The organism is Dactylosporangium sp. CA-139066 (assembly GCF_050936175.1).
Taxonomy (GTDB): domain Bacteria; phylum Actinomycetota; class Actinomycetes; order Mycobacteriales; family Micromonosporaceae; genus Dactylosporangium.
Genome location: NZ_JBNJNH010000001.1, coordinates 1,808,986 through 1,865,790, shown reverse-complemented (window position 1 = coordinate 1,865,790; position 56,805 = coordinate 1,808,986). Strand labels below are relative to the sequence as shown.

Genomic DNA, 56,805 nt, shown 5'->3' with positions numbered 1-56,805 from the left:
CGGCTCGGAGATCGAGTTCCAGGCCGGCCGGCAGATCGACTGCGGCCCCACCTGCCCGCTGGCCACGACCGGGCGTGCCTACTACGGCGACCACATCACCGGCACCGTCGTGGCGTCCGGCTACGGCACGGTGTCCTCGGCCTCGGGCGCCGTGGCCACGACGCTGAACCAGCCGCTCGTGAAGCACCTGCAGCGGCTCAACCAGATCCGCCGCGCGATCCCGGCGCTGCAGATGGGGCAGTACTCCACGGCCGGCGTCTCGGGCGGCCAGATCGCCTTCAAGCGCCGCTACACCAGCGGCTCGGTCGACAGCTTCGTGCTGGTCGCGATCTCGTCGACGGCGACGTTCACGGGCATCCCGAACGGCACCTACACCGACGCGGTCACCGGCGACGTCAAGACCGTCACCAACGGCACCCTGACGGCGACGGTCAACGCCAAGGGCGACCTGCGCGCGTACGTCCTGTCGCTGCCCGGCAACCCGGCGCCGGGCAAGGTCGGCGCGGACGGGCCGTACCTGCGCTAGCCGTGGTACTCGACGAGCCGGCGCAGCAGGCCCGTCAGCTGGCTCCGCTCCTCGGGCGTGAGCGGGGCCAGCAGCTCGTCCTGGACCCGGCCGATCTGCTTCTCCAGCCGGCGCAGGTGCCGGCGGCCCGCCGCGGTGATGGTGATGACGTTGCGGCGGCGGTCGGCCGGGTCGGGGGCGCGCTCGACGTAGCCGCCCCCGGCCAGCTCGTTGATCGTCGCCACGAGGTCGCTGAGGTGGATGCCGCAGCGCCGGCCGAGGTCCGCCTGGCTGGCCGGGCCGTCCTGGTCGAGGGCGGTCAGCGCCCGGTAGTGGTAGCCGCGCGCGCCGACCGCGCCGAGGCCGTCCGACACCAGGCGGTGGGCGTGCTGGGCGCTCTGGGTCAGCAGCCAGCTCGGCAGTCCGGTCAGCATGGGCGCAGCCTATCGCCGGAACCGTTCGGCGGTCTAACGTTCGGCGCGCAAACCTAGTCGGTGCGCAGGGTCAGGCGCAGGATGCGGTCGTCGTCGGGGGCCGGGCCGCCGGGCAGGCGGCCGTCCTGGTTCGACGTCGTGACCCAGACGCTGCCGTCCGGGGCGGTGAGCGCCGCCCGCAGGCGGCCGTACTTCGAGGCCAGGGCCTCCACCGGCGGCCCCGCGACGCCCGCGCCCGGGCGCCAGCGGACGCTGTCGGTGGCGCCCGCCGGGCCGGCGGACAGCGCGCCGACCGTGGCGCCCGGCCCCGGGCTGGCCGACGCGACATCCTTGGGGATCGAAGACTTACCCAGGGGTACCAGATAGATACGCTGGCCGCGCAGGCACGTCACGACCGCGACGGAGCCGGTCACCGCCACGCCGGAGGCGACGCCCACCTCGGGGTGCCACGCGACGACCGGGTCGATGTACTTGCTCTTGCCGCCGATGCCCTCGACGTCGGGCCAGCCGTAGTCGCCGCCGGGGCGGATGATGTTGAGCTCGTCCCAGACCGCCTGGCCGATCTCGGAGACGTACATGTTGCCGGCGGCGTCCCAGGCCATGCCCTCGGGGTTGCGGTGGCCGTACGACCACACCAGCGAGTGCGGGAACGGGTTGCCGGGCGGGGGCTTGCCGTCGGTGGTCATGCGCAGGATCTTGCCGCCGAGGACGCCGATGTTCTGGGCCGCCTCGGTGCGCGAGGCCTCGCCGGTGCTGGCGTACAGGTACCCGTCGGGGCCGAACGCGAGCCGGCCGCCGTCGTGGATGCCGCCCCTCGGGATGCCGGTGACGATCGGGTGCGGGCGGGAGCGGCCGTCCAGGCGCAGGCTCGCGATGCGGTTGTCGGTCTTGGTGGTGTAGTAGATGTACACCGTCTGGTCCGTCTTGTAGTTCGGCGACACCGCGATGCCGAGCAGCCCGCCCTCGTTGTCGGCGGTGGACTCCCCGATGCGGGCCAGCGGGGTGACCCGGCCCTCGGGCGTGACGCGCAGGATGCGCAGCGTGCTGCGCTCGGTGACGAGCGCGTCCCCGCCCGGCAGGAACGACAGGCCCCACGGGATGTCGAGGTGCTTGGCGATGGTGGTGACCGAGACCCGCCCGTCGGCGCCGCTGGACGGGTCGGCGGCGCCGTGGTGGAAGTCCGTCGGGTTGATGGGAGTCAACTGCCGCCCGCTGGCGCTGGCCGGCGAGGAGCACCCGGCGAGCAGCCCGGCGGCGAGCAACACCGCGATCCTGGTGCGACGCACCGGACCACCGTCGCCCGCCGCCGGGTGACGCGCCCTCCCCCGGCTAGGCGGAGTACACCTCCAGCTCCGACAGCTGCCCGGCGGGCCAGCCGGTGTTGGCGGTGAAGGTGATGCGCAGGTTGCGCACGTTCGTCGCGGCGAACGTGATGGTGCACGCGTTGCCCGTCGCCGGGTCGAACGCGCACTGCCGGTTGCCGACGAGCACGGCGCCGGTGGAGGCGTCGGTGATCGTGACGGTCTGGGTGCGCGCCGCCCACGCCGTCGCCGGCGGCAGCTTCAGCACGACCCGTCCGACGCTCAGCGACGAGCCGAGGTCGACCTGGATCCACTGCGGGAACGCGTTGTTGGCGCTCTCCCAGTAGGTGCTGGCGTTGCCGTCGACGGCGTTGCCCGAGCCGTAGTTCTGGGTGTTCGACGACTGCGTCGTCGGCCGTTGCAACGCCAGGTTCGTGGTGGCGCCGGGGAGCCCGGTGCCGCTGAGGGCCGCCGTCGCCTCGGCATTGGATGCGGTACTGCGGATGCTGAGCGTCCCGGTCCGCGCCCCCGCCGCGCTGGGGTGGAACGTGACCGTGGCCGTGCAGTTGGCCCCCGGCGCGAGCGAGGCGCCGCACGTGGTGGTGACGGTGAAGTCGCCCGATGCGGTGACCGACTGGATGGTGGCGGCGGCCGTGCCGGTGTTGGTGACGGTCACCGTCTTCCAGTCGCTGTTGGTGTTGACGTTCGTGTCCGCGAACGCCAGGCTCGTCGGGCTGAGGGCCAGGGTGGCCGTGCCGCCGCTCGTGCCGTACACCTCGAAGGACGACAGCTGCCCGGCCGGCCATCCGGTGTTGGCCGTGATGTTCAGCCGCACGTAGCGGGCCGTGACCGCCGGGAACGAGATGCTGACGGTGTTGCCGGTGGCCGGGTCGAACACGTAGTCGGTCGAGCCGACGACGGTCGCCCAGTTGGCACCGTCCACACTGGACAGCACCGACAGCGTCTCCCGGCGGGTGGCCCAGGCGGTCTGCGGCGGCAGGCGCAGGGTCAGCTTGCCGACGCTCGCCGACGAGCCGAGGTCGACCTGGACCCACTGCGGGAAGGCGTTGTTGGCGCTCTCCCAGTAGGAGTTGGCGTCGGCGTCGGTGACGTTGCTCGCCGGGTAGCCGCCCTGGGTGGACTGCGCGCTGGCGGGCTTGCCGGCGGCCAGGTTGGTGTTGTTCACCGGCGGGACGCCGGTGCCGGTGAGCTGCACGAGCACCGCGCCCTGGCCGTCGTCGCCGGTGATGGAGTACACCGCGGACTGGGCGCCCTGTGTGCTCGGCGTGAACGTGACGGTCTGGTGGATGACGTCGCCGGGCGAGAGCTGCTGGCCCTCGGAGACCGGCGTGGTGGTGTTGAACGCGCCGACCGGCGGGGCCGCCTTCGTGAGCGTCAGCGTGATGTTGCCGGTGTTGGCGATGTCGAACGTCTGCGTCGCGGTGGTGCCGACCGCCACGGAGCCGAACTGCACCGGGTTGGGCGTGATGCTCAGGTGCGCCGCGCCGGTGACCGCGGTCCCGCTCAGCGGCACGGTGACGGAGCCCGCGCTGCTGGCCACGGCGAGCGAGCCGGTCTGGTTGCCGGCGGCCGTCGGGGCGTACTTCACGGTGACCGACACCGAGGCGCCGGCCGCGAGGGTCGTGCCGTTGGCCGGGAACCCGGTCGCGGTGAACGGCGCCGCCGGCGCGGTCGAGCTGGTGATGGTCACCGCGCTCGTGCCGGTGTTGGTGATGCTGACGCCGAGGGTCTTGCTCGCCCCGGTCGGCACGGTGCCGAACGCGAGCGCCGACGGCGTGGCGCCGAGCCCGGCCTGGGTGCCGTTGCCGTGCAGGTCGAGCGCGACGTTGCCGGCGTCGGTGGTGAACGTGAGGCTGCCGGCGGCGCCGCCGGGCGCGGTCGGGCTGAAGCGGACCGGCACCGCGAGGGTCTGGCCGGTGTTGAGGCTGACCGGCAGCGCCGGCGGGGTGGCGCCGAACGGCGCGGCGGCGGCGATGGCGGTGATGCGCACCGCGCGGGTCGCGGTGACGGTGACGGTCGCGTTGGCGGTGCTGCCGACGGCGACGTTGCCGAAGTCGGTCGGCGGCGCGCTCAGCGCGGCCGTGGTCGGCCGGCCGAAGCCGTAGATCTTGCCGTCGCGGTTGCCGACGTAGACGCGGCCGCCGTCGGTGGCGGGCACGGCGAACTTGGTCGCGGTGCCGATCGGCGCGGAGTAGCGCAGGTGCAGCTGGTTGCCGGAGGGCAGGGCGTCGTACGCGCGCAGCTGGCCGTTGGCGCCGTTGGACCCGTCGCTGTAGACCGCCCAGACGATGGCGGAGCCGGACGTGGTACCGCTGGACGTGACGACCGGCGAGCCCGACGTGTAACCGAACGTGGACGGGCTGGTGGCCGCCGACGTGAGCGTGGGCAGGCCGGAGCCGTTCACGCCGTACTTGAAGGCGCGCAGGAAGCCCTGGTTCTCGACCTGGTACACGTACCCGCCGTCGCCGCCCCACACCGCCGGGTGGCCCCAGACGCCGTTGTAGGGCCCGGCTGCCGGCACGAGGGAGGCGTCGGACCCGCCCGGGCCCTGGCCCATGCCGCCGAGGTTGTCGCGGTCGAGCAGGAACACGCGGCCGTCCTTGCCGGTCTGCACCAGCAGGTGCGGGTGCGCCGCGGTGCCGAACGACGAGGGCAGCGCGACCGGGCCGCCCGAGCCGAAGTCGGTGTCGTCCTGGTCGAGCTTGCCGTTGTTGGCCGGGCTGAAGAAGTCCCGGGCGGTGAGCGAGCCGTCGCCGTTGACCTGCAGGCGGACCACCGACTCGGCGAGCGTGCCGGGCGGGTTGGAGCCGGGGCCGGGCGCCGGGGAGACGCCGTTGCCCGTGGCCACGATGATCCGGCCGGAGCCGTCGGAGACGAGGCCGCCGCCGGACTGCCAGATGCCGCCCATGCCGGTCGAGCGGCCGGCCTCGGTGGACCACAGCGTCGACATCGCGGGCGTGGTCGTCTTGACGCCGGCGATGTACCCGACGTACGGGCCGTAGTCGCAGTGGCTGGCGAACCCGGCGTACACGACGCCGTCGAGCAGCAGCAGCCCCGGCCGCTGGGCGGCGGTCTTGGGGTTGAACGTGTTCGCCGGGTCGTTCGTCGGCGAGCCCTGGATCGTCACCGGCCAGCCGGAGCGCTCGGCGCCGGTCGCCGGGTTGATCGAGTGCATGTAGAAGTGCGGGTGGCTGGTGTCGGAGCCGTCGTTCACCTTCGCGGTGAAGAAGACGGACTGCGTCGCCGGGTCGTAGACCGGCGTGCTCGTGACACCGATGTTCGGTACCAGATCACCACAGCCGATCGCCGAGGCGGGCCAGGCCGGACCGACGTTGCGCGACCAGGCGATCACGCCGGTCTGTGGGTTGATCCCGTACACCCAGTTGTTCTCGGTGGCGGCGATGAGCGTGCCGTTCACGACGATCGGCTGGGCGTAGATCTGCCCGTCGAGCTGGGTGCTGAACAGCTGCCCGAAGTCGGCGGCGGAGACGGCGGAGGGCCCGAGCGCGGGCTCGTTCGGGTCCCAACCGGTACGGAGGGTGTCGACGGACGCGGTGGTCTCGTCGGCGGCGGCGGTGTGGGTCAGCGCCACGGCGGCGCCGAGCGCTAGGAGGGGTGGCAGGAGGGCGGCGACCAGCCGGCGTGCGGCCATGACGGCTCCAGGGATCGGCCCGGCATGCGGGCGCGGAGGGGTGACGGCGGACTCCGGAGGTTGGCGGCGGCTCCAGGGCTTGACCGGCACCGTAACCTGCCCGACATCAGCGCGCAAGATACCGATGTCAATGCGGAAATACTTGCACGCTTCATTGCAAGCAGCGGTCGCGGCCACCCGGGCGGCTCATTGATCGTTATGAGCCCGTGCCCGATGGGTACCACACTCGAACCCACCAGGGGTTTCTCGGCGCCAACACGGGAGGGGCGGACCGATGACCGAACCGGGATGGCGGCGCGCCGTCGGCCGCGACAACCGCACGGCCGCCGCGGCCGGGGGTGCCGCGCTGATCGTCATGCTGCTGGCGCTGCTCGCCTACTGCCAGTACAACGGCTCGGGCACGAACGACAACGGCGCCGGGCCGGACGCCTCTGCGCTTCCCGCCCGCTCGGCTTCGGTCTCCGCCTCGGTTTCGGCGTCCGTGTCCGCCTCCGTGTCCGCTTCGGCGTCGGCTTCGGCCAACCGCTCGGCGGCGGCCGGCGGCGGCGCTTCGGCCGATGGCCGTTCCGCGAGTGCCGGTCTCGGCGCCGCGGGCACAGCGACCGCGACGCGGACGCCGCCCGCGGCCACGCCCAGCGGGGCTCCGCACACCGGCGGTGGCGACGGTCTCGGCATGCGCAGCCCGCTGCTGGCCGGGGCGGGCATCGCGCTGCTGCTCGGCGCGGCCGCGCTGTTCGTGTTCCGCCTGCGGGCGCGGGACAGCGAGGCCTGATGCGGCGCCTGGTCGTCGACGGGGTCACGGCGCTGCTCGCCGCCGGCGGGCTGACGCTGCTCGTGATCGGCGGGTCGCCCGCTCCCCCGCCGGCGCCGCCGCAGCGCCCGGCCGCGGCGCCTTCCGCGCCGGGAACGCCGCCGGCGGCCGCGTCCCGGGCTTTGGCGGCGTCCGTGCCGGTGCGGTTGCAGATCCCGGTGATCGGCGTCGACACCACGCTCATGTCGCTCGGGCTCAACGCCGACGGCACCGTGGAGGTGCCGCCGCTGCGGGCGGGCGCGCCGGCCGGGTGGTACCGCAATCTCCGGACGCCCGGCGAGGTCGGCCCCGCCGTCATCCTCGGGCACGTGGACACCGCGCACGACGGGCCGGCCGTGTTCTACCGGCTGCGTGAGCTGCGCCCGGGCGACCGGGCCACGGTGACGCGCTCCGACGGCGGGGCGGTGGTGTTCGTGGTGGAGCGGGTGGTGGAGGTACCGAAGAACGACTTCCCGACCGATGAGGTCTACGGCCCGGTGGACTATCCGGCGCTGCGACTGGTCACGTGCGGCGGGACGTTCGATCACACGCGCCACGAGTACCGCGGCAACATCCTCGTCTATGCCCGGCTGCAGCCGTCAGACTGACCGCATGAACTGGAGCCCCAGAACGTTCCTGGGCGGCCTGCCGGACGCGACCGCGGCGGAGCTCGTCGCCCTGAGCGTGCAGCGGCAGTTCGCGCCCGGCCGGGTCATGCTGCGCGAGGGCGACCGCGACACACATCTGGAGCTGCTCATCAGCGGCTTCGTGAAGGTGACGACGTCGGTCGACGGGTTCGAGACGCTGCTGGGCATCCGCGCCCCCGGCGAGCTCGTCGGCGAGGTCGGCGCCCTGACCGGCGCCCCGCGCAACGCCACCGTGACGGCCTGCGGCCGGGTCACGGCGGGCGTGCTCACGCGGGCCGAGTTCGAGTCGTTCCTGCGCCGCCACCCGGGCGCCGCGGCGCGCGTGACCGCCTCGCTCGCCGACCAGCTGCGGTGGGCCAACCGCCGGCGGACGGACTTCGCGGTGTACCCGGCCCACGTCCGCCTCGCCCGCCTCCTGGTCGAGATCGCCGAGCTGTGCGGCCGCCCGATCGCCGGCGGCGCCGTCGAGATCGGCGTGCCGCTCAGCCAGCCCGAGCTGGCCACGATGATCGCGATCGCCCAGGCCACGGTGCAGAAGGCCGTCCAGGAGCTGCGCCGGCGCAAGCTGCTGAGCACCGGCTACCGCCGCCTGACGATCGTCGACCCGGCCGGCATGCGCGCCCTGGCCGAACTGGACCCCGAAACCCCCTAGTTCTACCGGGTCTCGGCCGGCCGGCCGCGACACCATCAACTCCATGCAGAACACGGTCGCGGCGTGCATCGGCGCACTGTCCGCCCCCGCCCGTCGCCTCCTGCAGGTCGCGTCGGCCATCGGCCCCCGGTTCGACGTGCTGGAACTGGCCCGCCTGATGCGCTGCGGCACCGCCCAGCTGCTGCCGGCCCTGGAGGAGGCGCTCGCCTCGTCCCTGCTCGTGACCGACGACGAGCGGCTCTCCTTCAGCCACGACCTGGTCCACGCCGCCGTGGCCGCCACCGTCTGCCCCCCGGCCGCCGCGGCGCTGCGCGCGGAGCTGTCCGCGATGCGCGCCGCGGCCCCTGGACCGCGCTCGATGCCGACGCGGCCGGCCCGCACCCGCACCCACTCCGTGGCCACCATCGAGCCGGCGCCCGGCCCGGCCGGGCCGCCGGGGTGGGAGTCGCTGACGGAGCAGGAGCTGCACATCGCCCGCCTGGTCGGCCGCGCCCTGACGAACCAGCAGATCGCGACGCGGATCGGCCGGTCGCGGCACACGGTGAACTACCACCTGCGCCGCATCTTCCACAAGCTCGGCATCACCTCGCGCGTCGAGCTGGCGTCCCTGGCCCGCGCCCCCCGCTGACGGCACGTCAGGTGTCGTCTGCGGCATGCACGCAAATGCCGGCGATGCATCGACGTTTCGCTGAGCGCAATGGCTTGGCACCTCGGCGTCGCCGCCGTTCAGTGCGTCTGCACGGCTGTTTGGATGAGCCGCGGAGGGTGAGCGGCATCAGCGCGAGCCGGTGCCGGACAGCCACGCGAGGACGCGGGCGGTCGTGGGGGTGGCGGCGCAGCTGCGGGAGGCGAAGTCCAGGGCCATCGCGTGGTCCTCCGGGGTGAAGTCGGCCATGGCGTCGGAGACCAGGAAGGGCTCGATGTCGTGGGCGTACGCGTCGCAGGCGGTCAGCAGGCAGCCCAGGTGGGCGAAGACCCCGCACACGATCAGCTGGTCCCGCGACAGCGCGCGCATCGTGGACGCCAGGTCCGTGCGGTGGAAGGCGCTGTACCGGTACTTCGTCACCACCAGCGACGGCGATGCCGGGGCGAGCGCGGGGACGATGCCGCGGCTCTCCTCGTCGTCCGTCATGCCCGGGCCCCACACGTCATGCAGGAGGCCGCGGTCCGCGCGCGACATCCGGCCGGGCTGCGCCGTGTAGCGGATCGGGACGCCACGGGCCAGGCACGCCGCGCGCAGGGCGGCGACGTTCGCCAGCAGCTCGCGGCCGGGCGAGTGCTGCGGCGGGAAGCGGTCGACGAAGTACCGCTGCATGTCGTGGATGAGCAGCACGCTGCGCGCGGGGTCGGCGCGCCACGGGGCCGGGCCCTCGCGGGGCGGGGCGGGGATCGCGTACGGGGCGATGGTCGGGATCATGCGAAGAGCCAATCCTGGTCGGGCAGGCCGGACGCGGCGATCCGTTCGTCGCGGCGGCGCTGGGCGGGGCCGTCGGGCAGGTGGTAATCGTGGGCGCCGACCGCGCTCGCGGCGGCGACCCGTTCGGCTCGCGGGCGTCGGGCGGCCTCGTAGGCGGCGAGGTCCGGGCCGGCGGCGACGAGCGCCGCGGCGTCCTCGACGGCCTGCGCGGCGCCCTGGGCCAGGAACGGCGGCATCGGATGGGCGGCGTCGCCGAGGATCACGAGCCGGCCCCGATGCCAGGCCGGCAGCCGGTCCCGCGTGAAGAGGGCGTGCTGCATCGCCGGGGCGGCGGCGCGCGCGAGCGAGCGCACCGGGTCGTGCCAGTCGTCGAAGACGCCCTCGAGCGGGCCGGCGGTCACCAGGACCACGTTGCGGGCGCCGGGAACGGGGTACGTCACCACGTGCCGGCCGGGGCCGAGCCACACCGTGACGACCGGCGCGAGGCCGTCACCGGGCAGCAGGGCGCGATAGGCGGTGTACCCGATGAAGCGGGGCTCGTCGGCCGACAGCGCCGCGCGGACCGCCGAGTGCAGGCCGTCCGCGCCGACGAGCAGGCCGGGCGGGCGCAACGCAAGGTCGACGGGCGAGCCGAAGCGGACCACGCCGGGCGGCAGCGCGCCGAGCAGGATGCGCAGCAGGTCGGCGCGGCGCAGGGTCAGGTACGGGGCGCCGTAGCGGGCCTCGGCCTCCTCGCCCAGGGGAAGGCGGCCCAGCAGGGCGCCGTCGGACCAGCGGCGGATCTCGCGGGCGACCGGGCGTACCGACGCCTTGTCCAGGGCGGGGCCGAGGCCCATGGAGAACAGGATGCGGGTCGCGTTGGGCGGGAGCTGGATGCCGAAGCCGCCCGAGGGCAGCGACGGGCGGCGCTCCAGCACCGTGCACGGCACGCCGGCGGCGAGGAAGCCCAGCGCCGCGGTGAGGCCGCCGATGCCGCCGCCGGCGATGGCGACCGGGGACGTCAGGAGTGGGGACATCAGTAGTACCGCAACGCCGAGTCCCAGTCCTCACCGGCGCCGAACAGGCCGCGCGGCTTCATGACCTCGGCCTGGGCGGTCAGCAGGGAGAACGGGACCAGGCCGCCGGTCGGCACGGCGGCGAGCGCCACCTGCAGGTCCGGGAACGCCGTGCGAAGCGACGCGGTCAGGTCGTGCACCGCGGCGCCGCGCCAGCGGTCGGCGACCTCGATCTCGACGCGCAGCCGCGAGCCGTCGGCGCGGGCGCGCCAGAACCACACGCCGTACTCCTCGGGCAGCGTGAACACGAGCTCCTCCAACCCGAGCTGGGTGAGGCCGCCGACGGCGAAGGCGGCGCGGCCCAGCAGGCGGACCGAGGGCAGGTGCCAGCCGCACGGGCACTGGACGTACGACACCTCGACCTCGTCCTCGATGGCGTAGCGCAGCAGGGGCATCGCCTCGCGGTACAGCGGCGTCACGACCAGCTGCCCGCGGCCGTCCGGGCGCAGCTCGCCCGTCGCCGGGTCGTGGACCTCGAAGACGGCCCGGTCGGCCCACAGGTGCATGGTGCCGTGCTCGCACTCGCCGGCCAGGCTGCCGGTCTCGGTGGCGCCGTACTCCTCGACGACCGGCGCGCCCCAGACGCGCGCGATGCGGGCCTTGCGGGCCGGGCCGACGGGCTCGCCGCCGACGAACAGGGCCCGCAGCGCCGGGAAGTCCCGGTAGCCGCCGGCGCGCGCGGCCGCGGCCCACAGCAGCGTGTCGGTCGGCAGCGACCAGGTGAGCGTGACGCCGAGGTCGTGCAGCAGGCGCACGACCCGCGAGTACGGGGTGGCCAGCGAGCGGTTGTCGGCGGGCACGACGGTGGCGCCGTGGCGGCGCGCGGCCGCGTGGGCCAGGTGCCCGGTGATCATGAGGGCGTAGGGGGTGCGGACCATCATCGTGTCCTCGGCCGTGATGCCGGTCCACTTGCGGGCGAAGCGCTCGGCGAGGTCGTCCCAGTCGGACTCGGTGTAGTACGACGCCGTCGGCTCGCCGCTGCTGCCGCTGGACTCGTGGTAGGTGGCGAGGTCCGCGCGGTCGCAGGCCAGCAGGCCGAACGGGTAGGCGTCGCGCAGGTCCTGCTTCGTCGTGAGCGGCTGCTGCGCCAGGTCGCAGACGCCGCGCTTGCGGTAGAAGGGCGAGCGCTCGGCGGCGGCCAGGACGGCCGGGAGCCGCTCCTGCTGCAGCCGGGCGAGGCCGTCGAAGTCCTGCCAGTCACCGATCATGATTCCCCCAGAAGACGCAACGCATTGCCGGCCGCGACCAGCGCAAGGTCCGCGGGCGGAAGGCCGAGGGCCCGCAGCTTCGCGACCTCGACCGACGGGTGCTGCAGCGGATGCTCGGTGCCGAACAGCACCCGCGAGGCGCCCAGGCGCGACACGGCCAGGCGCGCGACGGCGGTGTAGCAGCCGGAGATCTCGACGCAGGTGTTGGGCACGTCGGCCAGCACCCGCAGGCCGGACGCGTCGAGGCCGGTGTATCCACAATGGCCGGACACGAAGGTCACCGCGGGATGGCGGCGGGCGAGGGCGGCCAGATCGGCCGCGCGGGTGCCCGGGCGGCCGAGGCAGACGACATACACCGGGTGACGGACCGCCGCGGCGGCGTCAGCGAGCGCGTCGACGCCCGGATGGTCGAGCCGGAACCCGTGCACCGCCGGCGAGATCTCCAGGCCCCGGTACCGCGAGGCCGCCGGAAAGTAGTCACCGGGGCACAGCGGATCGGCGAAGAAGAAGGGCACGAGCCGGCCCCCGGACGCCGAGCAGGCCCGCAGGACCTCCTCGTTGTCGGCCCGCGCCTCGCTCCGCCCGCCGCCGTCGATCTGCTCCGACAGCCGGTCCAGGTCGACCAGGCCACCGGCGCAGACCGCGGCCCGGTCGATGCCGGCCTCGTCCAGAACAGGCAGCAGACCCGGTGTGTGACGGGCGTGGAAGTCGAACATCATTGCTCGTAGCACAGCTCGTCGATCGGGTAGCCGACGTGGCGCTCGCGCTGGGGCAGGTAGCCGAGGATGCGGTCGCCGGGGCGCAGCTCGGTGGAGTTGAGCACCTTGCCGCCGGGCCCGAGGATCCGCACGTGCCAGTCGTCCTGGACGATGAGGTTGACCGGCTCGCCGGTGCCGGCGACGGCGTCGATGGACAGCAGCGGCCGCGTCTCGATCTTCACCCGGCCGACGACGGTACGCCGGGTCCGCCCGTCGGCCCCCACGGCCAGCACCACGGAGCCGGCCCGCAGCTCGCTCAGGTACCGCGTGTGCCCGCCGTCGGCCAGCGTGTACGACATGATGGCCCCGGCGTTGACGCGGAACGGCCGGGTCGGCATGTACGGCAGCGGGTGCGTCTCGCTCACGCACAGCACGAGCCCCTTGGCCCGCGACCCGACGAGGATCCCCTCGTCCTGCGCCAGGTAGGTGCACGTGTCGACGCAGGCCCGCTCCCCCATCCCGGCGTGCGTGACCGCGGTGACGGTCAGCTCGGTGAGCTCGAGCTCGCCGGTGCGCTCCTCGACGGCGTCCTTGAGCCGGCCCGCCTCGCCGGGCGCGGCCGGGGCGAGCATCACGCCGTCGGGGCCGTGCTCGAGGACGCCGAGGAACACCGGCGCCTCCTCGGCCCGCTCGACGGTGGTGATGATGAGCCCGTGGGCGTCGGCCGCGGCGGCCAGGACGATCTCGAGCGGGATGTTGGTCGGGTCGGCGAAGCGCAGCACCGTGCAGGGGTCCCGGCAGACGCTGTCGCAGGCGGCGGCGAGGCTCTCGGCGTCGGTGACCTCCACGTAGCGGCCGAAGCGGGTGCCGGGGTGGCGCTGGGCGAGGCGGGCCGGCTCAAGGGCGCTGTCGAGGACGACGAGGTCGGCGTCGCCGAAGCTCTCGGGCAGCTCGGCGCCGGGCAGCAGCACCCGGGTGACGGTCGGGGGCAGGCCGGCGAGGTCGGCCGGGTCGGCGGCGACGATCGCGTCGAAGCCGCGGTGGATCGCCTCCTGGCACAGGGCGGCCTTGAGCCCGTTGGCGGCGCGGATGTCGAGCCAGCACTGTTTCACTGCGGGATCCCTTTCAGGGGTCGGGTCAGGGCGCGGTCGTGGACGATGGCCGCGAGGCGGCGCAGCATCGCGCCGGGGTCGGCGGCGTTGAACACCAGGCGGCCGGCGGCGATCCCGCCGGCGCCGGCCCGCATGGCGTCGGCGAGGTGGGCCAGGGCGGCGGGGCCGTCGGCCGCGTCGCCGCCGGCGGCGAGCATCGGGATGGGGCAGCCGGCGGTGAGCGCCTCCAGGTCGGCGGCCGAGCGCGGCATCGCGGTCTTCACGAGGTCGGCGCCGAGCTCGGCGGCGATGGCCGCGGCGTGGGCGACGAGCCGCGGGGCGCGGCCGTCGGCGATGGCGGGCCCGCGGGCGTACACCATGGCCAGCAGCGGCACGCCCCACCGCTCGCACTCGCCGGCGACGGCGCCGAGGTCGTGCAGCTGCCGGTCCTCGCTCGCCGCGCCCGCGTTGACGTGGACGCTGACCGCGTCGGCGCCCAGCCGCAGCGCCTCCTGCACGCCGCAGACGAGGACCTTGGCGTCCGGGTCGCCGGACAGGCCGGTGCCGGCGGAGAGGTGCACAATGAGCGACAGCCCGCGGAAGCGGCGGGCCGACACATGCCGCAGCGCGCCCTTGTGCAGCACGACGGCGTCGGCGCCGTTGCCGGCGAGCTCCCCCACCAGCCGGTCCAGGCCACTGTGGACGATGGGTACGCCGCTGACGGGATGGTCCAGCGGTACCACGAGCAGGCCGCCGGATCCGTTGCGGTACAGCCGGTCCAGCCGTACCCGGCGGGCGAAGGTGTCGTTGTGAGCCACGCCTCGGACGCTAGTCACGCCGTGGTGCACGGCCCACTACCTCAATGGGTAGTGGCCCGCCGCGCGCGGGCGCTGGCAGCGTGGCCGCCATGATGCTGGACCGGATCGCGCACGCCGAGGCGTTCGCGCTGCTGTGCCGCGGCGACCGCGTGGAACTGCTCGCCGGCCCCCCGCTGCCGGACCTGCCCGCCGCGGGCGCTGTCGCACCGGCGTCGGCCGAGCGGGCCGGCGAAGTCGTGGCGGCGCTGCCGTACCGGGCGATCGCCGAGCGCGGGCTGCCGTGCGTCGACGACGGCGCGCCGCTGCTGGCCTTCGCCGTCGCCGAGCGGGCCGACGTGCCGCTGGCCGAGGCGCTGGCGGCGCTGCCGCGCGAGGAGGTCCGGGTCGTGGACGGCGGGTTCGAGGTCGACGACGACGAGTACGCCGGCATCGTGCGCCGGGTGATCGCCGAGGACATCGGCCGCGGTACCGGATCCAACTTCGTCATCCGCCGGGCCTACCGCGCCCGAATCCCGGGCTTCTCCCGGCGCACGGCCCTGGCGGTGTTCCGGCGTCTGCTGCTGGCCGAGCGCGGCGCCTACTGGACGTTCCTCGTGCACTGCCACGGCCGGACGCTGATCGGCGCCACGCCGGAGGCCCAGGCCCGGCTCGCGGGCGGCGTCGCGGCGATGAACCCGATCAGCGGCACCTACCGCTACCCGCCCGGCGGCCCGACCGCCCGCGGGCTGCGCCGGTTCCTGGCCGACCGCAAGGAGACCGAGGAGCTGTTCATGGTCGCCGACGAGGAGCTCAAGACGATGGCCGCGTTCTGCGACGGCGGGGCCCGGCTGCGCGGCCCGTGGCTGCGGGCGATGTCGCGGCTGGCGCACACCGAGTACGTGATCGACGGCCCGACCGGCCTCGGCCCGCGCGAGGTGCTGCGGGCCACGATGCCGGCCCCGACGGTCACCGGCAGCCCGCTCACCGCCGCCTGCCGCACGATCGCCGCCCGCGAGGGCACCGGCCGCGGCTTCTACGGCGGCGCGGTCGCGCTCATCGGCCCCGGCACGCTCGACTCCGCGCTCATCATCCGCACCGCCGAGATCGACGCGGACGGCGGCGTGGTCGTCGGCGTCGGCGGCACGCTCGTGCGGCACTCCGACCCGGCCGGGGAGGCCGCCGAGACCCGGGCCAAGGCCGCGGCCCTGCTCACCGCCCTGGGCGCCGATCAAACCCCGGATGCGGTACGCCATGAGCCCCGCCTGCCGGCCTCGGCCCGCGCGCTGCGGCGCCGCAACGCGGGCCTGTCGCCGTTCTGGCTCGGCCGCCCCGTCGACCTGCCGCCGCTGGCCGGGCGGGTGCTCATCGTCGACGCCGAGGACGCGTTCACCGCGATGCTGGCCCGGCTGACCGAGGCGATCGGCCTGTCCGTCGACGTCGACACCAAGCTGCGCGACGGCTACGACGCCGTGGTCGTCGGGCCCGGCCCCGGCGACCCCCGCGACCGGGCCGACCCGCGCATCGACAACCTGCACGCGATCGTGCGGCGGCTGCTGGCCGAGCGGACCCCGGCGCTCGCCGTGTGCCTCGGCCACCAGGTCCTCGCCGACGAGTGCGGGCTGACGATCCGCCGGCTGGCGGAACCGGCCCAGGGCGTCCCGCGGCGCATTCCCGGATTCGGCCGGGTCGGGTTCTACAACACGTTCGTCGCGGTGAGCGACGCACCGGGACATCGAATGAATACTATTCACGTGACAACCGTCCGTGACGGCTCGCCGGAGCGGATCCGGATATTGCGGGATGCGCGCACCGGCGCCGTGCACGCAATGCGCATGGCACGAGTTCGGTCAATACAGTTCCACGTCGAATCCGTGCTGACCGAGCGTGGACCGGCGATTCTGCGGCGGCTGCTGGCCGAAATCCTCGACACTCCGACGGGTGGCCCGTCAGCTGGACGATATCGGCCCTCCGGCTGATGCCGTCCGGGTTCGTCCGGGTCCGCCGAAAGGTTGTTCAAGTCGATCTTCAACGGGCGACAGAATGCACGGCATACCGCCGAACCGCATCTCGATCGCAAGGGTGATTCTGCTGACTCCCTCGGACACCTTCGGGCGCGACCTCGAGCTCGCCGTGCTGCGCCGGGCGGTCTCCGGCGCGGCGGACGGGTTCGGCGGCTGCACGATCGTGACCGGCTCGGCCGGCATCGGCAAGTCGCACCTCATGCGGGTCACCATCCAGTGCGCGCAGCGCCGCGGCGTCGCGGTCGCCGCCCGGGGGGCGTTCGAGCTCGACCGGGCGGCGCCGCTGATCACCCTCGCGTCGGCGCTGCAGCAGCTGCGCCCGCCGGAGCCGCCGATCGGCTGGCTGCGCGAGGACGACGCGCAGTACCGCACCCTGGAGCGGCTCGGCGCGGCGCTGGAGGACTACGCCGCCGTACGCCCCCTGGTCATCGCCATCGACGACGCGCAGTGGATGGACGAGCTGTCCGCCCTCGCCGTCGCCGAGCTCGTCCCGGCGCTGGCGTCCTCGCCGGTGCGGTGGCTGTTCGCGCACCGGCCCGCGCCGGCCGGCACCCCCGGGCAGCACCTCATGGAGCGGCTCGTGCGCGACGGGCACGAGCACGTGGCCCTCGGCACGCTCGACGACGACGCCGTACGCCGGCTGTGCGCCCAGGTCGTCGGCGCCGACGTCGACAACACCGTGCTGGCCCTCGCGGGCGGCTGCGACGGCAACCCGCTGCAGGTCGAGCAGCTGGTCCGGACCCTGCACCTGACCGGCCAGCTCGTCGTCGCCGACGGCATCGCCACCGTCGTCGGCGAGGAGCTGCCCTCGAGCTTCATCACGATCGTCGACCAGATGCTGCACGGGCTGTCCAGCGACACCCAGGAGCTGCTGCAGGCCGCCTCCGTCTTCGGCCGCCCCTTCAGCGTCGAGGGCGTCGCCCAGCTGCTCGAGGTGCGCCCGGCGACGCTGCTCAAGCAGATCAAGGAGGCGACCACCGCCCGGGTGCTGGTCCCGGACGGCGACGAGCTCGCGTTCGTGCACGACCTCGTCCGCCTCGCCGTCTACGGCACGCTCAACGGCGCCGTCGCCACCATGCTGCACCGGCTGGCCGCGACCGTCACCCGCGCCGAGGGCCGCTCCCCCGTCGAGGTCGCCGAGCACCTGCTCAAGACCGGCCGCTCCGGCAGCCGCGAGGCCGTCACCATGCTGCACGAGGCCGCGCTGGAGGTCGCCCCGGCCGCGCCCAGCACCGCCGCCGACCTCATCGTCCACGCCCTCGACGTCATCGGCGAGCACGACCCCGGCCGCACCCCCCTCGTCGCCGACGCCGTCGGGCTGCTCGCCTCCGCCGGCCGCCTCGAACAGGCCCACAACCTCGGCGAGAACGCGCTGCGGGCCGGGCTCGACCCGCGCACCGAGGCGATGCTGCTGCTCGGGCTGGCCGAGGCGTTCAAGCACGCCGGTCAGAACCGTACCGGCGTGCTGTACGCCGACCGCGGCCTGGCCAACCCCGACGTCCCCGAGCCGGTGCGGGCGAAGCTGTGCGCGATCCGCGCCCACGCCCGCTTCTACAGCGACGACCTGGCCGGCGCCGACACCGACGGCGAGGTCGCGATGGGCACCGGCCTGGAGACCGGCGAGTACGCCGCCGCCGTCTTCGGCCTGACCGCGCGCAGCCTCGTCGCCCACGCGCAGGGCCGCCTCGACGACGCCCACGCCCACGCCGAGCGGGCGACCGGCATCGCCGACCGGGTCCGCGGCGAGGCCGCCCACCGCCACCCCCGCATCTGGCTCGGCAACGCCCAGTCGGCCCTGGACCGCCTCGACGACGCCGAGGAGACCTACCGCCGCGGCCGCAAGGAGTCCGAGCGGCTCGGCACCGCCTGGTCCACGCCCCTGTGGCACTACTACCACGCCGCCGTCATGGCCGCCCGCGGGCGCCTCGACGAGGCGGCCGCCGAGGCCGAGGCCGGGGTGGCCGTCGCGCTGAACCTGACCGCCTACGCACTGGCCGTACCACTGCTGGGAACGCTGACGAGAATCGCCGTGCAGCAGGGCGACCTGCCCCAGGCGCAGGCCCACCTGGCGCACATGCACCGCCGCACGGCCGCCGGCATCACCGCCGCGCCCGAGGACGTCGTGTGGGCCGAGGCCGTGCTGCAGGAGGCGATCGCCGGCCCCGACGCGGCCCTGGCCACGCTCGCCGGCATGTTCGACGCCCTGCCGGAGCGGCCGGCGCTCATCGTGCAGGACCCGGCCGCGGCCGCGACCCTCGTGCACATCGCCGCCCGCGCCGGCGACCCCGCCCGGGCCCGGCTCGCCGTCGCCGCCGCCCGCGGCCTCGCCGAGCGCAACCCGGGCGTGATCTCCCTCGCCGCCGCGGCCGACCACGCCGAGGGGGTGCTGACCGGCGACCCGTGGATGCTGCGCGGCGCGGTCGAGCGCTTCCGGCGAACGCCGCGCCGCCTCGCCCTGGCCGCCGCCCTCGAGGACGCCGCGCTCGGCGCCGACGACGTCGAGCAGGGCCGCCTGTGGGCGGGCGAGGCGATCACGATCGTCACCGACTGCCGGGCCGAGCGGGCCCGCCGCCGCCTCGAGTTCGCCCTCGGCGGCCCGCGGGCCTCCTCCGAGGAGCCGGCGCTGCGGCCCGGCTCGCCGCTGCAGCAGCTCACCCCGGCCGAGCGGGGCGTGGCGCTGCGGGTCGCCGACGGGCTCACCAACCGGCAGGTCGCGACCGCGCTGCACCTGTCCCGGCACACCGTCGACAGCCACCTGCGCAAGATCTTCGCCAAGCTCGACATCCGCGGCCGGGTGGAGCTGGCGAACCTCGTCATGCGGGACCGCTTGAACACGTGATGTACACCGGCGCCGCCGGCCCCCAGCATCGTGTGTGGCGACGAGGACGTCGCCGACGACGACGAAACATGGGGGAACCGGTGACGACGCCGACGCAGGTACTCGTGGTCGGGGCCGGCCCGACCGGCGCGCTCCTCGCGCTGGAGCTGGCCCATCACGGCGTGGCCTGCCTCGTCGTCGAGCGCGCCGTCGCGCCGCCCCGCCACCCGGGCGTGGATCGGCTGACCGGCCAGGCGATGGACCTGCTGCGCCGGCTCGGCCTGGCCGACCTGGTCCGCCGCCACGGCGCCGCCGACGGCCCGGACGGCGTCGAGTGGCGCACCCGCCTCGACGAGGAGCCGGTCCTGGTCTCGGGCCGCCCGGCCGGCGGCGGGCCGGAGTACCGCATCGCCGCCGCCGAGCTGACCCGCCGGCTGCGCGAGGAGCTGCGCCACCACCCCCTCGTCGAGCTGCGCGAGGGCTGGACGTTCACCGGCCTGCGCATCGAGCCCGGCGGCGCGGTCGCGAACCTGCTCGAGGTCGGCACCGGCGCCCGCCACGTGGTCGCGGCCCGGCACGTCGTCGGCTGCGACGGCGCGCAGAGCACGGTCCGGCGCTGCCTCGAGATACCGATGGAGGGGCTGGGCCGGCCGGACCAGCACTGCTCCGTGTTCTTCCGCAGCGCCGACCCGCGGCTGCCGCGCCGCACCACCCTCGTCGTCGGCGGCCCGACGTGCCTGGCCCCCGGCGACGGCGACAGCTGGGTCGCGCACCTCCCACTGGCCGCCGACGAGCCGGTGACGATCGACCCGGTGGCGATGCTGCGCTCCCGGCTCGGCGGCGGGCTCGACGTGCCGGAGGTCCTCGCCGTCGCACAGTGGGACGACGGGCTGGCCGTGGCCGCCGTGTACCGCCGCGGCCCCGTCTTCCTGGCCGGCGAGGCCGCGCACCGCTTCCAGCCGGCCGGGGTCGCCGACACGAGCCTCGCCGACGCCGTCGACCTGGGCTGGAAGCTCGGCGCCGCGATCAACGGCTGGGGCGGCCCGGGCCTGCTGGACAGCTACGAGTCCGAACGGCGCCCGCGCGCCCTGCTCGACCGGGAACTGCTGGCCCGGTCGCTGGAGACCCGCCGCCGGTTCGGCCGGCTCAGCGCCGCCGGCGCCGCGCCCGAGCTGCTCGCCGGGCTGCTGCGGCAGGAGGCGCACCGCCCCGACGCGGGCGCGCTGCCGGCCCGGCACGCCACGTCGGCCGTGGTGTGGCACGACGGCGCGGCCGGCCGGGCGGTCCCGGCCGCGGTGCGCCCCGGCGGGCGCGCCCCGGACGTGCGCCTCGACGGCGGCGACCCGCTCGCCGACCGGTTCGGCCCCGAGCTGACCCTCGTCGACCTCACCGGCGACGCCGCCGGCGCCCCGCTCGCGGCCGCGGCCGCCGTGCGCGGCATCCCGGTGCGGCACCTGCCGGTTGCCGACGCGGCGGTGCGGGCCGGCTGGGACCGGCCCCTCGCGCTGGTGCGCCCGGACCGGCACGTCGCGTGGTGCGCCGACGCCGCCCCGGGCGACTGGGACGCCGTCCTCGACCTGGTCAGGGGCAAGACCACGTGAATACGTGATATCGGCCGATGCCCCCGGGCGGCGAGGCTCATAGGACCCACCACCGTCCCCCCGACAGGCAGGACAGGACCGATGAGCATGACGACCCTGAAGCCCCTGACGGCCACCCCGGACCTGAGCAACTCCGTCGTCAGCCGGTGGCACCGGCGGCTGTCGGCCAACCCGGCGGCCAAGCGCAGCCACTGGCGGACCAAGACCGTGTACTTCCGCGCGGTCACCGCCCTCGTCGCCGGCGCCCCCGCGGCCCAGCTGACGTGGAAGAGCATCGTGGACGCCGCCGCGCCGAACGGCAGCCGCAGCACGTTCTACGAGGTCGCCGGCGCCCACGCCCGGCACGCGCTGCGAGAGGCGTTCATCGACGACGGGCGCATGGACTCGATCCAGCTGGCCCTGTACTACCGCCGCCCCGACGCCGTCGCCCAGCTGCTCGACGAGGCGAAGGTGTGGTCGTACTGGCCGTTCCGGGAGCGGATGCTCGCCGCCGTCAACGCCGCCGGCCCGATGTCCGCCGAGGCCCTCGAGGCCGAGGTGACCGAGTCGCTGACCAAGTGGGCGCGGGCCAACCCGCAGCTGGCCGCGGCCCTGGACTTCGCCCCGCCGGCGTGCGCGGTCGAGGACCTCATGCTGATCTGGAACGGCCGGCTCGCCGCGGTCCGGGCCGCGAACCTGCTCACCGAGCGCCTGCGCCGCGCGCTGCTGTAACCGGGGCCCGCTAGTCTGGCCGCGTGCGACTGCGACGGCTGGAGCGGGAGTGCCGGCGGCTGATCGCGGACGTCGAGGTGCCGGAGCCGTTCGACCTGTCGGCGTTCCTGTCCTACGTCGCCGCGCGCCGCGGCCGCGACCTGCACCTGCATCCACAGCCCGCACCGGCCGGCGCGCCGTGCGGGGTGTGGCTGGCCACCGACACCGCCGACCACGTGTTCTTCGCCGCCGGCACCGACCCGATGCACCGCCGGCACATCATCCTGCACGAGATCGGCCACATCCTCTGCGACCACCGCGCGCCCGGGCTGGTGCTGCCGGACCTCGACCCGGCCACCGTCGCCCGGGTGCTGCTGCGCTCGACGTACTCGGCGCCCCAGGAGCAGGTCGCCGAGATGATCGCGACGATGATCAGCGAGCGCGCGCTGCGGGCTCCCGAGCCGCGCTCCGCCGACCCGCTGCTGCAGGGCCTGCACGAGGCGCTCATCCCGGGGCCGGCGCATGGCCTTCGCTGACACGCTCGAGTTCCTGGTGCTGGCCGCGTTCTGGGCGTTCACGATCTGGCGGTTCGCGACGCCGCAGACCCCGCGCGGCCGGGCGGTGCGCCTGGTCGCGCTGCTCGTGACGCTCTCGTTCACGTTCAACCGGCGGGAGATCTCGTTCGGCACGGACCGTCTGCTGCAGGTGGCCGATGTTTCGGTACCGCTGAAGAATCTGGCGGCCGTGGCGGCTTCCGCGGCCATGGTGCACCTGACCGGCCTCCTGCCGGGACCGGCCGCCGATCGTCCGCGGCTGCGCCGGTGGGCCTACGCGCTGCTGGCCGCGGCCGGCGCGGCGATGGCCGTGCTGTTCGTGCTGGTGCCGCGCAGCCCCGAGCGGGGCGACTTCGTGGCCGAGCGGGCCGGCACGCCGCTGGTGACCGCGTACTCGGTGCTGACCCAGTTCGGCCTCTTCGTCGGCCTGGCCTGTTGCCTGGTGCTGTTCCACCCCGCGGCCGGGCGGGCGCAGCGCGGCCCGCTGCGGGTGGGGCTGCGCCTGCTGACCGCCGGCGCCCTGGTGGGCCTGCTGTTCATCGCGAACCGGGTGGCGTTCCAGGTCAGCAACGCGCTGGGCAGCGACGCCCTGAACGGCCCGGGCGCCGAGAACGTGTCGCGGAGCCTGCTCGCGGCGATGCTGCTGCTGTTCGCGGCCGGGGCGGCACTGCCGGCGATGGGCGGGCTGCGGCGGTGGGCGGGCCGATATGTGGCGCTGCAGCGGCTGCGTCCGCGGTGGGCGTCGCTGGTTTCGTCGGTACCGCACGTGGTGCTGGGCGACCCGCCCGGGCGCCTGGCCGACCTGCTGACCGTGCGCGGGGTCGACCTGCGCCTCTACCGCCGGATCATCGAGATCCGCGATGCGCAGTGGGAGCTCGGCCTGGCGGCCGCGGCACCGTCGACGGAGGCGACGCTGGACGAGCAGGCACGGGTCTTGCTGGCGGAAGGAAGCGTTGTGGCCACCCCCGAGGTAGCGCCCCTTGGCCACGACGATCCTGGCCACAACGATCCGCCCGACGGCGCCCCCCAGCGATCAACCTGAGTTGATGGCTCGCCGTAGCCCATAAATCTGAGCTTATGATGGAGATTTCCACCGAGCGGGTGGGATTGTCAAGGGTTGATGCGATGAGTGAACCGTCACTGGCGGGCAAGCTGGACCGGCTGTTTCGCACCGTGCACCCGGCCGGCCGCGGCGAGTACACGTACGAGGAGGTCGCCGCGGCCATCCGCGCGCGCGGCGTGATGATCTCGCACACGTACGTGTGGCAGCTGCGCAAGGGCCAGCGCGACAACCCGACGAAGCGCCACCTCGAGGCGCTGGCCGAGTTCTTCGGCGTCAACGCCGCGTACTTCCTGGACGACGACCCCGCGACGGTGCGGCGCATCGAGGAGCAGCTGGACCTGCTGGCCGCCCTGCGCGACAGCGCGGTGCGCGCCGTGGCCCTGCGCGCCGCGGGCCTGTCGGCCCCCAGCCTGGAGGCCATCCACGGCATGATCGAGCACGCCCGGCGCATCGAGGGCCTGTCAGAGTAGTCGTTCGGGCTGGCGTTGACATCAGCGTCAAGGTTTACCGTCGTTGACATGCGGATCGGCGAGCTGGCGGAGCGGGCGGGCACGAGCACGCGGGCGCTTCGCTACTACGAGCAGCACGGCCTCCTCGCGGCCCGGCGCACGTCCAACGGCTACCGCGAGTACGACGAGGCCGATCTCCGCCTGGTCCGCGAGATCCGCTCTCTGCTCGACATCGGCTTCAACCTCGAGGACACCCGCCCCTTCGTCGAGTGCCTGCGCTCGGGCCGGGCGACGGGGGCGGAGTGCCCCGCGTCGATCGAGGTGCTGGGCCGCAAGCTGGCCGACCTGGACGGCTGCATCGCCCGCCTGCAGGCCGCCCGCCGGCTGGTCGAGCGGGAGCTGTCGCACGCCATCGAACACGACTTGGAGGAGCTTGCATGACGACCGAGGTGACGGACGAGACCTTCGCCGCGGAGGTCCTGTCCAGCGAGGTTCCGGTGCTGGTGGACTTCTGGGCGGAGTGGTGCCCGCCGTGCCACCGCATTGCCCCGATGCTGGACGAGCTGGCCACGGAGTACGAGGGCCGGGCCCGCATCGTGAAGCTCAACGCCGACGACAACCCGGTGACGGCCCGCACGTACGGCGTGATGGCCATGCCAACGCTGGCCGTGTTCCGCGCCGGCGAGGTGGTGTCGCAGCACGTCGGCGCCCGCCCGAAGGCCAAGCTCCGCGAACAGCTCGACGCCGCCCTCTGAGCTGCGCCCGCTCCCCTGCTGACCGATAAGTCGGGCGCTGGCGCGCCACGACTTATCGGATTTATCCCCTGACAGGCGAAAAATGCGATAAGTCATGACCGCGGTAGCGGGTTCTGGCTTCGCGGATGAGGCACGCAGGGTGACGATGGCGGCTGGGTGGCGGTCGGTGTGTCGAACGCAGTTTGCCGTAGCCGTTCGTCCAGGCGTGGACCCAGCGTTGCCCCGGCCGGATGGCGTCGAGGTGCACGGTGACCTGCGCCGGCCGGCCGGGGCCGGTCTGGCGGACGGCGGCGTTGAGGGTAGGTTCCAGCGGCGGGAAGTCGTGCCGGTTGGCGCCGGCCGTGACAATGCCCAGGGGTATCCCGCCGCCGTCGACGGCGACCGACCGTTTCCGGCCGCCTTTGCCCCGGTCGACCGGGGACCGGCCGACGTGGGCGCCCCGGCGACGGCTTGGTGGTGCACAGCGGGTGCGCCGGGTGGAAGTCACCACGAACGGGTAACAGCGCGGCGAATTGCGCCCACAAGTGACCCACCAGCCGGCGGTCGTGACTTATCGGGCACTGCAGGGCGTTGATTGATTGGTATCCCGTTGACCTGCGCACCGTGACCAACGTGACCTGGGCCGGCGGGGCAGGACCGGACTACCCTGATCTCTGTGTCCGTCCCGCAGATCCACACCGGCCGCGTCCTGCGCACCGAGCGGCTGACGCCCAACATGCACCGCGTCGTGCTCGGCGGCGAGGGGCTCGAGCGGTTCGCCGCCGGTGAGCATACCGACCACTACGTGAAGCTCATGTTTCCGCGGCCCGGCGTGCAGTACGGCGAACCCTTCGACCCCGCCGCCGCCCGCGAGACGATGCCGCGCGAGCAGTGGCCGGTCACCCGGACCTATACCGTGCGCGCGTGGGACGCCGACGCGCGCGAGCTCACCCTCGACTTCGTCCTGCACGGCGACTCCGGGCTCGCCGCGCGCTGGGCCGTGCGCGCCCGGCCCGGCGACCCGCTGCACTTCGGCGGGCCGGGCGGCGCCTACTCGCCCGACCCCGCGGCCACCTGGCACCTGCTCGCCGGCGACGAGAGCGCCCTGCCGGCCATCGCCGCCGCCATGTCGAGGGTGCCGGCCGGCGCCGAGTGCGCGGCGTTCGTCGAGCTGGGCGATCCGGCCGATCGGCAGGACATCCCGGGCATCACGTGGCTGTACCGCGCAGAAGGCCCGATCGGCGCCAAGCTCGTCCCGGCGGTGCTGGCCCACCCCTTCCCGGCCGGCGCCGCCCCGGCGACCGTGCACGCCTTCGTCCACGGCGAGGCCACGTTCGTCAAGGAGCTGCGGCGATACCTGCGCATCGAACGCGGCCTGCCCCGCGAGCGCATGTCGGTGTCCGGCTACTGGCGGCTCGGGCACGACGAGGACGGCTGGCAGGCCTCCAAGCGCGCCTGGAACGCCCAGATCGAGGCCGAGCAGGAGCTGGCCCTGCGGTGACTACAGGGTCGGGCTCGTGATGGTGAACCGGGCCTCGACGGCGGCGTACACCCGCTGCCGCTGCGGATCGAGCTCCAGGTCGGCCGCCGAGGACTTGCTCATGATGCCCGGCCGGCCGTAGCCGGCCTGGTAGGTCGCCACCTCCACACGGCCGCCCAAGCCCGGGTCGGCCAGCTCGATCAGCTCGAGGACCTCGGCGCCCAGCGCGGCGGCGTACTCGCGGGCCCGCGCGATCGCGTCGGCGACCGCGGCCGCCCGCGACTCCCGGTGCACCGGGCTGTCCGGGCGCAGCGACCAGGTCGGCCCGTGGACCTGCGTCTGGTCCTGCCCGGCGGCGGCGAGCATCATCTCGCCCAGCGCCGCAAAGTCCTTGACGATGACCGTCGTCGAGACGCTGCCCTGGTACGCCGTGACGCGCTCACCCCGCCGCCCGCTCTCCGGGAAGACGTGCAGCCCGCCCGTCTCCCGCCGCTCGATCGCCTCCCCGTAGCGGTCGAGGAACTGCCGGAGGGCGTCGGCGCGGTCCCGCAGCCGGGCGAGCGTGGCCTGCCGGTCCTTGTCCCGGGCGGTGGTGACCACCGTGAACTGGGCCTGCTCGGGCTCGACCTCGCGTACCGACTCGCCTCGCACCGCCACCGTCGTCATGGGGCAAGCCTAGGAGTCGCTGGGGCGCTGCTCGACGGCGCGTCGCTTCCGGCGGCGGCGCCTGACGTCGACGCCGCCCACATCGTGAAGTCGGCGGCACCCCGTCCATGGGCACCGGCACCCTCGGCCGTGCGAACAGCCTAGGGGGCGAAACATTCCCATGGCTCAGCCGCGACACGGCCGGATAAATACGGATAAAACGGACCCAAGACGTATCCTACCTGAAACCGACCACTTGCCGAACCGGAGACTTGCGCAAGGGGCTCGGTAGCGTTTTGGATGTCCTGGCGGACGCCACCGTCCGTGAGCGTCGGCGTGACAAGCTTCCCGATCGTATGGAGGATCAACCATGACCCACGGCGGGGACCTGTTGACGCAGCGCGACGACGCGGGCACGCGACCAAACTTCACGCAGCAGGTCCGCGGGTACGACAAGCGCCAGGTCGACCAGTACCTCAACCAGCTGGACCGCCAGATCAACAACCTCACCGCCGAGCGCAAGCGCGCCGCCGGTCAGGCCCAGGATCTGACCAACCAGGTCCAGGACCTGACGTCGCAGCTCAAGCAGCTGCAGGCGGAGATCGCCGAGGTACGCCAGCGCCCCGCCCGCGTCGACCGCGCCTCGTTCCGCCACCTCGGCCCGATGGTCGACCAGATCCTCGCGCTGGCCGAGAAGCAGGCCGGCGTCATCATCGACAACACCGAGCAGAAGGCGGCCGAGCACCAGGCCAACGCCGAGAAGGCGCTCGCCGAGACCAAGGAGCGGGCCGAGAAGCTCATCGCCGACGGCGAGGCCGCGCACGAGCGCGCCGAGGCCGAGGCCAAGCGGATCAACCAGGAGAGCGCGGAGCACCTCGAGAAGACCCGTGCCGAGGCCGAGGCGCTCGCCGAGGCCGCCCGCCAGCAGGTGCTGCAGGAGGTCAAGGCCGGCCGCGCCCAGGCCCAGCAGGAGCTGGCCCAGTGGAAGGCCTCCGCGCAGCGCGAGATCGAGGAGCTCAAGGCCGCCTGCGACCGGGAGCTGACCGAGAAGCGCGCCGGCGCCGAGCGCGACCTGACCGCACAGCGCCAGGCCGCGGACCAGAAGAACGCCGCGCTGCACGCGGACGCGCAGAAGTACGCCGCCGACGTGCGCAAGCGCGCCGACGAGGAGAACGCCCGCCACCAGCAGCAGCTCGCCGTGGTACAGCAGGACATCCAGGCCCGGCAGAAGGCCCTCGCCCAACTGCAGACCGAGCTGGAGGCGACCCAGACGCAGCTCGGCGAGGCCCGCCGCGAGTCCACGACGCTGGGCCGCGAGGTCAACCAGCTCCAGCAGCGCCTGGCCGACACCAAGCAGAGCCTGACGAGCGAGCTGACCCGCCTCGAGCACGCCCGCCAGGCCGCCGACTCGGCCGAGCGGCACGCCAAGGAGGTCCGCGCCCGCGTCCAGCGCGAGGCGAAGCGCGTGGCCGACCTGGCCGCCGCGGCCGTCATGGCGGCGGCCGCCGGCGGCGCCGACACGGGCGAGTACCCGAAGGTCCCGGTCCGCCAGATCCCCGAGTCGCTGCCGACCCAGCCCGACAGCGCCAGCGCCCCCGACGCCGACCTGCGCACCGCCGCCGCCGTGCGCCGCGAGGAGTCCGAGCAGGCCTGACCCGCCGCCCGTCCGTTCGGCCCGCACCCGGAATGCATCGCCATTCCGGCTGCGGGCCGACGCCGTCCGGGCGCCATAACGGCACCCACGGGCCGGTGCCGGTGTACCGCCGATTCCCCTAGCGTCCTGCGTGGTATGAGACCGCGGAGGTGCGCGTGAGGATCGTGGCCGTCGTCAACAACAAGGGCGGCGTGGGCAAGACGACCGTCACCGCCAATCTCGGCGCGGGCCTGGCCGCCCGCGGGATGCGCGTGCTCATGGTCGATCTCGACCCGCAGGCGAGCCTCACGAAGTCGTTCTTCACCGTCGACGAGTCCCAGGAGTTCCTGACCGGCAAGCGCACCATCGGCGCCTGGTTCCGCAGCGGCGACCGGGGCCGCGCGCAGGCGCTGGCCGGCCTGGTCGTGACGCCGCCGCGGTACAACTCGCTGCTTCGCGACGGCGGCCGGCTGGACCTGGTCCCGTCGGACCCGATCATCGTCAACTCCGAGGTGCTGATCCCGGGCGCGGTCGACCAGACCGGCAACATCCGCGCGGCGAAGTTCGTGGCCCTGCACCGCCGCCTCGCCGACGACCTCGCCGACCCGATCTTCTCCAAGTACGACGTGATCCTCATCGACTGCGCGCCGGCGTTCTCGCTGACGACGAAGATGGCGTCGATCGCCAGCGACATGATGATCATGCCGGCCCGCCCCGACTTCCTGTCCACGGAGGCGATCCAGGACATGGGCCGGCGGCTGCTGGCCCTCATCGGGGAGTTCAACGATCATCTGCAGGCCGCGCCCGCCGAGGCCCCGCCGATGCGGATGCCGCGCATCGCGGTGCTGTTCACGATGGTGCAGATGCACGGCGGCCGCCCGATCGAGGTGCAGAGCCAGTTCATCAACGAGGTGACGGCGCTGGGCGTGCCGGTGTTCCGCACCCTCATCCGGGACCGCAGCAGCGCCTACGCGGCGCCCGGCCGGCACGGCGTGCCGACCATCATGGCGCACGGCGTGCCCCCGGAGGTCCGCGGCGACCTGCACGACTGCGCCGACGAGCTGCTCAAGACGTTCGAGAGGTTGTAACCGTGACCCAGTCCCCTCGCCTGGCCGCGCTCGCGCTCAACGAGATCGGCAAGCTCCTCGGCAAGCTCACCGAGGACCAGCTCACCGACCTCGCGGAGGGCCGCGCCCACGTCGAGTTCCGCGCCGCCTCCGGCGAGGCCGTCGCGCCGGCCCGCGCCGCGAAGCCGGCGAAGGCGCCGCTCGACCTCGACGCCGTCATCGCCGACATCAAGGCGCTGACCGAGGAGGACGCCGTCGAGCGGTACCTCATCGAGCGCGACCGCGACCTCTCCCTGCCGCTGATGCGCGAGCTCGCCGACCGCATCGGCCCGCCGGTGACGTCGAAGGGCGCCAAGTCCAAGGCCCAGCTGCGCAAGAACATCGCCGCCGGCACCGCGGGCCTGCTCAACCGCCCCGCATCGGTGTTCTCCGGCGGCTGGGACCGCTAGCCGTCTCCGCCCCTGCCGGGGGCGCCGAGTCTCAGTCGGTGCTGCCGGCGGGCAGCGGGATCCGCTCGCCGGCCCACGGCTTGTCCCCCACCGCCGGCATCCGCCCCGGCGCCTGCATCACCGCCCGCTCCCGCGCGATGATGTCGGCCCACTCCTGAGCGGTCCCCGACACCACGAACGGCCCGATCGGCACCTCGATCGCGTCCTCGACAACCTGCACCGGCACGGTCTCCCCGTTGACCTTGATATCGCTGCCGAGGCCGTTCGTCGCCTCCCCGATCGCGGTGACGAACTCGTGCATGTCAGTCGAGCCGGACCAGTCCACACCGGCGCCGCTCGCCTTGAACACCAGCTGCTCGGCGATCCAGGCGCTGCCGTACAGCACCATGTTGAGCTTGTACCCGTCGCTGGTCGTCGCGGCCGCACTCGGCACCGCGTCGAGCCACTTGGGCCGGAACGCCGTGAGGACGCCGGTCATCGCGTCGGCGAGCAGCTGCCGCCGCGCGGCCAGGAAACGGGGGAACGCCGCGGCAGCGCGCAGGTCCTCGTCGAGCGGGATGTAGTGCGCGGTCAGCGCGGGCTCGCCGACGCTCGGGAAGTACTCGACGGGCGAGCGGTCGCTGATCTTCAGGTTGGCCCGGCGGGAGATGAACGCGAGGTTGGCCAGGTCGTTGATCTCCGCCTTGTCGTAGCCGGTGAGCGTGGCCACCGGGTGCACGTGGTGGTACTGCAGCTGGTGATCGTCCGTGTCGCCCGGCATGACACCGGTCTTGAACCACCAGTCGCGGGCCCCGCTGCGCTGCACGGCGAGGAGGCTGAGGAAGAAGTAGGGGCTCTCCTTCGAACGCCCGACGATGGATTCGGCCGTGATGGTCGGCAGCGCCTGGAGCACCCCGAGGTTGCGCAGCAGCTCCCGGGCCGGGCGGGGCTTGCGCACCGCCTGGATGTCGCGGACGAGGTTGGTGTCCGTGGCACTCGAGTACCGGGCCCGGATCGTGGCGATCAGCAGCCAGTACAGGATGGCGTCCTCGTCCTCCACCGGCTCGTCGGGACGCTCGCCGAGCAGCACGATCAGCGGGATCAGCGGCGTGAGCGACGGCAGCGGCTCCGAGCGGGGCAGCCCGAGGTTCTTCTTCAGCAGCGGCACCAGGTCCCGCAGACCCCGCCGCACCGTCTCCCACGCCTTCGCCAGCTCCGCGTCGCCGACCCGGCTGAGGTCGTTGACGGACCACGACGACATGCCGCCGCCGAACAGGGCACCCGCGAAGGCCCGGGCGAGGAACTCGACGTCCAGATCGCCGTAGCCGACGCGGCGCCAGTGGGCGGCCTCGTCCTGGAACTTCTGCACGACGCCGGGCCAGCGCGCCGACAGCGTCGACATCGCCAGGTCGGCCCGGCTGAGGTGGCGCCCGGCGCTGTTGACGCGCACAAAGATCTCGGCGACGTCCTGGTAGCCGCACTCGCGCAGAATCTCGACGTGAAAGGTCCGGATCTCCAGCGACCGGACGGCGCCCAGACGCCGCTCGATGTCTGCCTCCGACAGCTCACACCCGGCCCGGCGCAGCTTGCGCACGATCGGACCGAGCGCCGTGTTCCGGTCGAGCAGCGTGTGGACCTTGATCCAGTTCGGGTCGGCCTGCGTGGCGGCGCTCTGGTTCTGGAAGCGCTCCTTCTCCACGTGGAAGACGATCTGGGCGTCCTCGTGGTCGTGGAAGACGCGGTGCAGCGAGGTGAGGCGCTGCTGGCCGTCGAGGAGGTACAGCGGCGGCTTGAACGGGGCCTCGGCCGCGGAGACCGCCATCGGGCGGGTGACCGGGGCCTCGTCCGACTGCCAGAAGAGCAGCGAGCCGAAGGGGAATCCGCGGTACAGCGAGTCGACCAGCTTCGCCACCTGCGTCGGGCGCCACACGTAGCTGCGCTGCAGCTCCGGCAGCCGGATCTCGGTGCGCGAGATCTGCCGCATCAGCTCGCCGACCTGCAGCGTGGCCTGGTCGATGTGCATGCTCCATCACCCCGGGTGGTCGCAGTCGCCGCCCATCCTTCCGGCGCGCGGGTCGGCCCGGTACCGCCCGCACGCGCGGCCGTCGCGACCCTGATGACCGATGCATTCCGGCAGTGCGGCGGCCGCTACTCGTTGCGGGCGGTCTCCGGGCCCGTGACGCGCTCGAGCAGGGGCAGGGTCGACGCGATGATCGCCAGGGAGATCGCCAGGCCGGCCGCGGTCAGGGCGTAGAACGACCACGGCGGCGGGCTCAGGTCGTAGTCCATCTGGGCCCGCAGGAACAGCTGCGCCGCGGCGAACCCGGTGACCGAGGCCAGGACCGCGACCGCCAGCAGCGGCACGGCGCTCTCCAGGGCCACCACACGCCGGAGCATCTTCAGCGGTACCCCGGTCAGGCGCAGCAGGCTGAACGGGCGGCGGCGGTCGGTGATGCCGGCGGCGACGCTCACGGCCAGGCTGCAGCCGGCGATCGGCAGGCTGAACAGCATCACCGCGTCCGCCAGCTGCTGGTACAGGTTGAGCTGGCCGCGCTGGTCGTTGGAGAAGTCGACCTCGGTGGCCGGGCCGACCTCGAAGTCGGGGAACTCGACCTCCAGGGCCGTGCGGGCGCGCTCGTGCGCGGCCGCCGTGCCGTCCAGGCCGACGACGAGGGTGTCGACCGGGATGGCGGCGACCTGCGCCGCCGTGAGCGGCGACGTGGGCCAGACCGTCGACTCGCCGGTGTCGGGCCAGTCGTGGCGGGTGCCGACCAGGTCGTACCAGATCGCGGCCGTCTCGGCGCCGGGGGCGCACCTGCCGTACTGCGGAATGCTCGCCAGCTCGGAGCACGTGATCAGGCTCGAGGGCACGCCGGCGCGGCGCGCGTCGGGGTTGCGGTGCACGGGGACGGCGAACGTGACGCCCGGCGTGGCGCGCACGCGGTCCACGGCGCCGTCCGGCAGGCGGCCGCCCTCGTTGCCGAACTGCTGCAGCATGGTCACCTCCGACAGCGGGTCGTCGTGCACCGTGCGCCGCTCGACGAGCGTGGTGATGACGCCGGTCGCGACGCTGACCACGAACACGCCGAGCACGACGCCGCTGATCGCCCGGAACGCGGCCTGCGGGTTGTCGGCGAGACGGCGGGCGGCGACCAGCGTCGGCAGCCGCCGCGCACGGCCGGCCAGCAGGCGGGCGCCGACCATGGTGAGCCAGGGCCCGGCGATCACGAGGCCGGCCATGATGACGAGGAACCCGGGCAGGAACGCGGCGACCTGCCCGTTGGAGCTGTGTGGTGTACGGCCGATGAAGTACGCCAGCTCCGCCAGCCCCGCGAGCACGGGGATCAGCCGCCACGCGCTCGGCGGCTTCGGGGAGACCCGGCGGGCGACGCCGAGCGGCGAGATCCGCACCCGGCGCATCGCCAGGCGGGACGCGGCGGCGGCGGCGAGCGGGATGCCGACGGCGACGAGCAGCATCGCGGGCCAGCCCGGCGACAGGTCCTCCGGGAACGGTCGCAGGCCCGTGATGGGGTACTGCGCCATCGCCGCCTGCAGCGCCGGCAACAGCGCGAACCCGGCGGCGGTGCCGGCCACGGCGGCGGCCGCGGACTCGACGGCGGCCAGCATCGTGACCTGCCTCGGCGTCGCGCCGACCAGGCGCATCGCGGCGAAGCGCTGCTCGCGGCGGGCGGCGCTGAGTCTGGTTGCGGTACCGATGAAGATGAGCACGGGGAAGAGCAGCCCGCCGGCGATCACGGACAGCACCAGGTCCAGCGCCGCGGTCGGGATCTTCGCGCCGGTGGTGGAGACCGACGTGACCGTGACCGCGCCGGGTATGCCGCCGACCTCGCCCGGGGTGCGCCCGACGACGGCGACGAGGGCGTCGGGCGAGGCGAGGCCGCGGTCGGCGATGAGGCCGGCCTCGTGACCCGGGAAGCGGGCACCGAGCCGGTCCACCGGGTTGGCGGCGATGAGGTCGTGCAGGGCGGGCGAGACGAAGTACTCCCCCGGGCGCGGCAGCCGCGGCAGGCCCGGCACGGCCGGCGGGTTGGGTCCGGTGACGCCGACCTCGAGGCGCTCGATCCAGCGGTCGCCGAAGTTGTCGTACCGGTGCGCCCACACGACGGGATCGACCGGCGCGCCGCCGGCGACCGTCTGATCGCCGGGGAACGGCTGGGACCGCAGCCAGCCGGCCCGGGCGAACTGCGCGTCGAGCCCCCGGACGCCGCCGATCGTGGCGAGCAGCAGCCCGGCGCCGAGCGCGACGGCGGCGGCGATGACCACGAACCGCACCGCGGCCTCGCGCCCGCCGGCGAGGGCGAGGCGCAGCCCGAAGCGGATCACGAGCCGCTCCGCCCGGCGAGGGCGTGCACCCGCCCGTCGCGGACGATGACCTCGCGATCGGCGTAGACGGCGACCCGCGGCTCGTGGGTGACGAGCACGACGGTCGTACCCTGCTCCCGCGCCGCGCCGACCATGAGGTCCATGACCTGCTCGCCGGTGAGCGAGTCCAGCGACCCGGTCGGCTCGTCGGCGAACAGCACCCGCGGCTTGTTGATCATCCCGCGGGCGAGCGCCACCCGCTGCGCCTGCCCGCCCGACAGCTCGCCCGAGCGGCGCCGCTCCATGCCGCCGATGCCGAGCCGCTCCAGCCAGTCGCGCGCCTGCCGCAGCGCCTCGCCGCGCCGCACGCCACCCAGCAGCAGCGGCAGCGCCACGTTCTCCTCCACGGTCAGCTCCGGCACCAGCTGCCCGAACTGGAACACGAACCCGAACCGCTCCCGCCGCAGCGCGCTGCGCGCCTGCTCGTCGAGGGTGTCGATGCGCCGCCCCTCGAAGCGGATCTCGCCTTCGGCCGGCGTGAGGATGCCGGCCAGGCAGTGCAGCAGCGTCGTCTTGCCGGACCCGCTGGGCCCCATGACGGCGACGATCTCCCCCGCGTCGGCGTCGAACACCGCCCCGCGCAGCGCCGGCGTCTCCCCGAACGACAGCACGGCGTCGCGCGCCTCGATGATCGGGCTCATCGCTTGACCAGCCCCGCGAGATGATCCAGCCGGGCCACGGTGAGCTCGATCCAGCGCAGGTCCGCCTCGAGGTGGAACAGCCCGTGGTCGGCGAGCATCGCCTCGATGAGGTCGTCGCCCTTCTTGATCTCGTGCAGCTCGCGCATCCGCTGCAGGTGCGCGGAGCGCTGCATGTCGAGGTACTCGTGCGCGGGCCGGTCCAGCATCAGCGACAGCACCACTTTGGAGAACAGCACCGTCTGCAGGTGCGGCTCGGGCTCGACGGGCTGGGTGAGCCACGCGTCGACCTCGGTGGCGCCGAGCTCGGTGATGACATAGCGCTTGCGGTCCGGCCCCTCGCCCGCCTCGACCTCACTGATGACGACCTTGCCGTCGCGGGCGAGGCGCCCGAGCGTCGAATACACCTGCCCGAACGGCAGCGGCCGCCCGCGCCCGAAGAACGTGTCGTAGTCGCGCTTGAGGTCGTAGCCGTGGCTGGGCTCGCGCTCAAGCAGCCCGAGAAGGGTGAGGGGAACGCTCATGTCCCGACCATACACCACGGATATACACCCGGTATATACCCGCGAGGAGTACCCCTCCGCCGTGACAGGAATCGTCGACGGCCACGTCCGCCCGCAACTCCGAGCCCGTCGAGTGCACGCGGAAGCTCGAGATGCCAGGCAACCGGGCGCCCCGCAGCTCGTGCGGCACGTTCGCCAGGAGCCGACCCTTGGCCCCCGTTGGCCTCTGCACGCGGAAGACCGGGCGTCCCCCAGCTCGTGCGGCACGTTCGCCAGGAGGCGGCTCTTGGCCTCGCCGGCCTCTGCACGCAGAAGGACGTCCCCCAGCTCGTGCGGCACGTTCGCCAGGAGCCAGCTCTTGGCCTTGCTGGCCGCTGCACGCGGAGACCGGGCGCCCCGCGGCTCATGCGGCACGCCCGCCAGGAGGCGGCTCTTGGCCCCGTCGGCCTCCCGGAGCTGCACTCGGGCTTTGCCGACAAGTCGGGCACTCCGTGCCACGACTTGTCGGATTTATACCCCGCCTGGCGAAAAATGCGGATATGTCGTGGCGCGCCAGCGCCCGACATATCCGAAGCTCACCCGTGACGTCCGGAACGCACCCGTGCGATGGGGTCGCGAAGCCGCTGTGTCCTCTTTGCCTCGGCGCGCCTTCGCGAACGATCGGCACGCGCGGTCCGGCGCGCCCGGCAGGTGCGCGGACGACGAACGATCAGCTGATGCGAGCGACGGCGCCGTAACAGGCCACGTCCTCCGCGGAAGGGCGCGGCCCCGGCACGTCCTCGGCGTGCCAGTGCGCGACCGACACGATCCCCGGCTCGACCAGCTCGAACTTCGACAGCAGCTCCGCGAAGCGCGTCCCCGAACGGGCCTGGAAGCGGCCGTCCGGGTTGTTGGCCGTCAGCTTCTCGATGGCCTCGGCAGGCAGGAACTCCCAGGTCGCGTGGGACGCCACGACGTAGCTGCCGGGGGCCAGGGCCGAGGTCAGCGTGTCGATGATCTCCTGGGGGTACTCGTCCTCGCGGACGAAGTGCAGCACCGCGACCAGCAGCAGGCCGACCGGCTGCGACAGGTCGAGGGTCGCCCGCAGGTCCTCGTGAGTCAGGATCGACTTGGGCTCGCGGATGTCGGCGTCCAGGTACGCGTTGGTGCCGCCGGGGGCGCTCGTCAGCAGGGCGCGGGCGTGGGTGAGCACGATCGGGTCGTTGTCGACGTAGACGACGCGGGTGGCCGGGTCGACGGCCTGGGCCACCTCGTGCGTGTTGTTCGGGGCCGGGATGCCGGTGCCGATGTCCAGGAACTGGCGGATGCCCTGCTCGGCCAGGTAGCGCACGGCCCGGCCCATGAAGGCGCGGTTCTCCACGGCCATGAGTTTCACGCCCGGCATCGCGGCGGCGATCGCGTCGCCGGAGGCTCGGTCGGCGGCGAAGTGGTCCTTGCCGCCGAGCCAGTAGTTGTACCGCCGCGCGGGGTGGGCGACGGTCGTATCGATGCGGGCGAGTGCGTCGTCGGTGTTGTCCATCAGTGCCACATCGTAGCCATCGGCCGCCACGATTGGCAGGCGGCGCGGCTGGGTACCGTGGCGATCGTGAGGGTGGCGGTGGTGGCACACCGGAAGAAGACGCTGGGCGGCGGCCTGACCGAGCTGCGCAACGAGCTGGAGCGCGCGGGGGCCGGCAAGGTCGACTGGCATGAGGTACCGAAGAGCAAGAAGGCGCCCAAGCGGGCCCTCAAGGCCGTGCGGGGCGGGGCCGACGTGGTGTTCGTGTGGGGCGGCGACGGCATGGTGCAGCGCTGCGTCGACGCGCTGGCGGGCACCGACGTCACCGTGGCGATCATCCCGGCCGGCACGGCGAACCTGTTCGCGACGTCGCTGGAGATCCCGCGCGACATCCGCGCCGCCGTGGGCATCGGGCTGACGGGCGAGCGGCGGCGGTACGACCTCGGGCGCATCGAGGGTGAGCACTTCGCCGTGATGGCGGGCGCGGGCTTCGACGCGGCGATGATCGAGGACGCCGACCGCCGGATGAAGCGCCGCTCCGGGCGCTTCGCCTACGTGCGCACCGCGCTGCGGCACGTGCGCGACGCGCCGGTCGACACGATCGTGCACCTCGACGACCGCCCGTGGTTCGAGGGCCCGTCGACGTGCCTGCTGCTGGGCAACATCGGCACGATGTCCGGCGGCCTGAAGGCCTTCGACGACGCCAGCCCGTTCGACGGCCGCCTGGCGGTGGGCGTGGCCACCGCGCACGGCGCCCTGCAGTGGGCACGCACGCTGGGCAGCATGGCGACGGGCCGCACCGACAAGTCACCGTTCGTGCAGATCGGGAGCGCCCGCAAGGTGTACGCCGAGTTCGCCGAGCCCGTCCTCCTGGAGCTCGACGGCGGCGCCCGCAAGCGGGTCAAGCGCCTGGAGGCCGAGGCGGTGCCCGCCGCCGTCACGATCGCGGTGCCCCGCTAGCCATCTACCGCGGCGGCCAGGTGCCGGGATGTGCCCGCCGCCGCCCGCGCGCAGCACCGGGACGGGCCTGTGTGCGGCCGTCACGGGGACAGGCGAAATCGCATCCGGCAGACGATCGCCGTGGTGTGGCGGCGCAACGCGCGGTCGATGACGGCGCCGCGGTGGTTGCGCAGCAGGCGCTCCCAGGCGTGGCCGGGCTCGATCTCGGCGATGAGCGCGAACGTGCGCCGGCCGGCGCAGTGGGCGTTGACGCGAGCTTCGACGCCGTCGTGACCACCGCCGCGGTCGCGGTGAGCACGGCCCCGACGGCGTTGAGCGCGAGGCGGCCGCGGGCGGGCCGGCCGTACCGCCGCCAGTGCTTCACCATGCCGACCTGGGCGATCGTGAAGCCGACGAAGACGCCGATGGCGAACAGCGGCACGAGGGCGTTCATGCTGCCGCGGGCGGCGACGAGCAGCAGCGCGGAGGCGCCGGCGAGGACGAGGACGCCGTAGCGGTACACCTGCCGATCGGCGCGCAGGGCGAACACGTGCGGCAGGTAGTGGTCGGCGGCCAGCAGCCGGGCCAGGACCGGCAGGCCGCCGAAGGAGGTGTTGGCCGCCAGCGCCAGCAGGACCGCGGTGGCGACCTGCACCAGGTAGAACCCGGCGCCGTGGCCCAGGGCCCGCTCGGTGATCTGCGCGAGCACGGTGCTGCCCGGCCGGGGCTGGATGTGGTACTTCGCGATGAGCGCCGCGATCCCGAGCAGCATCACGGCCAGCAGGACCCCGAGCGCGACCTCGGTGCGCTGGGCCCGGCGCACGGCCGGGGCCCGGAAGGACGGCACGGCGTTGGCGATCGCCTCCACGCCGGTGAGCGCCGCGCACCCGTTGGAGAACGCCTTGAGCAGCAGCAGCGGCCCCACCGCCCCCGTTGTCTGCGGTGGGGCCGCGCCGCCGTCGGTGAACGCCAGACCGACCGCGACCACGACCACGATCGAGCCGACGAACACGGCGGTCGGCAGCATGAACGCGCGGGCGCTGTGCGCGACGCCGCGCAGGTTGACGGCGGTGATCGCGGCCAGGACGGCGAGGCAGAGCTCCACGGTGTACGGCAGCAGCGCCGGGAACGCCGCGGTGAGCGCCGCGACGCCGGCGGCGACGGAGACGGCGACGTTGAGCACGTAGTCCACGACGAGCGCGGCGGCCGCGACGAGGCTCGCCCGGCGGCCGAGGCGGGCCTTGGCGACCGCGTACGCGCCGCCGCCGTCGGGGAAGGCGGCGATGACCTGCCGGTACGACAGCGTGAGCACCGCCAGCAGCAGCGCGATGGCGCCGGTGACCGGCAGCGCGTACCCGAGCCCGGCGGTTCCCGCGGCGGCGAGCACGAGGACCACCGCCTCCGGGCCGTAGGCGACCGACGCCATCGCGTCGAGCGACAGCGCCGCCAGCCCGCCCAGCACCGTCAACCGGTGTCGATCCCCTGCGCCCACGACGGCATCACAGCGCCGGCCGGGCGTCGTCGCCATGATCTTGACGGAAAAGCTACGCGGCTGTGCGCCGCATCACCGCCCGGTCACGTGCGGGTCGCGTCCGGTAGCCTTCGACACATGGTGCTGAGGACCCCGGAGTCGGCGGCCGGTGCCGCCGGGCTGACCGCGATCCTGGACCGCCCGCAGGAGGCGTCCCTGGCGTTCGACTTCGACGGCGTGCTGTCGCCGATCGTCGCCGATCCGGTGCAGTCCCGGCCCTATCCGGGCATGGTGGCCGCGCTGGGGCGCCTGGCCGAGCTGGTCGGGTCGGTCTCGATCATCACCGGCCGGCCGGTCGACGCCGTGCTGCGCCTCGGCGACCTCGGCGAGCTGGCCGCGCTCGAGCACTTCTCGATCTTCGGGCTGTATGGCATGCAGCGCTGGGACTGGGCGAGCCGCTCGGTGGTCTCCGAGCCGGTGCCGGCCGGGGTGGAGGCGGCCCGCGACGAGCTGCCGGCGCTGCTGGACCGGCCGGAGCTGCGGGGCGTGGCCATCGAGGACAAGGCGATGTCGGTGGCGGTGCACACCCGCCGGGCCGACGAGCCCTACCAGGCGTTCGAGGCGCTGCGGGCCCCGCTGCGGGCGCTGGCCGAGCGGTACGGGCTCGCCCTGGAGCCGGGCCGGATGGTGCTGGAGCTGCGCCCGCCGGGCGTCGACAAGGGCCACGCGCTGGAGGCGATCGTCGAGCGGCACGGGGCCCGGTCGGTCGCCTACTTCGGCGATGACCTGGGCGACCTGGCCGCGTTCGACGCGGTGGAGCGGCTGCGGGAGACCGGCGTGCCCGGGCTGAAGGTGTGCAGCGGCTCCGACGAGGTGCCGCAGCTGGCGGCCCGCGCCGATCTCATCGTCGACGGGCCGCCGGGCGTGCTCGAGTTCGTCGAGGGGCTCAACGAGCGCCTGAAATAGCGTCTCTGAGAAACTACGAAAGGCTGTGTCGGGCGGCTGGCCGGCGGTGTGGCGGGGTTGCCGTCACGTGCCGGTGGAATCCTCGACTCAGCCGCCGGTCGCGGGTGCGGCCGGCTCGTGTTCTCGTTGTAGTTGTAGCTGCCGGCACCTGGCCCACGATGCTGCTGTGGGCCTGGGGTGGCCGCCCCGCCGGACGCTGGCCAGCACCGGGTGTAGGTACTGGGGCGGGGGTCTCGCGTTGTATGGGCGCGAGGGGTGTGGTGGTAGTAGCCGCCGCGGTTCTGCTGCGGCAAGCCTTCGGCAGCCGCCGGACCGGCCCGTCGATCGCGGTGACGGTACGGATCCGGCCGGTGAAGCGGTCACGGTGGGCGCGAGTCTGGCCGAGCAGGCCGCGGGCGAGGATGCGTTCGGCCGCGGCGTGGTCGCGGTCGCAGGACAGGCCGCAGCCGCAGATCGTCCATTTGTGACCCGTCGTGTGCGGCCGGTCCGGGGCCTTGACGTGCTTGAGACCGAGCCGCAGCGGTTGGCAGGCTCGCGGTTGGGAGGATGCTGCCACGGCGTGCGGGGCGTGCCGGCCGCAGCGCGGGCAGCCCGCGGAGGTTCCGCGGGCGGGCACGGTGACCACGGCGATGCCCTCCATCACGGCGAGGTGCCGCAGGGCGTCGAAGACCAAGCCGCGCACGTGCGCGCCGAGCCGCCGGTTCAGTGACCGGCCCAGTCCCCGAGCCTCCAACGTGGCCAGATCCTCGATGTAGATGACGGTACACCGGTTGGCGAGGGCGTGGTCCACGGCCCAGCGGGCCGCCGCCCAAGCCAGGCTCTTGTTCAGGCCACGAAACCGCGCGTCGATCCGCCCGGCCTCAACAGCCAGGACCGAACGTTTGGCGGCGAGAGCCTCGTCATGCCGGCCGGCGAGCAGCCGCTCGTAGTGGTCCAGGCGTACGCGGACGCGCTCGCGATGGGTGCGCAGCCGGTCCAGTTTCGCCGACACCCCGGTCGCGTCAAACGTAAGCGGGCGGCCCGTCGACAGCACCCGGACACGGCCGCGCCGGTCCTCGCCCAGCCGGCCGACAACGCCGGTGAGCAGCATGTTCAACCCCCAGTCCAAGCCCAACGCCCGCCCGTGGCCTATCGCCTGCGCTACCGGCGCGTGACGAACGAACGGCAGGTCCACGCGGACCCGGCCGTCCACGATCCGCAGCGTGGGCGTGGCCAGGACGGCATCGACCGGCACGGTCGCTGGTATCGCCGCGTCGAGGGCGACCCATGCCCAGTCCCGGTACGACACCGGATGCTCGGTCGCGGGCAACAACACCCGTAACACCATCCGGGCTGGGTCGTCGACGTCGCGGGCCAGCGTGACCTGCTGACGGTCCGCGGCGGCCAACAACACCTGCCCGGACACGGACGGAACGGGTTCGGCTTCGACGATCGCAGCGGGCAGCCGACCATGCGCGGCGAGGAACGTTGCCGCCTGCCGGGTGCGGTTGCGGACCTCCGCCTTCGTCACGCCCTGCCCTACAGCGGCCGACACGGCGGCCCACAGGGCGGCCCACTCGTCCGGGGTGCGCCGGGCCGGGTTGACCGGCCACGTGGCCACGACCGCGCGCAGCAGCCCATCGCGGTGCACCGCCAGCCGCAACAGCCGAGCGGCGTACTCCTCCGCCATCCTGCGCACCCGATCCGAGACGACCACACCCTCCGGACCCTCCGGCGCCACGGCGGTGTATCCCAGCCGGCGCAACGCCATCCAGCCACTAGCCGGCAACACGCGACCGTCCGGGCCGACACCGCCGGCCAGCCCCGCCAACGCGGCCGGGGTCCAATGCCGCTCGAGCAGCCGCCGAGTCATCCCCTGCACCAGACCCGACATCCACCCCACCCGCTGCACCAGCGCGGTGGCGTTCAACAGCCGGCCGGTCGACTCCACCACCCTCGATACGCGGTGCACGTCGCGGTCGCGGTCACCGGGATCATGCCCGGCTCGCGGGCGCGCCGCTTCGCCATTCCCCGCTCACGCTCCACAGGGCTCGTGCAGCCAGTCACCGGCGTCACGCAGGAGGCGTTGTCTGGCCTCACGGGAACGGATGCCGTACATACGGCCGGCGAACGTGGCGACCAGGCTCATGAAATCGGCGACCGTGACACCGTCACGAGCCAGGATCTCCCGCAGCCAGCCTGCCCCGTACCGGGCCAGACGGTCCTCATGGGTCACCCGCACGACCGTGAACGCGCCGGCTCGCGCGGCCTCCAGCAGCCGCCGCAACCCTGGCCGGTCCTCCCGCAGCCCGCTGGCCCGGTCCCGGTACACCGCCACAACCTCACCCGACGCAGTGTCCCGCAACGCTTGCTCCTGCGTGGCGAGGCTCGTCTCCTGCCCACTCGTGCCGGACACCCGCACGTACAACACTTCCCGCCGCGTCGACGGCGTCGCTACAGCGCCGAGGAACGCGTCCAGATCAGCCTCTCGGAACCGGCGCTCGGAACCCACCCAGACCACCGGCACACGACCGGAATCGGCCCACAACCGCAGTGTCTGCGGATGAATCCCCAGACGCTGCGCCGCCACCGACAACCGAAGCATGACCCACATCGTAGATTGTCGGCGGTTTCTGTAGGTTCCTTAGGGATTCCGATCCGCAGCTACCGACCCTCCGCGATCACGGCGAGCTTGTCCTCGACGAACGTCTCGTCGGCGTCGAGAGCGGCCGCGACGGCCTCGCGGGACGGCTCGAAGCCGGCCGCCTCGCCCCAGGCGACGAGCGCATCGACGGCCTCGTCGCCGTCGAGCAGCTCCTCGTCGTCCGGCGGCCCGTAGTCCTCCAGCACCTCCGGGTTGACGGCGATCTGGCGGGTCTGCGATCCGGACACGACGGCGAGGACGGCGCAGTCGCTGTCGAGCACGAACGCCGCGAGCGCCGGCGACCCGGTCCGCTCCGCCAGCGTCCGGCTCAGGCGCGCCGGGTCGCCCTTGCCTGCGGCCTTACCGATGGCGGCGCCGCGCGCCTCGACCTGGAAGAGCCGCCAGCCGTCGCCGAGATCGTCGTCGTTGAGCACCGCACCGACGCCGAGCGCGGCCGGGTCGGACGTGCGGCCGCGGCGACGAAACCCCAAAATCCCATGCGCCGGACTATACGATCAAGCCCCGGTCCCCATGAGTGGGGAGCCGGGGCTCGGTTCGGGTGCGGGCCGGCGGCCAGCGCCGATGCGACATTGGTCGGTTACTTTGCTTGAACGGCAAATCCCTCATTACCCCGATGTGGAATCGGAGGGGCTGTCGCCGGGCCTGACTCAGTCCCGCATGTCTTCCATTCAACCGCCGGGATTCCTTGCGGTCAAACGCTTTTACGCCGCCGTGGCGAACAGCGAGGCGTACACCAGCCGCTCCCCGTCGGTCACGTACTGGCCGGCGACCCCGCCACTGTCCACGGTGGACAGGCGCAGGCCGAGGTAGCGCTCCTCCTCGACCGGCTCCCCCGGCTGCCACGCGGCGCGGGCGAGCCACTCGGCGACCTCGTCGGCCACCCTGCGGCGGCGGGCGGCGAGCTCGGCCCGCAGCCCGTCGACGCTGGCCGCGGTGAGCGGCGCACCGTCCGGCGCCGCGCCGGTCGTGAACCAGGCCGCCGGGCCGTAGGCGAAGCAGGCCAGGGCCGTCCAGACGTCGGCGAAGTACGCCGGGTCGGGCGCGATCTCCACCCCGGCGAGCGCCCCGCCGACGAAGAACAGCGCGCCCAGCTGCCCGTCGAGCGGCTCGAGGCGGCTCCGGAACTGGGTGAGCCCGGCCCGCTGCCGCGTGAGCACCTGCTCGAGGTGCCCGCGCGCCGGCAGGCCGTAGCGGCCGTTGAACGTGCGGATCTGCGGCCAGAGCTTGCTGTACTGCGCGCGGCCCCGCTGGCGCAGCGCCTCCGCCCGCAGCTCGACCGGCAGCACGAAGAACCACTGGTCGTCGCGGCCGGCGAGGTAGCCGCCCTGCGACTCCTGCACGCAGCAGGCGTCGTCGAAGCGCAGCGTCTGGCCGGCGGCGATGAACGCCGACCGGCACAGCGCGTGGTTCTGCGCCGCGTCCTGGATGTAGCCGAGGTGCAGCGGCACGATGGCCACCCCGGCCGGCGCCGGGTTGGTGAGCTCGACCTGGCCGTAGGCGACGACCCGGCTGAGCTTCAGCCCGCTGCGCGGCGGCACGATCCCCGGGTAGGCGGGCCCGAACACGGGCACCATGGTGAGCGCGCCCGCGCGCTGCGGCGTGCCGAGCCGGTAGCCGGACGCGTCGACCGCGCGCGGGAGCATGGCGAGCTGGTTCATCGCAGCATCCCCTCCAGAGTGGACAGTCGGCGCCGGAGCTCCAGGCCGACCCACCGCTTCGCCTCGGCGCCGTCCACGTGGGACAGCATCCAGAGCACGAGCGCGGCGAGCTCGGCCGAGTGCCAGAACGTGCGCACCGGCAGCCCGTCGCCGGCCCGGCGCAGCGTCAGGTCGTCGGCCCGGCCGAAGTTGGCCTGGCAGAACACGACCGGCGCGCGCACCCCGGCGCACGGCAGCGCGGCGACCACCCGGGCCAGGTCGCCCGGGTACACGTTCTCGTAGCCGTCGGAGGCGACGGCCACGACGTCGGGCTCGTGCGCAACGGCGTCGAGCACGGCCCCGGCGAGGTCGGTGGCCCCGCCCGGGCGCCCGGCAGCGCCGAGGCCGCCGCCCGCCTGGACGACGACGAGGCCCGGGCACACCCGCTGCAGCACCATCCGCAGCGCCGCGACCTGCGACATGACCGCCCACTCGCGGTTGCCGTAGCCGCGCATCGACGCGGAGGCGTCCACGACGAGCGCGACCCGCCCGTCGTAGCGCGGCACGCCGCCGGTGAGCGCACGCACGTAGCCGTCGGCGGCGGCCTCGAGCTCGGCGCTCGGCCCGCCGCGCAGGGCGTGCACGAGCGTCGCGGCCAGGTCGCCGCGGTTGGTGACGGTCACGGTGTCCGGCCGCTCACCGGTGAGGTCGAGGTCGACCGCGGCCGGCGGCGGCGCGAGCACCGCGGGGCCGGCCGGCTCGTAGAGCGCGGCGACGCCGCCGGCCGCATACCGCCCGCGCGCCGTCGCCTTGCCCAGCGCGTGCTCGAAGCAGTCCACGGCCATGCCGCGGCGGGCCCGGATCAGCTCGGCCGCGTGCGGGTGCTCGAAGAGCACGGCGAGCGTGGTGCGGGTGACGTGCCGGTGGTTGGCCCGGCGCCGGCGCACCGCGAGCAGCACGGTGAGCACGTCGGCGGGCGGCAGCCCGAGCGCGAGGACCCGGGTCACCCGGGCCAGCGTGTCGCGCGCGCCCGGCTCGAGCCCGGCCCAGGAGGCCGTCAGCAGCCGCAGCAGCACGCGGGCGCGCTGCCCGGTGCGCACGCCCGGCATGAGCGCGCCGAGCGCGTAGGTCTCGGGGTCGGCGCGGTGCGCCGCGACGTGCAGCTCCTCGTCGTCCCAGACGACGGCGCCGGCCCGCGGCACCCGCAGCACCCCGTCATGGTGCTGGAGGTGATGCACGAAGGTGTTGGTCACGACACGACGGTAAGAACGCAAAAACCGGTGGAGCGAACGGATTTCGATGTGTTGTTCTTGGATGGACTCGGGTCCGTGCAACGCACGACCGTTGTTCCCACCAGGAATCCCGGCGTCCGCGGTGCCAAGGACAAACCCCTCAGCGGGGCAGCTGCTGCAGGATGATGCGGGCCATCGACGCGACGAGCGCGCGGTCCTCGGTGTGCGCGAAGCCGAGCGTGTCGTGGCCGCCCCGCCCGCACAACGCCGCCGTGTAGCGCGGCGCCACCACCACGGCGGCGCACTCCTCGACCGCCGCATCGTCCACATCGGACCGTGCGAAGTGGACGTCGGGGCCGACCGCGGCGGGGTCCAGCGGCGCGACCAGGCCGACGAACGCCGCCCGCCCGGCCAGGCGCTGCAGCGACGGCAGCCACGAGCGCGCCGTCGCCGCGTCGGTGCAGGACGCCAGCACGACCGCGCCCGAGCCGGCCCGCCGCAGCAGGTGCTCGAGGTGCGCCGCAAAGGCCTCCGGGGTGCCGCTGCGCGCCTTGCCCCGCGCCGCGGCCGCCTCGAACGGCGTGCCGCCCGGCAGGTGCAGGCCCGGCCGCGACGGCCGCAGCGCGGCGGAGGCGCCGGCGTCGCCCGGCTCGACGAGCTCGATCGGGGCCGGCCCGCCGAACAGCAGCCCCTGCCCCCAGTGCGCGCCGAGCGCCCGCGCGTTGGCGAGGTCCTCGGGGGTCTCGATCCCCTCGGCGACGATGACGGCCCCGCTCTGCTCGGCGACCGCGCTCACGGCGGCGACCACCTCGACGGTCCGCGGCGCGTGCGGCGCCCGCAGCAGCTGCAGGTCGAGCTTGACGACCTCGGGCTCGAGCAGCGGCAGGAACGCCAGCGACATCGGGTCGGCGCCGACGTCGTCGAGCGCCAGCCCGTGCCCGTGCGCCTGGATCGCGGCGGCGAGCTGCAGCAGCGCCGCCGGCCGGGCCGACAGGGCGCGCTCGGTGTACTCGAGGACCATCCGGAACGGCGGCCCCTGCGTCATGAGCTCCAGCAGCCGCGGCGACAGCGCCTGGTCGACCACGGCGGGCTCGGCGTTGACGAACACGAGCGGCACCGCGGCCGCGCGGGCCGCCTCGAGGGCCCGCTCGGCGCACAGCGTGTCGAGCTCGGCCAGCCGCCCGGCCGCGACGGCCGCCGCGAACAGCTCCCGGGCGTGCCACATGCCGCTGCCGGCCGGGCCGCGGGCGAGCGCCTCGACCCCGACGGGCCGCAGCGAGCGCAGCTCGACGATCGGCTGGAACAGCGGCGCGACCGCGCGCTGCGCGAGCACCCGCTCGATGGTCCAGCCGCGGGCGCCGGCCGGCGCCGCGCCGGACAGGACCTCCTGCGTGATCTCCTCGAGGTCCCGCCGGACGTCCTGCGTGATGTCGTCGTCGAGGGCGGCCAGGGCGAAGGCGGAGCGCGAGGAGCCGCGGCGCGAGCGCGGGGCCAGCGTGCGGCCCATCCGGGAGACGCGGGAGCGGAACGACGAGGGAAGCAGCGCCGCTGGTGCCGGCACGGACACGGAGGGTGACGTCGCGGTGGCCGCGAGCGGAACATTCGGCCGGTCCTGGGCCTGCATGCCAACCTCCCGGCTCGACACCGCCGCGTGCCCCGCTGCTGAAAACCCTAGACCCTGACCCGCCCGGCTAACCAGCCGAGCAGGTCAGGGCCCGAATAGCGAGATCGTCAGCGATGCGTCAGGAGGTGGCGGCGATCAGCTCCACGGACTGGGTGTCGGCGCTGATGGCGGAGTCCGAGTACCGGCAGTCGCGCAGCTTCTTCTGGGAGTACAGCTGCGTCTGATCGATGTAGTGCGACGAGGTGCGGTCGCCGGACTCGCTGAAGGTCAGGATGCACTTGGCCGACGGGCCGCTGGAGGTGTAGGCCAGCGTGAGCAGGAAGCTGGTCCCGTAGTTCACGACGTAGCCCTTGTCCGTGAGGTCGCTGCCCGGCACGAACGTGCCCGGGTCCATGAACGGCTCGAGCGAGGAGCCCGGCAGCGGCTGGTACTGCGCCATGTTGGCGATGCCGATGTTCTCCGTCGACCCGGGGACCGGGATCTTCTGGCCGTTCTTCACGGTGTACTGCACCTGGGACAGCGGCACGTTGAGCGCGAGCCCCACGGCCCGCATCCGCAGCATGCCCCGGGCCAGCCCGGCCAGCAGCTCGCCGCTCGACGCCGGGCCGCCGCGCGGCGTGCGGGTCGGGTCGGCCGGGTTGAACGGCACGCCGAACAGCGCGCCGGCCTCGTTGAGGGCGTCGGGGTTGTTGGCGACGACGGCCCCGACGGTCTCCCGCCACAGCACCGCGCCGCGGCTGGCCAGCTCGAACTGCTTGTCCCAGGTGGCCAGGACCGTGCAGCCGGGGCTGACGTCGACGCTCGTGCCGTCCACGACCACGGGCGTGGTGCCGCGGGCCCGGCAGGCGGTGACGGTGGCCGCGGCGACCTGGGCCGCGGTGTAGGTGTCACCGGACAGGATCGTGGTGGCCAGGCCCGCGAGGTCGAACTTGGCGACGCTGTTGACGAGCTTGAAGTTCTGCCGGGTGCGGACCGTCAGCGGCGCGCCCTCCGGGCCCTGCAGCGGCGTGAACCCGGTCAGGAACTGGTTGGCGTTGGGCACCCAGTGGCTGTCGTTGGAGTTGAGCACGTAGTCGCGGCGCACCAGCTGCGGCTGCTGGGCGAAGGGCACCAGGCCGGGCGAACGGGCGCCGGGCGCGACCACCCAGGCGTTGGCGCTGTTGCTGCCGTCGAGCAGGCCGAGCGGGTTGCTGGACCACTCGGCGATGGCGGACGGCGAGAGGTTGGGCGTCGGCGAGGAGTCGAGGTAGAGCGCGTTGCCGGCCGAGTCGGTGGCCATCGTGTTGACCCACGGGATGCCCTGGTCGCGGCCGATCGAGGCGCGCAGGCCGTTGACGTCGGTGGCGCGGGCCATGTTCCACCAGACCCGGGTCAGCCGGTCGTTGTCGATGTTGGCGTCGCGGTAGCTGATCGCGGTCTGCCCGTTCCAGCCCAGCGACGGGTCGATGGCCGAGAGGTCGAGGACCGGGCCGTAGCGCGTCGACCACATGGTGCGGGTGACGCTCTGCAGCGAGCCGTCGGCCTGCTTGACCTTGACGGTGACGGACTTGCCGGTCATCGACTCGGACCGGCCGTCGACGACGTACTTCGTCGGCGACGACGGGTCGAGGGTCATCAGGTAGAACGTGTACCGCGAGCCGGCGGCGATCGTGTGCGTCCACGCGACCTTGTCGGTGAAGCCGATCTGCACGCCCGGCAGGCCGCCGAGGCTGGCGCCGTAGACGTTGACGTTGCCGGCGACCGTCAGCTGCGACTCCCAGAAGCGCAGCTCGCCCTCCCACGGGAAGTGCGGGTTGCCGATGAGCATGCCCTTGCCGGTCTGGGTCTTGTCGGCACCGAGCGCCCAGCCGTTGCTGGAGAGCTTCTTGTCCTGCTGGGTCAGCTGCTCGACGCCCGAGCGGACCTGCGCCGCAGAAACCGGGGGCGCCACCGTGGAGGGCGGCGTGGCCGCGGCGATCGGGGCGAGCAGCGCGCCGCCGCTGGCCAGCAGGGCGATGTCGCGCTCGTACGCGAGCAGGTCCACGTTGGTGATCGGCCCGATCCACGGCTGCCCGGCGCACCAGCCCGGCACGCGGGCGGCGCCCTTGGTGGCCAGGAAGGCGTTGTAGCCGCGCACGTAGCCGTTGACGATCTGCAGCTCCTCCGGCTGCAGCTGGGCCAGCTGCGCGCGGGCGCGGTCGTAGAGGCCGAGCGAGCCGTAGGCGAAGTCGGTGGCGAGGTTGGCGTTGTCGGCGCCGGGGCCGAACCAGCGGGAGCGCTCGCCGCGCACCTTCACGATCTGGTCGGAGAGGTCGCAGAAGCGGTCCTCGGCGTAGGCCCACGCCTGGCCGAAGGCGACGCTGCCGATGTTGGCGGCGCTGATGTGCGGCACGCCGTAGGAGGTGCGCTTGATGACGGCGGAGTATCCGCCGGCGGCGACCGCGTCGGCGGCCGCGGCGGCCGGCCCGGCCGTGGCGAGGACGACGGCGGGGGCTAAGAGGGCCGCAGCGGCGACCGCGCTGGCAACACGGCGGATTCCGGACACAGTTCCTCCGTCGGAAGGTGGCTAGGGAAGCGTTACGGAACTGAGCGCATCAACCACAGTACGCAGCGTCATCACTGGTTTCAATGGCCACTCCAGTCACACAGCGCACGACCGGAGGCTCGAACCCGTTGAATCGCGATGCATAGACAGTGGTGTATGCTCCGGTGCCGTCGAGGTACACCCGGTCCCCGGTGCGCAGGTCCGCGGAGAGCTCGACGTCGTACATGATCGTGTCCTGGCTGTCGCACGTCGGCCCGGTGAGGTGGAACCGGTCGCGGGTGAGGCTGCCGCGCGAGTCGGAGGCGGGAAACCGCAGCTGGTTGCCGGTTTCGAGGCTTTCCATGAGCCCGTTGAAGGCGCCCACGTCGAGGTGCGCCCAGCGCCGCCCGCCGCGCACGGCGGTGCCGATCACGGTCGTGGCGAGCCGGCCGGCGTCGGCGACGAGGGCGCGGCCGGGCTCGCAGACGGCGGTGACCGGATACGGCAGCTGGGCCAGCCCGGCGCCGATCGTGGCCCCGTATTCGGCCATCGGCGGCGTCCGCCCGCCGTAGCGGGCCGGAAATCCACCACCGACGTTCACCATGTGCAAAAACAGATCTTCGGCCGCCAATTTGTTCATGAGGTGCCCGACCGCGCGCAGCGGGGCCCGCCACGCGTGCGGCAGGAGCATCTGCGAGCCGACGTGGAAGGCGGCGCCGTAGGGGCGCAGGCCGCGCTCGCGGGCGGCCAGCATGAGCGACACCGCGGTGTCGACGTCGACGCCGAACTTGCCCTCGCTCGGCACGCCGCTGCGGATCTGGTGCGCGGCCAGGCGCACGATCACCGCCGCGCCGGGCGCCGCGACGGCGAGCTTGTCCAGCTCGTCCTCGGAGTCGAAGGCGAAGCGCCACACCCCGGCCGCGTGCTGGCGCTCGATGTGGTCCATCGGCTTGACCGGATTGCTGGACAGCACCAGCGCCGGGTCGACGCCGACGGCCAGCAGCGCGTCGAGCTCGGTCGCCGAGGCGATCTCGAAGCGGCCGCCGAGGGCGTGCAGCCGCGAAAGGATCTCCGGGTGGGGGTTGCACTTCATGGCATAGTGCACATGGACGTCGGGCAAAGTGGCCGCAATCAACACATATGCGGCCGCCACTCTGTCCAGGTCGACGACGAGTTCGGGGGCTTGAGGGCGGTCCATGGACCCTCCGAGATCGCAAATGGCGACGGATTACGGGTCACCATATTGCACTCGGTGACGATTGGACTACTCTCAAGGAACTATCGATCGAATAACGTTGATCGACCTGTCGGGAAACTGTGCCTAGCCCAACGGGGATCGGAGTGCTGGACATGAACGTCAAGATTGTCGAGCAGTTGCAGGGCGATCAACGCGAAGAGGCGTGGACGCTCTACTCTGAGGCGTTCGCCGAGCTCAACGCGCTGGCCGTGCAGCGTCACCTGATGTACCGCCACGAGTTCGACGACGTGATGGACGACCCTCGCATCCACAAGTATCTGTGCCTGGACACCGACGACACGATCCGCGGAGTGTCGATCTACACCAACGACCTCGACGCCGTGCCCCTGATCTCGCCGCCGTACTTCGCGCGGCGCTGGCCGGAGCACTACGCCGAGCGCCGGATCTGGTACTGCGGCTTCGTGGCGACCCAGGCCGACGCCCGCGCCGCCACGGCCTTCGGCGAGCTCGTGACGCAGATGTACCTCACCGCGGCGGCACAGAACGGCCTGATCGCACTCGACTTCTGCAATCGAACCGACGAGGTGCGGCACATGGCACGCGTTGTCCGGCTGATGCTGCACCGCCTCTCCGGCGACGTGAAGGCGCAGCGCATCGACGAGCAGCAGTACTGGCTCTACGAGTTCCCCACCGCCGCCTAGCGACCGGCCTTCCCTTCTAGAGCAACGGTTCGCGCCACATAGGCCACACCGGCGGGCCGTCGGGCAGCAGCACCGGCGACCGGCTCGTGTAGCCGTGGCGCAGATACAGCTCGCGGTTGCGCGGGTCGTTGGCCTCCAGGTACGCCGGCAGGCCGGCCCGGTCCAGCCGCGCGTGGTGGCGCATCAGCAGCGCGCTGCCGATGCCCAGGTTCTGCCGGTCGGGCCGCACCGCTACGAACGCCAGGTAGTGGTGCGGCACGAGCGGGTGCTCCGCCTCCAGCGCGGCGTCGAGCACGCAGATGCGGTCGAACGCGGGGCCGGTGACCTCCTTGAGCCGGCGGTCGTAGTCCAGCGGCGGCGGTAGCGCCCGGGTGAGCGGGAACCACAGCGCCACCCCGGAGAGCTTGCCGTCGATCGGGTCGACGCTGGCGTACACCTCGCCGTGGCGGACCGCGTGCTCGGCGAAGATCTCGAAGTACTCCGGGCTGGACTCGCGCCGCAGCCCCGCGTCGGGCATCAGCCAGCGCGCGACGGCGCCGTCGCTCATCGCGGCGACCAGCACCTCGGTGATCTCCTCGGTGCCGACCGGATCGATGTCGCGAACGACCACGTCCTGGATGGCGTGCGTCATGGAGCATCCTCTCCCGTGACTTGGGCGGCTAGGCCCGCCGATGTTCAGGCTGCATGGTGCGCGACGTCGGCGGTGACCCGGTGCGGGCGGGCGGGGCGGCCGAAGACGCTCTCCGGCACCACGAAGCCCTCGGTGCCGCGGCCGATGCCGGCGTAGGCGTCCGGCCGGGCGCCGCGCATGATCGCGGCCCACCCGATGCCGAAGGTCGCGCAGACGGCGTAGACGGTCGGGAACAGCCAGTTGAAGGGCGAGTCCGCCGGGACCTGCAGCAGCTGCCCCAGGCCGATGACGGTCGCCGCGAGCACGACGCTGAGCAGCAGGAAGGCGAGCATCGGGGCGATGCGGGCGCGCCAGACGTTCTCCCGGCGCCGGTTGCGCAGGAAGAAGCCGATCACCGCGGCCGAGGTGGCCCACATCAGGATCAGCACGCCGAGGCCGCCGACGACCGTCATCCACGCGAACAGGTGCACGAGCGGGTCGGTGTGCGTCACGACGTACACGATCAGGACGCCCAGGGCGAGGGCGCTCTGGGTGAGCGAGCCCGCGATCGGCGCCCCCGTGCGCGGGTGCGCGACGCCGAAGATCCGCGGCAGCACCCGCTCGCGGCCGAGCGCGAACTGGTAGCGGGTCACGGACGTGTGGAAGGCCAGCATCGCGGCGAACACGCTGGTGAGGAACAGGATGTAGCCGATGTTGACCAGCGCCTCCGGCACGTACGAGGCCACGAGGTTGAACACCAGGTCGGTCTGGTCGGCCCGGGCCCGCCCGACGATGTCGCCGGCGTTGACCGACATCGCCCACGCCGAGATCCCGCACAGCAGGCCGGGCAGGAGCACGGCCCAGTGGGTGGCCCGGCCGATGGTCTTCTTCGGGTCCTTCGCCTCCTCCGACAGCACGACGGTCGCCTCGAAGCCGACGAAGCCGGCGATCGCCAGCACCAGCATCGCGACCACCTCGGGGGTGGCCAGCTGCTGCGGGTTGAGCGGGCCGAAGTCGACCCTGCCGCCGTGCGGGTGGGCGAGCATCACGAAGTCGTAGACGAGCACGATCGTGATCTCGACCGTGAGCAGGACCGCGAGCACCTTGCCGCTGAGGTCGACCCACAGCACGCCGAGGATCGCCACGAGGAACCAGCCCACGAGCGCGCACACGAACCAGCTGGCCTTCACCCCGCTGGCCGCGAGGATGCCCGACGCCACGACGCCGAAGAGGCCGAGCAGGCCGATCTGCATGGCGGCGTAGGCGGGCAGGGCGATGAAGGCCGCGGCCACGCCGATCATCCGGCCCAGCCCGTGGCTGATGTAGCTGTAGAAGGCCCCGGAGTTGACGATGTGCCGGCTCATGGCCACGAAGCCGACGGTGAACAGGGACAGGATGAGCGCGGCCACGAAGTACACCAGGGGGACCGCGGTGTTGCCGACGACGGCGTAGATCGTCGAGATCGCGCCCAGGATCACCGTCAGCGGTGCGGCGCCGGCGACGCCGAAGAACACCACCGACGGCACGCCGAGCCGGTTGCTGGCCAGCCCGCGCGCGACGATGTCGGGCCCGGTCAGGGTCGTACGCGCCATAGTTGTCGTCTCTCCTTGCGGGGCTCTAGCGGCGGCCGGCGGCCAGGGCGGAGCCCACCGCGGCCTCGGTGTACTGCACCAGCTGGACGAGGTCGTCGGGCAGGGAGCTCATGATCCCCGGCATGTTCTGCATGCAGTCGCGCTGCTGCTGGGGGCTGAAGAAGACGTACCGCGTCAGGCCCGTGGCCACGACCAGAGCCACGAGCACGCGGTCGGAGAGGTTCATCGACCGGCGCCGGCCGAGCGCCTCGGCGAGCCGGATCGACTCCCAGGCGGCGGCGTTGCGCTGGTCCGGGCTGACCGGCATGTACAGCGTCTGGGCCCCGAGCAGCTTGCGCTTCGTCACCGGCTCGACCACGCCGGCCCGCAGCAGCCGCTCGCCGACCTGGTCCGCCGCGTCCTGCGACAGATAGGCCAGCCAGGTGCGGATCTCCTTGTGCTGGGGCTGGGCCACGAGCAGGTCGAGCAGAGTGTGGGCGAGCGAGTCGCCCGGCGGTTCCTGGCTGACCACATACAGGTCGCCCGTCATCGCCCGCAGCCGGCCGAAGAGCATGAGCTCGCCCAGCAGGCCCGCCGCCAGGCCGAGCCCGGTCGCCCTCGGGTGCAGTCGGGAACGGCCCGTCCGGTCGTCGTGCGCAATCAGGTAGTAGCTGTTGGCAAGCACCGTGAATCACGCTCCTCGGCACGTGGCAAAAGGAGATCATGAATGAATGAAGGATCGTCCTCGATGTCTCAAGCATCATGTACCAAGCACTGCGCGTAGTGCAACGAGTACTAGACTCCGAGTATCGGACAACGTCGAAATCCCGCACCGACTATGGTCATCGGCGTGCAGACACCCGAGGAGGTACCGGTGGCTGTCGACGAGGGGCCGACCCTGCGCCGCCGTCGCCTGGCCGCCGAGCTGAAGAAGTGCCGCGAGGACGCCGGTTACACGCAGGAGCAGGTCTCCCGGCATTTCGAGTGGCATTCGGCGAAGGTCACCCGCATCGAGAACGCGCGGGTCCCGGTGACCCCGCGGGACGTCAACGACCTGCTGACGCTGTACGGCGTGGCCGACAGCGACTACCGCGACGCGCTCATGACCCTGGCCCGGCTGGCCCGCCATCGAGGCTGGTGGACGGACTACAAGGACGTCATGCGCCCCGGCAACTTCGTCGGGATGGAGGCCGACGCCTCCTCGGCCAAGGTGTGGGAGCCCATCGTGCTGCCCGGGCTGCTGCAGAGCGAGCGATACATGCGCGCGCTCATCGGCAGCGGCCGCAGCCACGACCCGCAGGAGGCCAACGACCGCCGCGTCGAGCTGCGGATGACCAGGCAGCGGCGGCTGACCGGCCCGTCACCGCTGGAGTTCTGGGCCATCGTCGACGAGTCGGTGGTCCGCCGGCAGGTCGGCGGCCCGCAGGTCATGGCCGATCAGTACCGCCGCCTCATCGACCTCGCCGCGCTGCCCAACGTCACGTTCCAGGTGCTGCCGTTCGACGCCGGCGAGCATGCGTTTCTGGGCGGTTCGGTCGCGCTCCTGGAGTTCCCTGACGTCGCCCACCTGGATGTCGTGTACCTCGAAGGGCTTGCCGGGGACTACTACGAGGAGCAGCCTTCAGAGGTCAAGCGTTATCGGCTCGAGTTCGAGCGCCTCAGCACCAGAGCACTCACGCCGGAGGCGTCGACCGGCATGATCCAGCGCCTGCTCGACGACCTCTGACCGCTGAGGAGTCCGCAGGGAAGGGAGGTGTGCTATGCATGGCGAATTTTGACCAGGCCGCCTGGCGTAAGAGCAGCCGGAGCAACGGCAACGGCGGCGCAAATTGTGTCGAAGTCGCGGTCGCCGACACAAGAATCGGCGTCCGGGACAGCAAGGACCCCCATGGGCCCGTTTTACAATTTACGCCCATGGATTGGGAATCGTTTGTGAGCGGCACGAAGCAAGGCAGCTTCGAGCCCGCCCACGAAACGAGGTGATGGATCAACGGCGGTGCTGCCGACACCGTCGGTGAATTGTGTGACGGCACATCACCGTGCCGCGTTGGAACCGATGACGCCTGACGGCGTGTAACGGAGGGCCGGTGCGCCAGCATCGGTCCTCCACAATTGGACGCATCGATGCTATTGCGTATCTTGGCGGAAGCCCAGGGCGCCGTTTTGCAGCATCTGCAATTTACCGCAACCCCGGCGTCACCCACCGTATCGGCAGCCGTCCGCCGCCGCGCCATGTCCCGGGACCGGATCCGTCAGGGCCCCCGCACGCCGGCCCGGCGATCGTTGGAAAGTCACCGAAGGCACCCGTCAACGGCGCTTTCCGCCATACGGGACAGTCCCGGCCGAGGCGATACATTTGCCGGCGTGAGCGACGCGGACGGGCTGCAGCTGGACGGGTTACGCCGGCGCAACGCGGCCGCCGTCCTGCGCGCGGTGCGCACCCGCGGCCCGCTGTCGCGAACCGAGATCGCCCTCGCCGTCGGGCTGAGCCCCACGGCGGTCACGAAGATCACCGCCGATCTGGTCCGGGCCGGGTTCATCGGCGAGACCCGCGACCCCGTGCCGGCCGCCCGTGAGCCCGGCCGGCCGCGCGTGCCGGTGGAGCTCGACCGCACCCGGCACCGCTTCGTCGGCGTGCACATCGGGCTGCGGCGCGTCACCGTCGGCCTGGTCGACCTCGGCGGCGAGGTCGTCGCGCAGCGGGCCCGCGCGCACGGCGCCGCGACCCGCCCCGGTTCCGTCATCGCCCGCGCCCGCCGGCTCGTCGAGGAGGTCCTCGCCCAGGACGGCGCCGGCCCCGGCCAGGTGCTCGGCTACGGCGCCTGCAGCGGCGGCTGGGTGCTGCCGGAGACGGGCGTGGTCCGCGAGCTGCCCGGCCTCGGCTGGCGCGACGTGGCGCTGCGCGACGGGCTGCGCATCGACGGGCTGCCGGAGCCGGCGGTGGACTCGAGCGTGCGCGCCCTCGCCCTCGCCGAGGCCCGCGGCGGCGCCGCGCAGGGCGTCGACGACGTGCTGTACGTCTTCGCCGGCAACGTCATCGGCTGCGCCCACGTGCTGGGCGGCCGGGTCGCGCGCGGCCGCAACGCCGCGGCCGGCACGATCGACCACCTCGCCGGCTTCGGCGGCGCCCGGGCCGGCGACCCGTGCTCCTGCGGTCGCGGCGGCTGCCTCCGGGCGGTGGCCGGCGACGCCGCCGTCCTCGCCGCCGCCCAGGAGGCCGGCCTGGTGCCCGCCGG

Annotated in this window: 51 protein-coding genes and 1 pseudogene (2 of these 52 cut by a window edge); 24 read left to right on the top strand and 28 right to left on the bottom strand. The window is 73.4% G+C overall.

All coding sequences use genetic code 11. The features are described from left to right. A protein-coding gene (locus tag ACQEVU_RS08600; RefSeq protein ID WP_433322017.1) for a carbohydrate binding domain-containing protein crosses the window boundary here: on the top strand, window positions 1-526 show its end. It extends 2,423 nt beyond the left edge of the window; the window shows 526 of its 2,949 coding nt (coding positions 2,424-2,949); its start codon lies off the left edge, out of view; it ends in the stop codon at window positions 524-526. Here ACQEVU_RS08600 and ACQEVU_RS08595 read toward each other — a convergent pair. From ACQEVU_RS08595 to ACQEVU_RS08585, 3 genes are read right to left on the bottom strand one after another with little or no spacing between them, the layout of a single operon-like run. Further along, window positions 523-939, bottom strand: a complete 417-nt coding sequence (locus ACQEVU_RS08595) for a MarR family winged helix-turn-helix transcriptional regulator (RefSeq protein WP_433322016.1) — start codon at window positions 937-939, stop codon at window positions 523-525. The genes ACQEVU_RS08600 and ACQEVU_RS08595 overlap by 4 nt on opposite strands. Before the next feature lie 53 nt (window positions 940-992). Then, the gene (locus ACQEVU_RS08590) at window positions 993-2,225 is read right to left on the bottom strand and encodes a PQQ-dependent sugar dehydrogenase (protein WP_433322014.1); all 1,233 of its coding nucleotides are present in this window, start codon (window positions 2,223-2,225) and stop codon (window positions 993-995) included. Window positions 2,226-2,268: 43 nt separating this feature from the next. Continuing rightward, entirely contained in the window at window positions 2,269-5,913 is a 3,645-nt protein-coding gene (locus ACQEVU_RS08585) for a choice-of-anchor D domain-containing protein (RefSeq protein WP_433322013.1), read from the bottom strand. A gap of 274 nt (window positions 5,914-6,187) precedes the next feature. Here ACQEVU_RS08585 and ACQEVU_RS08580 point away from each other — a divergent pair, with 274 nt between their 5' ends. Genes ACQEVU_RS08580 through ACQEVU_RS08565 form a run of 4 tightly spaced genes read left to right on the top strand, consistent with a single transcriptional unit; the run spans window position 6,188 to window position 8,630 of the window. Further along, window positions 6,188-6,685 (top strand): hypothetical protein, encoded by a 498-nt coding sequence (locus tag ACQEVU_RS08580; protein WP_433322012.1) that lies wholly within the window; start codon window positions 6,188-6,190, stop codon window positions 6,683-6,685. Beyond that, entirely contained in the window at window positions 6,685-7,311 is a 627-nt protein-coding gene (locus ACQEVU_RS08575) for a class F sortase (RefSeq protein WP_433322011.1), read from the top strand. The genes ACQEVU_RS08580 and ACQEVU_RS08575 overlap by 1 nt, the downstream gene beginning before the upstream one ends. A 4-nt stretch (window positions 7,312-7,315) precedes the next feature. Further along, a complete protein-coding gene (locus ACQEVU_RS08570) occupies window positions 7,316-8,002 on the top strand; it encodes a Crp/Fnr family transcriptional regulator (protein WP_433322010.1) in 687 nt (228 codons plus the stop codon). 43 nt (window positions 8,003-8,045) lie between these two features. Then, window positions 8,046-8,630 (top strand): helix-turn-helix transcriptional regulator, encoded by a 585-nt coding sequence (locus tag ACQEVU_RS08565; RefSeq protein WP_433322009.1) that lies wholly within the window; start codon window positions 8,046-8,048, stop codon window positions 8,628-8,630. A 147-nt stretch (window positions 8,631-8,777) separates the two neighbouring features. On the opposite strand, the gene ACQEVU_RS08560 is transcribed toward ACQEVU_RS08565, so the two are convergent. The 6 genes from ACQEVU_RS08560 to ACQEVU_RS08535 are packed head-to-tail and all read right to left on the bottom strand — an operon-like array spanning window position 8,778 to window position 14,289. Further along, entirely contained in the window at window positions 8,778-9,419 is a 642-nt protein-coding gene (locus ACQEVU_RS08560; protein WP_433322008.1) for an isochorismatase family protein, read from the bottom strand. After that, a complete protein-coding gene (locus ACQEVU_RS08555) occupies window positions 9,416-10,435 on the bottom strand; it encodes an FAD-dependent monooxygenase (protein ID WP_433322007.1) in 1,020 nt (339 codons plus the stop codon). Before ACQEVU_RS08555 ends, ACQEVU_RS08560 begins: the two co-directional genes overlap by 4 nt. Continuing rightward, on the bottom strand, window positions 10,435-11,682 hold the full coding sequence (locus tag ACQEVU_RS08550; RefSeq protein WP_433322006.1) for a phenylacetate--CoA ligase family protein: 1,248 nt from the start codon (window positions 11,680-11,682) through the stop codon (window positions 10,435-10,437). The genes ACQEVU_RS08555 and ACQEVU_RS08550 overlap by 1 nt, the downstream gene beginning before the upstream one ends. Further along, a complete protein-coding gene (locus ACQEVU_RS08545) occupies window positions 11,679-12,401 on the bottom strand; it encodes an amidohydrolase family protein (protein WP_433322005.1) in 723 nt (240 codons plus the stop codon). The genes ACQEVU_RS08550 and ACQEVU_RS08545 overlap by 4 nt, the downstream gene beginning before the upstream one ends. Continuing rightward, window positions 12,398-13,492: a 3-dehydroquinate synthase II family protein gene (locus ACQEVU_RS08540; protein WP_433322004.1), complete on the bottom strand. Its 1,095-nt coding sequence runs from the start codon at window positions 13,490-13,492 to the stop codon at window positions 12,398-12,400. Before ACQEVU_RS08540 ends, ACQEVU_RS08545 begins: the two co-directional genes overlap by 4 nt. Next, window positions 13,489-14,289, bottom strand: a complete 801-nt coding sequence (locus tag ACQEVU_RS08535; RefSeq protein ID WP_433322003.1) for a 2-amino-3,7-dideoxy-D-threo-hept-6-ulosonate synthase — start codon at window positions 14,287-14,289, stop codon at window positions 13,489-13,491. Before ACQEVU_RS08535 ends, ACQEVU_RS08540 begins: the two co-directional genes overlap by 4 nt. An 89-nt stretch (window positions 14,290-14,378) precedes the next feature. Between ACQEVU_RS08535 and ACQEVU_RS08530 the strand changes: the two genes are divergently transcribed. The 9 genes from ACQEVU_RS08530 to trxA all read left to right on the top strand — a co-directional run bounded on the left by ACQEVU_RS08530 (window position 14,379) and on the right by trxA (window position 24,219). Then, the gene (locus ACQEVU_RS08530) at window positions 14,379-16,244 is read left to right on the top strand and encodes an anthranilate synthase family protein (protein ID WP_433322002.1); all 1,866 of its coding nucleotides are present in this window, start codon (window positions 14,379-14,381) and stop codon (window positions 16,242-16,244) included. A 103-nt stretch (window positions 16,245-16,347) separates the two neighbouring features. After that, window positions 16,348-19,128 carry a helix-turn-helix transcriptional regulator gene (locus ACQEVU_RS08525; RefSeq protein WP_433322001.1) on the top strand — a complete coding sequence of 927 codons (2,781 nt, stop codon included), beginning with the start codon at window positions 16,348-16,350 and terminating at the stop codon, window positions 19,126-19,128. Window positions 19,129-19,208: 80 nt separating this feature from the next. Continuing rightward, entirely contained in the window at window positions 19,209-20,708 is a 1,500-nt protein-coding gene (locus ACQEVU_RS08520) for an FAD-dependent monooxygenase (RefSeq protein ID WP_433322000.1), read from the top strand. Window positions 20,709-20,789: 81 nt separating this feature from the next. Beyond that, entirely contained in the window at window positions 20,790-21,419 is a 630-nt protein-coding gene (locus ACQEVU_RS08515) for a hypothetical protein (protein ID WP_433321999.1), read from the top strand. A 23-nt stretch (window positions 21,420-21,442) separates the two neighbouring features. Continuing rightward, window positions 21,443-21,934, top strand: coding sequence for a hypothetical protein (locus ACQEVU_RS08510; protein WP_433321998.1), 492 nt, complete (start codon window positions 21,443-21,445; stop codon window positions 21,932-21,934). After that, window positions 21,921-22,994, top strand: a complete 1,074-nt coding sequence (locus tag ACQEVU_RS08505; protein WP_433321997.1) for an MAB_1171c family putative transporter — start codon at window positions 21,921-21,923, stop codon at window positions 22,992-22,994. Before ACQEVU_RS08510 ends, ACQEVU_RS08505 begins: the two co-directional genes overlap by 14 nt. 83 nt (window positions 22,995-23,077) lie before the next feature. Continuing rightward, window positions 23,078-23,485, top strand: a complete 408-nt coding sequence (locus tag ACQEVU_RS08500) for an XRE family transcriptional regulator (protein ID WP_433321996.1) — start codon at window positions 23,078-23,080, stop codon at window positions 23,483-23,485. Between the two features lie 48 nt (window positions 23,486-23,533). Then, a complete protein-coding gene (locus ACQEVU_RS08495) occupies window positions 23,534-23,905 on the top strand; it encodes a MerR family transcriptional regulator (RefSeq protein ID WP_433321995.1) in 372 nt (123 codons plus the stop codon). Next, window positions 23,902-24,219, top strand: coding sequence for a thioredoxin (gene trxA, locus ACQEVU_RS08490; protein ID WP_433321994.1), 318 nt, complete (start codon window positions 23,902-23,904; stop codon window positions 24,217-24,219). The genes ACQEVU_RS08495 and trxA overlap by 4 nt, the downstream gene beginning before the upstream one ends. 232 nt (window positions 24,220-24,451) lie before the next feature. Here the strand turns inward: trxA and ACQEVU_RS08485 are convergent. Next, a pseudogene (locus ACQEVU_RS08485) lies at window positions 24,452-24,658 on the bottom strand (IS5/IS1182 family transposase); the annotation flags it as partial. A gap of 216 nt (window positions 24,659-24,874) precedes the next feature. On the opposite strand from ACQEVU_RS08485, the gene ACQEVU_RS08480 reads away from it, so the two are divergent. Next, entirely contained in the window at window positions 24,875-25,699 is an 825-nt protein-coding gene (locus ACQEVU_RS08480; RefSeq protein ID WP_433321992.1) for a siderophore-interacting protein, read from the top strand. Here the strand turns inward: ACQEVU_RS08480 and ACQEVU_RS08475 are convergent, their stop codons facing one another. Further along, window positions 25,700-26,344: an SIMPL domain-containing protein gene (locus ACQEVU_RS08475; RefSeq protein WP_433321991.1), complete on the bottom strand. Its 645-nt coding sequence runs from the start codon at window positions 26,342-26,344 to the stop codon at window positions 25,700-25,702. Window positions 26,345-26,693: 349 nt separating this feature from the next. Between ACQEVU_RS08475 and ACQEVU_RS08470 the strand changes: the two genes are divergently transcribed. The 3 genes from ACQEVU_RS08470 to ACQEVU_RS08460 all read left to right on the top strand — a co-directional run bounded on the left by ACQEVU_RS08470 (window position 26,694) and on the right by ACQEVU_RS08460 (window position 29,472). Continuing rightward, on the top strand, window positions 26,694-27,977 hold the full coding sequence (locus ACQEVU_RS08470) for a DivIVA domain-containing protein (RefSeq protein ID WP_433321989.1): 1,284 nt from the start codon (window positions 26,694-26,696) through the stop codon (window positions 27,975-27,977). A gap of 155 nt (window positions 27,978-28,132) precedes the next feature. Then, a complete protein-coding gene (locus tag ACQEVU_RS08465; protein ID WP_433321988.1) occupies window positions 28,133-29,044 on the top strand; it encodes a ParA family protein in 912 nt (303 codons plus the stop codon). A 2-nt stretch (window positions 29,045-29,046) separates the two neighbouring features. After that, window positions 29,047-29,472 (top strand): hypothetical protein, encoded by a 426-nt coding sequence (locus ACQEVU_RS08460; RefSeq protein ID WP_433321987.1) that lies wholly within the window; start codon window positions 29,047-29,049, stop codon window positions 29,470-29,472. A gap of 31 nt (window positions 29,473-29,503) precedes the next feature. Here the strand turns inward: ACQEVU_RS08460 and ACQEVU_RS08455 are convergent, their stop codons facing one another. The 5 genes from ACQEVU_RS08455 to ACQEVU_RS08435 form a co-directional block, all read right to left on the bottom strand. Next, window positions 29,504-31,474: a GmrSD restriction endonuclease domain-containing protein gene (locus ACQEVU_RS08455; RefSeq protein ID WP_433321986.1), complete on the bottom strand. Its 1,971-nt coding sequence runs from the start codon at window positions 31,472-31,474 to the stop codon at window positions 29,504-29,506. Window positions 31,475-31,599: 125 nt separating this feature from the next. Then, window positions 31,600-33,795 carry an FtsX-like permease family protein gene (locus ACQEVU_RS08450; RefSeq protein WP_433321985.1) on the bottom strand — a complete coding sequence of 732 codons (2,196 nt, stop codon included), beginning with the start codon at window positions 33,793-33,795 and terminating at the stop codon, window positions 31,600-31,602. Further along, window positions 33,792-34,475, bottom strand: a complete 684-nt coding sequence (locus tag ACQEVU_RS08445; RefSeq protein WP_433321984.1) for an ABC transporter ATP-binding protein — start codon at window positions 34,473-34,475, stop codon at window positions 33,792-33,794. Before ACQEVU_RS08445 ends, ACQEVU_RS08450 begins: the two co-directional genes overlap by 4 nt. After that, a complete protein-coding gene (locus ACQEVU_RS08440) occupies window positions 34,472-34,996 on the bottom strand; it encodes a PadR family transcriptional regulator (RefSeq protein ID WP_433321983.1) in 525 nt (174 codons plus the stop codon). Before ACQEVU_RS08440 ends, ACQEVU_RS08445 begins: the two co-directional genes overlap by 4 nt. 688 nt (window positions 34,997-35,684) lie before the next feature. Then, window positions 35,685-36,494 carry an SAM-dependent methyltransferase gene (locus tag ACQEVU_RS08435; RefSeq protein ID WP_433321982.1) on the bottom strand — a complete coding sequence of 270 codons (810 nt, stop codon included), beginning with the start codon at window positions 36,492-36,494 and terminating at the stop codon, window positions 35,685-35,687. Between the two features lie 66 nt (window positions 36,495-36,560). On the opposite strand from ACQEVU_RS08435, the gene ACQEVU_RS08430 reads away from it, so the two are divergent. Beyond that, on the top strand, window positions 36,561-37,433 hold the full coding sequence (locus ACQEVU_RS08430) for a diacylglycerol/lipid kinase family protein (RefSeq protein WP_433321981.1): 873 nt from the start codon (window positions 36,561-36,563) through the stop codon (window positions 37,431-37,433). 4 nt (window positions 37,434-37,437) lie between these two features. Here the strand turns inward: ACQEVU_RS08430 and ACQEVU_RS08425 are convergent, their stop codons facing one another. Next, on the bottom strand, window positions 37,438-38,874 hold the full coding sequence (locus ACQEVU_RS08425) for an APC family permease (protein WP_433334850.1): 1,437 nt from the start codon (window positions 38,872-38,874) through the stop codon (window positions 37,438-37,440). Between the two features lie 147 nt (window positions 38,875-39,021). Here ACQEVU_RS08425 and otsB point away from each other — a divergent pair, with 147 nt between their 5' ends. Further along, window positions 39,022-39,849 carry a trehalose-phosphatase gene (gene otsB, locus ACQEVU_RS08420; RefSeq protein ID WP_433321980.1) on the top strand — a complete coding sequence of 276 codons (828 nt, stop codon included), beginning with the start codon at window positions 39,022-39,024 and terminating at the stop codon, window positions 39,847-39,849. Between the two features lie 13 nt (window positions 39,850-39,862). Here otsB and ACQEVU_RS08415 read toward each other — a convergent pair whose 3' ends face one another. The 8 genes from ACQEVU_RS08415 to ACQEVU_RS08380 all read right to left on the bottom strand — a co-directional run bounded on the left by ACQEVU_RS08415 (window position 39,863) and on the right by ACQEVU_RS08380 (window position 50,687). Next, the gene (locus tag ACQEVU_RS08415; RefSeq protein WP_433321979.1) at window positions 39,863-41,782 is read right to left on the bottom strand and encodes a zinc ribbon domain-containing protein; all 1,920 of its coding nucleotides are present in this window, start codon (window positions 41,780-41,782) and stop codon (window positions 39,863-39,865) included. Between the two features lie 81 nt (window positions 41,783-41,863). Next, entirely contained in the window at window positions 41,864-42,433 is a 570-nt protein-coding gene (locus ACQEVU_RS08410) for an IS607 family transposase (RefSeq protein ID WP_433321978.1), read from the bottom strand. 59 nt (window positions 42,434-42,492) lie between these two features. Further along, complete coding sequence (locus ACQEVU_RS08405) at window positions 42,493-42,963, bottom strand: hypothetical protein (protein WP_433321977.1); 471 nt, start codon at window positions 42,961-42,963, stop codon at window positions 42,493-42,495. Window positions 42,964-43,194: 231 nt separating this feature from the next. Then, on the bottom strand, window positions 43,195-44,151 hold the full coding sequence (locus ACQEVU_RS08400) for an ARPP-1 family domain-containing protein (RefSeq protein WP_433321976.1): 957 nt from the start codon (window positions 44,149-44,151) through the stop codon (window positions 43,195-43,197). Then, window positions 44,148-45,383, bottom strand: a complete 1,236-nt coding sequence (locus ACQEVU_RS08395; RefSeq protein ID WP_433321975.1) for a hypothetical protein — start codon at window positions 45,381-45,383, stop codon at window positions 44,148-44,150. The genes ACQEVU_RS08400 and ACQEVU_RS08395 overlap by 4 nt, the downstream gene beginning before the upstream one ends. 139 nt (window positions 45,384-45,522) lie before the next feature. Continuing rightward, a complete protein-coding gene (locus tag ACQEVU_RS08390) occupies window positions 45,523-46,923 on the bottom strand; it encodes an EAL domain-containing protein (RefSeq protein ID WP_433321974.1) in 1,401 nt (466 codons plus the stop codon). Between the two features lie 181 nt (window positions 46,924-47,104). After that, the gene (locus tag ACQEVU_RS08385) at window positions 47,105-49,510 is read right to left on the bottom strand and encodes a penicillin acylase family protein (protein ID WP_433321973.1); all 2,406 of its coding nucleotides are present in this window, start codon (window positions 49,508-49,510) and stop codon (window positions 47,105-47,107) included. 49 nt (window positions 49,511-49,559) lie between these two features. Next, complete coding sequence (locus ACQEVU_RS08380; RefSeq protein WP_433321972.1) at window positions 49,560-50,687, bottom strand: type III PLP-dependent enzyme; 1,128 nt, start codon at window positions 50,685-50,687, stop codon at window positions 49,560-49,562. Window positions 50,688-50,839: 152 nt separating this feature from the next. Between ACQEVU_RS08380 and ACQEVU_RS08375 the strand changes: the two genes are divergently transcribed. Beyond that, entirely contained in the window at window positions 50,840-51,388 is a 549-nt protein-coding gene (locus tag ACQEVU_RS08375; RefSeq protein ID WP_433321971.1) for a hypothetical protein, read from the top strand. Between the two features lie 16 nt (window positions 51,389-51,404). Here ACQEVU_RS08375 and ACQEVU_RS08370 read toward each other — a convergent pair whose 3' ends face one another. Genes ACQEVU_RS08370 through ACQEVU_RS08360 form a run of 3 tightly spaced genes read right to left on the bottom strand, consistent with a single transcriptional unit; the run spans window position 51,405 to window position 54,254 of the window. Next, complete coding sequence (locus ACQEVU_RS08370) at window positions 51,405-52,019, bottom strand: GNAT family N-acetyltransferase (protein WP_433321970.1); 615 nt, start codon at window positions 52,017-52,019, stop codon at window positions 51,405-51,407. A 44-nt stretch (window positions 52,020-52,063) separates the two neighbouring features. Continuing rightward, window positions 52,064-53,590: an APC family permease gene (locus ACQEVU_RS08365; protein ID WP_433321969.1), complete on the bottom strand. Its 1,527-nt coding sequence runs from the start codon at window positions 53,588-53,590 to the stop codon at window positions 52,064-52,066. Window positions 53,591-53,615: 25 nt separating this feature from the next. After that, a complete protein-coding gene (locus tag ACQEVU_RS08360) occupies window positions 53,616-54,254 on the bottom strand; it encodes a GOLPH3/VPS74 family protein (RefSeq protein ID WP_433321968.1) in 639 nt (212 codons plus the stop codon). A 165-nt stretch (window positions 54,255-54,419) separates the two neighbouring features. Here ACQEVU_RS08360 and ACQEVU_RS08355 point away from each other — a divergent pair, with 165 nt between their 5' ends. From ACQEVU_RS08355 to ACQEVU_RS08345, 3 genes are all read left to right on the top strand, one after another. Beyond that, on the top strand, window positions 54,420-55,295 hold the full coding sequence (locus ACQEVU_RS08355; RefSeq protein WP_433321967.1) for a helix-turn-helix domain-containing protein: 876 nt from the start codon (window positions 54,420-54,422) through the stop codon (window positions 55,293-55,295). A 38-nt stretch (window positions 55,296-55,333) separates the two neighbouring features. Beyond that, window positions 55,334-55,552 carry a DUF397 domain-containing protein gene (locus ACQEVU_RS08350; RefSeq protein WP_433321966.1) on the top strand — a complete coding sequence of 73 codons (219 nt, stop codon included), beginning with the start codon at window positions 55,334-55,336 and terminating at the stop codon, window positions 55,550-55,552. Between the two features lie 381 nt (window positions 55,553-55,933). Beyond that, a protein-coding gene (locus tag ACQEVU_RS08345; protein WP_433321965.1) for an ROK family protein crosses the window boundary here: on the top strand, window positions 55,934-56,805 show its 5' portion. It continues 385 nt past the right edge of the window; 872 of the gene's 1,257 nt are visible here — the first part of the coding sequence; it begins with the start codon at window positions 55,934-55,936; the stop codon falls past the right edge of the window.

Bases quoted from the DNA above. Each gene is read 5' to 3' on its own strand.
- ACQEVU_RS08455 (WP_433321986.1), bottom strand. From the start codon at position 31,474: ATGCACATCGACCAGGCCACGCTGCAGGTCGGCGAGCTGATGCGGCAG.
- otsB (WP_433321980.1), top strand. From the start codon at position 39,022: ATGGTGCTGAGGACCCCGGAGTCGGCGGCCGGTGCCGCCGGGCTGACC.
- ACQEVU_RS08410 (WP_433321978.1), bottom strand. From the start codon at position 42,433: ATGCTTCGGTTGTCGGTGGCGGCGCAGCGTCTGGGGATTCATCCGCAG.
- ACQEVU_RS08475 (WP_433321991.1), bottom strand. From the start codon at position 26,344: ATGACGACGGTGGCGGTGCGAGGCGAGTCGGTACGCGAGGTCGAGCCC.
- ACQEVU_RS08560 (WP_433322008.1), bottom strand. From the start codon at position 9,419: ATGATCCCGACCATCGCCCCGTACGCGATCCCCGCCCCGCCCCGCGAG.
- ACQEVU_RS08580 (WP_433322012.1), top strand. From the start codon at position 6,188: ATGACCGAACCGGGATGGCGGCGCGCCGTCGGCCGCGACAACCGCACG.
- ACQEVU_RS08550 (WP_433322006.1), bottom strand. From the start codon at position 11,682: ATGATCGGTGACTGGCAGGACTTCGACGGCCTCGCCCGGCTGCAGCAG.
- ACQEVU_RS08505 (WP_433321997.1), top strand. From the start codon at position 21,921: ATGGCCTTCGCTGACACGCTCGAGTTCCTGGTGCTGGCCGCGTTCTGG.
- ACQEVU_RS08555 (WP_433322007.1), bottom strand. From the start codon at position 10,435: ATGTCCCCACTCCTGACGTCCCCGGTCGCCATCGCCGGCGGCGGCATC.
- ACQEVU_RS08530 (WP_433322002.1), top strand. From the start codon at position 14,379: ATGATGCTGGACCGGATCGCGCACGCCGAGGCGTTCGCGCTGCTGTGC.
- ACQEVU_RS08350 (WP_433321966.1), top strand. From the start codon at position 55,334: ATGGCGAATTTTGACCAGGCCGCCTGGCGTAAGAGCAGCCGGAGCAAC.
- ACQEVU_RS08585 (WP_433322013.1), bottom strand. From the start codon at position 5,913: ATGGCCGCACGCCGGCTGGTCGCCGCCCTCCTGCCACCCCTCCTAGCG.
- ACQEVU_RS08565 (WP_433322009.1), top strand. From the start codon at position 8,046: ATGCAGAACACGGTCGCGGCGTGCATCGGCGCACTGTCCGCCCCCGCC.
- ACQEVU_RS08445 (WP_433321984.1), bottom strand. From the start codon at position 34,475: ATGAGCCCGATCATCGAGGCGCGCGACGCCGTGCTGTCGTTCGGGGAG.
- trxA (WP_433321994.1), top strand. From the start codon at position 23,902: ATGACGACCGAGGTGACGGACGAGACCTTCGCCGCGGAGGTCCTGTCC.
- ACQEVU_RS08570 (WP_433322010.1), top strand. From the start codon at position 7,316: ATGAACTGGAGCCCCAGAACGTTCCTGGGCGGCCTGCCGGACGCGACC.
- ACQEVU_RS08375 (WP_433321971.1), top strand. From the start codon at position 50,840: ATGAACGTCAAGATTGTCGAGCAGTTGCAGGGCGATCAACGCGAAGAG.
- ACQEVU_RS08365 (WP_433321969.1), bottom strand. From the start codon at position 53,590: ATGGCGCGTACGACCCTGACCGGGCCCGACATCGTCGCGCGCGGGCTG.
- ACQEVU_RS08545 (WP_433322005.1), bottom strand. From the start codon at position 12,401: ATGATGTTCGACTTCCACGCCCGTCACACACCGGGTCTGCTGCCTGTT.
- ACQEVU_RS08400 (WP_433321976.1), bottom strand. From the start codon at position 44,151: ATGAACCAGCTCGCCATGCTCCCGCGCGCGGTCGACGCGTCCGGCTAC.
- ACQEVU_RS08440 (WP_433321983.1), bottom strand. From the start codon at position 34,996: ATGAGCGTTCCCCTCACCCTTCTCGGGCTGCTTGAGCGCGAGCCCAGC.
- ACQEVU_RS08370 (WP_433321970.1), bottom strand. From the start codon at position 52,019: ATGACGCACGCCATCCAGGACGTGGTCGTTCGCGACATCGATCCGGTC.
- ACQEVU_RS08515 (WP_433321999.1), top strand. From the start codon at position 20,790: ATGAGCATGACGACCCTGAAGCCCCTGACGGCCACCCCGGACCTGAGC.
- ACQEVU_RS08575 (WP_433322011.1), top strand. From the start codon at position 6,685: ATGCGGCGCCTGGTCGTCGACGGGGTCACGGCGCTGCTCGCCGCCGGC.
- ACQEVU_RS08500 (WP_433321996.1), top strand. From the start codon at position 23,078: ATGAGTGAACCGTCACTGGCGGGCAAGCTGGACCGGCTGTTTCGCACC.
- ACQEVU_RS08380 (WP_433321972.1), bottom strand. From the start codon at position 50,687: ATGGACCGCCCTCAAGCCCCCGAACTCGTCGTCGACCTGGACAGAGTG.
- ACQEVU_RS08470 (WP_433321989.1), top strand. From the start codon at position 26,694: ATGACCCACGGCGGGGACCTGTTGACGCAGCGCGACGACGCGGGCACG.
- ACQEVU_RS08435 (WP_433321982.1), bottom strand. From the start codon at position 36,494: ATGGACAACACCGACGACGCACTCGCCCGCATCGATACGACCGTCGCC.
- ACQEVU_RS08495 (WP_433321995.1), top strand. From the start codon at position 23,534: ATGCGGATCGGCGAGCTGGCGGAGCGGGCGGGCACGAGCACGCGGGCG.
- ACQEVU_RS08595 (WP_433322016.1), bottom strand. From the start codon at position 939: ATGCTGACCGGACTGCCGAGCTGGCTGCTGACCCAGAGCGCCCAGCAC.